The sequence below is a fragment of the Lacinutrix cladophorae genome (assembly GCF_053604645.1).
Map to the genome: position 1 here is coordinate 1 of NZ_JBSHNR010000087.1, position 57,671 is coordinate 57,671.

Consider the following 57,671-nt stretch of genomic DNA (forward strand, 5'->3'; position numbering starts at 1 on the left):
GTGTAGGTAAATGTTCCGTCGTTATTATCAACGATAGTAGTTAGTGCTTCTAAGTTTGCAACAATAGCTGCAAAGTTTAGGTTGGTAATAACACCATCTTCATCGGTATAGTCGATACTTGCTTCATCTGCATTAAGTGCAATAGTTGTTATAGTTTCAGCACTATTTGTATTTATAGTTGTAGTAGTACCATCTTCAGATGTGTAAGTAAAAGTGCCATCAGTATTATCTAAAAGTGTTGTTACGGTTTCTAAAGCTGAAACATCTATAGTTATAGGAGATCCATTTCCACTATCAAAAGTAAATGTTCCATCACCATTATCTATAAGAGCAGATTTAATAATAGTTGTGACAGTGCCTGTTTCGTTTGTATAACTAAAAGTACCATCATTATTATCTATTAAAGTCGTAACCGTTTCATTTGCCATGACATCAACACATAAACTAGACCATGCATTGCTGTTAAATTGAAACAAACAATCCTCATCCGTATTATAGATAATAGCTCCATTAAGAGGAGTTAAAGCATTCATTTCAGAATTTGATATCCTGGTAACTACTAAAACCTTTTCCGAGCTTTCTAATTCTAAAATAGAAGAACCATCTATTGTACTAGGGTTATTTCCAATTTTTACCTGAGAAAATAAACTTGAAGAAATTAGGAATACAAATACTATTAGGGCGTTTTTCATTTTTTTACTTTTAAATCGAGATACAAAAGTATTTGATAGGCACTTGTTTACAGTGTTTTACATATTGCAATAAGTGTTTATCGATGAAACGTTCAAAAAAACAGTTGAAATGCTTAATATTTTTAAAGAAAAAGCTTTGATTTATAATAATAATAATTATTTTTGCCATCCGAATGCGAGAGTAGCTCAGTTGGTAGAGCGTCAGCCTTCCAAGCTGAATGTCGCCAGTTCGAACCTGGTCTCTCGCTCAAAAGCCTTATCTTAATAGATGAGGCTTTTTTTATTTTAACTTACTAAGTTCTGTAAGTACCTTTACCTCATAAGGAGTTTGGTTGTGCTCAAAAATTCTTGCTTGGAGCTTCCCTTTAAGTGTTATAGTGCTATTATGAACTATTAACCAACTTCCTTCTCTTAAACCAATAACTGGTTGAGAATTATATGCATGAAATTCTTTAATTCTAGTTTGGCGTGTTTCTCCTTTATGTGTAGAATTTGGGTCTGGATCTAAGTAATGCGGATTTATATTAAAAGGTACCAAGCCTAAAGTTTTAAAACTTGGAGGTTTTACTATAGGCATATCGTTGGTAGTATGCATCGTTAGACCACAAATATTACTTCCTGCACTTGTTCCTAAGTATGGTTTTCCGTTTTCTACTTCTTCTTTAATTACTGTAAGTAGTTTGTTTTTGTATAGTTGATTAACTAAAACAAATGTATTTCCACCACCAACAAAAATTGCTTCTGCTTTTTTAATAGCTTCCGTAGGGTTTTTAAATGTATGAATACCAGTAACCTGTTTGTTTATTTTTAAGAAAGCTATCTTTGTTTTTTTTGTGTAGTCTTCATGCGAAATTCCACCAGGTCTTGCATAAGGAATAAATAAGATAGTAGATGCGTTTTTAAAAAAAAGGGACAATTCAGGTAATAGATATTCTAAATAATCGCTTCCATGTATGGTAGAAGTACTAGCTATAATTATGTTTTTCATATTTGTTTTCTGTAAAAAGGATAACAGGTTAATTAAACTTTAGTAAAAATAAAGAATTGTTTTTAACAAAAGTTTATATAGTCTTTTCATTTTCTTTAAGATTTGAAATACGTTCTTTAAGCTATTAAAAACTAACAACTTGAAAACTACATATTTTTTATCGCTAATGATAAGTTTAATTTGTGTCCAAATATCTTGGTCACAAAACATTGAAATTCAGGGTAAAATAGTTTCGGAAGCTTCTGATATAGAAAATATTACCATTTATAATAGTAACTCTAAAAAAGGGACAATTACAAACATAAACGGAGCATTTACTATAGAAGTGAAAATAAAGGATGTCTTAGAAATTTCTGCGCTTACATTAAAAAAAGTAACCGTAATTATTAACGAAGAAATAATTAAAAGTAGAGCTCTTACCATATTAGTAAATGAAGAAGTAAATACTTTAGATGAAGTTGTAATACTTACACATGATTTAACTGGCGAATTATTGGTAGATGTGGATAATGCAGAATATTTTAAACCAATTCCTATAGATGTCGGAACTATGGATAATTTGGAATTTGATGATATTAGAATGGATAAAGTAGATAATGTTATAATTAAAAAGGGAGAACTTTATAATGGCTTTAATCCTGTAGAAATGTTGAAACTATTTGGAGTTAAGTTTAAAAAGAAAAAGAAACTTAATTATCTGGAGCTTAAAGAAAGAGATGAAGAAACAAAACAAGTTTTGGATTTATCCGATATATATTCTCCAGGATTTATTCTTGAAAACTTTTATATACCTATAAGTGAAACCGAAGCTTTTTATGCTTTTGTTGAAGCAAGTCCATTAGATCATACATTGCTTAAAAAAGAGAATGAAGTAGTATTGTTAGAGTTTTTGCTTAAACAAAGTAAATTGTTTTTAAAAAGTAAAAATGGACAACATTAAGTTTATAATTACATTAATGGTTTGCTCGGTTTGTTTTCAAATGTCATGGTCGCAAACTATAGATTTACAAGGCAAGGTTACAAGTGTCGATGACATAGAAAATATACATATCATAAATAAAACCTCTCGTAAATTTACTATTACTAACAAAAAAGGAGAGTTTGTAATTCCTGCAAAACTAAACGATACTTTAATTGTTTCTTCAATTCAAAATAAATTAGAAACCATTCTTATAACTATGGATCATGTTTTGTCTAAAAAAATAGCAATATCCTTAGAGGAACATATCAATGAATTAGATGAAGTGATAGTAGGTAAATACCTGTCAGGAGATTTATTAAAGGATATGGCTTCCGTTGAAGGTAAACCAATAACTTCCTTAAGTCTTGGTATACCTAGTTATCAAGGGCCTTTAAAAACCCAAAATGAAAGAATACTATATGATGCAGATCATGGTGTTATGTATACTGGACTTTCTCTTAATGTTAATAAACTACTTAACACCATTTCTGGTAGAACAAAAAAGTTAAAAACCATAGTGAAGTTAGAAAAAAAGGAAGTGCTTATGTACAAAGTAAAAACTACTTTCTCTAAGGATTTATTTGAAGAAAACCCATTGCCACAAGATAAGGTTATGGATTATTTTTATTTTGTTAGTGATGCTCAAAATTTTACCGAGTTTTGCAATACCAAAAGCGATTTAGAAATATTAGTTTTTTTAAAAGAAAAATTAAAGAAATATAAAACAATAATGCATATTAAAGAATAAATAGTTGCTTTGGAATGCTTTTTGAAACCAAACTCACGAAAATATAATTACTTTTACATTTAATAAAAAAGTTCTGTTTTTAAGGAAAATATATATGAAGAATCTAAAAATCGCATTACTCCTTATTGTTATACCAATGCTAGCATTTTCAGCAATACATAAATACTATGTTAGTGTTACAAAAATTGAATACGTAAAAGAAAAAGAAGCAATACAAATAATATCTAGAGTTTTTATTGACGATTTTGAAAGGCTACTTCGCGAACGTTATGATGAAAATATTACACTAGATGTAGAAGACGAATTATCTACAATAAATATGTATATCGAAAGATATCTAAATGAAAAAATTCAGATACATATCAATCAGAAGCCTACAGCTTTTAATTTTTTAGGAAAAGAATACGAAGATGAAATTTTAATTTTTTATCTAGAAATCGAAGGTATTAAAGAGATACAAAGTTTTCAAATTACCAATACCGTATTGATGGATTTGTTTGAGGAACAAGAAAATATCATTCGCACCAATATTAATGGTAAAAATAAAAGTATTCTATTAAGAAACGGAAATGCTAAAGGGGTGTTAAACTTTAATTAAAAAAAGGTTAATATTTTTAAAATTTCAGTAATTTGGTCATGATTTTCTAACAAAATTTTATCCAATGAATAAATTAAAGTACGTATTCCTTTCCGCTTTATTCCTTTCGGTTGGTGCATTCGCCCAAGATGAAGAAGCAACAGAAAGAGAGCAAGGTCACACAAACAATAACAAATTTAAGCAACTCTACGATGAGTTCTCTACACCAAATATGTATAGAACCGCGTCTGGAGCTCCTGGATCTGCGTATTACCAGCAGCAGGCAGATTACAAAATGGATCTAGTATTAGACGATGTTAATGCTAAATTATCGGGTTATGAAACCATAACATACACCAACAATTCTCCAGACGTATTAAAATATCTTTGGGTACAGTTAGATCAAAACATGAGAGCTAAAGACTCTAAAACTCCTTTAATTAGTGATGATGCTTCACAACCAGCAGAAACACTAGGTGGTTTTGCAAATAAATATTTAACAGATCCTTTTGATGGTGGTTTTAATATTCAAGAAGTAAAAGATGCAAATGGTCGTGCTTTACAACACATGATTAATCGCACCATGATGCGTGTAGAATTACCAACACCATTAGCAACAGGGCAAAAATTTTCCTTCTCTATAAAATGGTGGTATAATATTAATGACCACGTAAATGGAAGAGGAAGATCTGGATACGAATATTTTCCAGACAGCGATAATAGAAACTATGTAATTGCACAATTTTACCCAAGAATGGCAGTATATAGCGATGTCGAAGGATGGCAAAATTCACAATTTTGGGGAAGAGACGAATTTGCACTTCCTTTCGGGAACTTTGAAGTAAATATTACCGTTCCTGCAGATCATATTCTAGATGGTACAGGAAAGTTAACCAATAGAAAAGAAGTTTTTTCTAAAGAAATGATGAAACGTTATGAGCAAGCAAAAAAGTCTTACGACGAGCCTGTTTTAATTGTAACTCAAGCGGAAGCAGAAGCTGCCGAAAAAATAAAATCTACCAAAACAAAAACATGGAAACTATACGCAGAAAACGTGCGTGACTTTGGTTTTGCAACTTCAAGAAAGTACATTTGGGATATGATGGCTGTTAAAATTGGGAACAAAGATGTAATGGCTGTTTCTCTATATCCAAAAGAAGGAAACCCACTTTGGGAAGATTGGTCTACTAAAGCAGTTGCAAGTACCTTAAAGTCGTATTCTCGTATGACTTTCGATTATCCGTACCATAAAGCAATATCTGTTCATGCTAAACAACAAGGTATGGAATACCCTATGATTTGCTGGAACTATGGTCGCCCAGATGCAGAAGGAAACTATAGCGATAGAACAAAATTTGGTATGATGTCTGTAATTATTCATGAAGTTGGTCATAACTTCTTTCCAATGATTGTAAATAGTGATGAAAGACAATGGACATGGATGGACGAAGGTTTAAATACTTTCGTACAATACGTAGCAGAACAAGATTTTGGTAAATGGTATCCAGCAGCACTTTCAGAAGGGCAAACAGCATACCCTTCACGTCGTGGTCCAGCCGCTAAAATTGTAAACTATATGGGAGGAGATCAAGATTTTATTGCTCCAATCATGACTAAAGGATTAAATACATATCAATTTGGTAATAATGCTTATGGTAAGCCAGGAACCGCTCTTAATATTCTAAGAGAAACAGTAATGGGGCCAGAATTATTTGATTACGCATTTAGAGAATATTCAAGACGTTGGATGTTTAAACACCCAACACCAGAAGATTTCTTTAGAACTATGGAAGATGCATCAGCATTCGATTTAGATTGGTACTGGAGAGGATGGTTCTACACAACAGATTACGTAGATATAGGAGTTAAAGATGTGAAAAAATACTACGTATCTAACGAACCAAATGCCGAAATTAAGAAAATCGCAGAGCAAAGAGGAATGAAGTTAAGTGATTTACCTCCTTTAGTATTCTTTGTAGAAGAAGGAAGTGAAGATTTTAATGAAAACTTAAAAGGAAAATCTGCTCTAGAAAATTCTCCAACGTTAAATGAGTATGTAATGGATAATTTTACTCCTGCAGAAAGAGCAAATATTAAAGAACCAAAATTCTTTTATAAAGTAACCTTCGAAAAACCAGGAGGATTGGTAATGCCTATAATTGCAGAGTATACATATGCCGATGGTACTACAAAAACAATTACATATCCAGCGCAAATTTGGAGATTAAATGATAAAGAAGTTAGCAAAGCTATCGCTTCAGAAAAAGAAATTGTATCTATAAAAGTAGATCCAAATTTAGAAACTGCAGATGTAGATACTTCTAATAATGCTTGGCCAAAAGAAATTAGTCAAAGTAAATTCGACAAATTTAAAAACAAGGTAAAAAACTAGTTTTAAAATATTTTTAAAAAAGCCGACTTTTAACAGTCGGCTTTTTTTATTTCTAATAAACAACTCACTATATTTGTACTGTGATACTAAAAACAACATCTTTATTTATAAGTAGCCCAGAAATAGTACTAATTCTATTTGTGGTGATTATGGTATTTGGAGCAGACAAAATACCAGAAATAGCTCGTGGCTTAGGTAAAGGTATGCGTACTCTTAAAGATGCAACTAACGACATTAAGCACGAAATAACAAAAAGTGCAGAAAGTCATGGTATAGATTCCAGTATCACTAAAGATGTAGACGAAGAACTAAAAAAAGTAAAAGACGAACTAGAAGATTTTACAGGTTCTGTTAAAAGAAAAATGTAAATACTTTATTAGGGCGTTACCACAAGGGTCGCGTTATCCATTATATCTTTTTTTGCCATATATGGCAGCAAAAAAAGGATGTCATTTCTACCGCTAACGCAATACAATTATAACCACAAAAATTTTACTACAATAGAGCTGCAATGTTAATTCAGTATTAATAAAGTGTTTTGTTTGTTAATTTGTTATTTTTAGCGATACTTTTTTAAGAAAAATTTATATATTTAGGTGCTAACCATAAAATATATAAAAATGAAAAAACCATTACTTAAGCTATCCATCCTATTGGTAGCTTTTACTTTTTTTAATGCTTGTCAAAACGAAGATTATCTTAAAGAACAACAAGAAAATACAGTTGTAGAGGAACAACAGGAACTCTTAACAGTTTCAGAAATAAACGCTCTAATAGACGAAAGTTTAACAGCAACAGGTACTTTCGATTGGAAAGACGTAGATGCGCATACACTCTGGAGTGCAGTAGTTAGAGGAAATAATGTTTTAACCATTGGCTACGGACAAGAAGGGGAAAGTTTTGCAGAGATAAAAACAGATCGTTTAAAATCTACTTTAGCTAATATAATTCAAATTGTAGAAGCTAACGAAGGATATTCTAAAAGCAAAGAAACTCTTGTCGAACATGATATTATTAATGTAATCGATGTAAAGGTAGAAAATTTGGAAACCATAAAGGATTTACTAGCAAGTGAAGGAGTTCGATATTTAGAACCAAATGGATATAACCAATACGAAACCATAAATACTTCACGTTCCAGTTCTGGGTGCGATAAAGATGGAGCTTCAATTAATGCGGCACATTATTCTACAATAAGCCCTAATAATGCACAAGTTTCTTGGCACTTCGATCAACATAATATTCAACAAGCATGGAATTACAGTACAGGATCTGGAATTACCATTGGTTTGATTGATACTGGTGTTTCCGCTTCACAACCACTATTAAATTCCTCTGGTATTAACGATGGGTATTCTAACGGGCGTTTTGTACAAAAATATGGTACGTTTATAGACTCTAATTGGTGGTGGTCAAGTAATTATGATGGGCCACATGATAAATGTGGACACGGTACTGCAATGGCTTCTACCATGGCAGCACCTCGTAATGATAACGGAATGCCAGTTGGTGTAGCTTACAATGCAAATTTAGTCGCTTACAGAGCTACAGAAGATGTATTGTTAAACGATTATCATGAACGTAAAGGTGTATCTGCCGCACTAACACAACTAGGAAATAGAAATGATGTGAAAATAATATCTATGTCTATTGGTTATTTGTGGTCAATAGGTAATATTAAAGATGCAGTTAAATATGCAAATAGTAAAGGAAAATTAATTTTTGCAGCTGGAGGTACATCTACTAGTTTTACAAATGGATATGGTGTTATTTTTCCAGCTACTATGAGTGAAACTGTTGCCGTAACTGGTGTAGATGACGGTCCAAATTATGACAGATGTGAAGTTTGTCATAGTGGTAGTAAAATTGATTTTACTATTATCATGGAAGGTAATAATAATACAAGTAAAGCTCCTCCAGTTTTAGGGTTTTACAATGGAGATAGACGTTACACTGGTGGATCATCTGTTGCAACAGCAACTACAGCAGGTATAGCAGCTTTGGTTTGGGCAAAACACCCAACATGGTCTAAAACACAAGTGTTAAACAAGTTAAAACAATCTGCAGAGTTTTATCCTAATAAGAACAGTAGTTTCGGGTATGGCAATATAGATGCTTTGCAAGCAGTACAATAAATTTAACTATTTTAAATTATAAAAAAGTCCTCTTGTTTTAGAGGACTTTTTTTATGTTATCTATTAGTCATGGATCTCAATAATGCTGTTTAAATTACTAAAATTGAACGATTTATGTCGTGTAAAATTTTGTCATTAACTGCATTTTATTGTATTTGAAGATCCAAACCACCAAAAAATTGCCGAGAGTGTTTTGCAGTAATTTTATTGTGTTTGTATGTCGTTTAATAAATTGCTTTAGTTTTATACAGTTCTATTGCTTGTAAAAATTTTATTCCTCCAGATTCTGTTTGGTCATATATAAAACCGTTTAGTTCTGGATGATTTTTATCAATCCAAGTTAAAAGGCGGTTTTTATTCCTTCCCCAAGTTGCTTCGTTAAAATTTACATATTCTGTTTCTACACGAATTATTTTAGTGTTGTTTATTTCAATAATTTCATTTGTAATAAATGGTTCTTCATGAAGAAAAGAGATTCTTTTATCCATCTTTGAAATCTTTGCTTTTACAAGACCGTTTTTTTGCTCAATTGCAAGTATTTTATAACTAGGTTCAAAAACAGAATCCCATTTTAAAAACTCTATATAATCGCTTTTTGAATATGCTTTTTTATGTTCCCCTTCAATGGTGGTTAAACTATCTGGAAACCAATTAGATATATTAGAGTAGTGTGAATCATCAAGCACTTTAAAATATTGTTTTGCAATTTCAATATTGTCAATTTGCTTTTTCGAGTTTTTACAGGATACAAATCCGATTATTAAAAACAATAATAGTATTATAGTTTTGTTCATGGATTCTTAATGGTTTTTATTTTTTATTCCTGGTTTTAAAATGATTTAATTTCAATATTATCGTTTTCTACTAATGGTTAATCCATCGCGAATAGGTAGTAATACCGTTTCAATTCTCTCGTCATTTTTTAAAAGCGTATTAAATTCTAAAACTGCTTTAGTAGAAATGTCTTTGTCATTTAAAGGTTCAATAACCTTTCCATGCCAAAGCACATTATCAGAAAGTATAATGCCGCCAGGATTTAGCTTGTTAATAATTAAATGAAAGTAATTAACGTAGTTAGGCTTGTCTGCATCAATAAAAACCAAGTCGTAGGTTTTGTTTAAGGTAGGAAGAATATCGATAGCACTTCCTAAATGTTGATGTATTTGTTTTCCGTAACCAGATTTATTAAAATATTTACGCTGAAAATCTTCTAACTCTTCATTAATATCAATAGTGTCAATTTCACCTTCTTGATGTAACCCTTCGGCTAAACAAAGTGTTGCATAACCAGTAAAAGTCCCAAGTTCTAAAATAGATTTTGGCCTAATTAACTTAGAAATCATACTTAGTACACGACCTTGGTAAGGGCCAGAAAGCATAATAGGTTGTAGTATTTTTTGATAGGTTTCTCTAGTAAGTTGTTGCAATAATTTAGGCTCATCTTGGCTATGTGCCACAACGTAGTCATCTAGTTTTTCAGGTAAAAAGTACATTAGTTTTTCTGGTCGAGCGCAGTCGAGACCTTTTTTATAATAATAAATCTCTCGACTGCGCTCGAGGAGACCTTGTTGTTATCCTAATATTCGTTTTATTAGCTTGTCTTTAGCAGTTTGGTCATTTCCACATAACCATTGGATTACGTTGTCTTCCCAAATAGCATCACGCTCTGTTTCTGTAATAATCTTTCTGTCTATAGCTAAGTCTAAAATTTTTCCAGGATAAGAGCTTTGCTTTTCACTTTCCATTTCCCCTAGTGGGTAAGGATCATCTAGCCCCATTAAAACCTGTTTAGAACCTTGGTTCTTTAATAATAAATCCAAACCACCAGTGTCATGAACTAAAGTGTCGAAAAAGATATTTTTATGTCCAACCGCTTTTCTTGGATGACTTTTACCTTCAAATAAGTCGGGTCTACCATCAAAACCTTGAATTCGTCTACCTAAGTTTATTTGTGCTAATTGTCCACCATGCGCAAAACAAGTTCGCATATTAGGATACTTGTCTTGGTAGCCATTCAAGGTTAAAAAGTGGTAAGCATCAGCACACTGTGCAAGCATCCAAATTAAATGAAAGCGCCAAGAAGTGTTTTCTAATTTTATAAATTTTTCACCATCATAAGGATGAATTTCTACAGCTAAATTATATTTATTAGCCAACTCAAAAATAGGCTCGTTTTCTTCGTCAAAAATGCAACGCCATGTGCCAATAGTGTCCATGTAATGCGTTGGTAAACAGAGTAATTGTAATCCTAGTTCTTCTACACAACGTTCAATTTCCCAGCAAGCACCACGAACAAATCCGGGATGTACGACAAAGCCACATGTAAATTTACTAGGGTTTTCGCGTTGTACTTTGGCATTAAAATCGTTTTGAAATTTTAAGGCTTGCTTCATTTCTTCTACTCGCAAACCATTACCGTACAATTGCGATAAGTTTAAAACTACGGCATGATCAATTTTAAAACGTTCCATCCAAGCAAGTTTCTCATCTAAAAAGAAACTGGAGTCTGTAATAGGTCTGTTCCAATCTTTTTGAAGCATGAATTTTCGATCTTTATCTACCCAAAAAATTTCTTTGTCTTGCATAAACTGAGGGATTTCTTCAGGGTATGGAAGTAAATGGGAGTGACCGTTAATTCTAAGTTTACGTTTCATAATTAGGTCCTGAGAGGTCAGGAATCTTTAAAAGGTTGGTTTTTATTTGTCTAATTTTACTTTTGCTGGCGGTTGCATGATTTCCCCACAATTAGGGCAAGTGCGTTTATTTGTATCTCCATAATATTTATCAAATATTTTTGGCATATCTGTTTCAATATTTTTCACGGTAAAATCCTCTTCGTATAATTTGGTAGTACAGTTTTCGCAAAACCAAAGTAAGGCATCTTGTACACCTTTATCTCTTGGGTATTCAATTACTAAACCAACCGTATTTGCACCACGTTGTGGCGAATGCGGGACTTTTGGAGGTAGTAAAAATATTTCACCTTCTTTAATATGTATATCTTTAGGTGTGCCTTTATCGATAACTTTTAAAATAATATCGCCTTCAATTTGATGAAAAAACTCCGGAGTTTCATTATAGTGATAATCCTTTCTGTTATTTGGTCCACCAACAACCATTACGATAAAATCGCCATCTTTCCACACCACTTTATTACCAACAGGTGGTTTTAAAAGGTGTCTGTTTTCTTCAATCCAAGCTTTAAAATTTATAGGTGGAAATAATTTACTCATGGTTTTTTGTTTTGGGCGTTACTTTTGCGCATAGCTGCCAGGTTTTTAAAACCTTGCAGGATCACAAAAGTCAGGCTTTACGGCAGTCGCTCTCTGCGAGGAGCTTCAACAATGCCTCAATCCTTAACGCAGATTCATCAATGCAATAAAATTAGCAATAAAAAATGAAATAAAGAATTATAAAGACTTCGTTCTTCCTCCATCTACAGGAAGGTTAATTCCGTTAATATAACTAGCGCATTCACTAGCTAAAAAAGTAATTGCAGCTGCTAATTCTTCTGGTTTTGCAAAACGTTTTGCAGGTACGGCACTTTTCATAGCATTAGCAGATTCTTCTTCCGTGTTTCCTGTTTTAACCGATTTGTTTTTAATAATCTCTGCCAATCGATCGGTTCCTGTAGCTCCAGGTAATACGTTATTTACTGTAATACCAAATTGACCAAGCTCGTTAGCTAAGGTTTTACTCCAATTAGCAACCGCACCACGAATAGTGTTGCTAACACCTAAACCATCAAGAGGTTGTTTAACTGAAGTGGAAATTACATTTATAATTCTTCCAAACCCTTCACTTTTCATAAACGGAACAACTGCTTGCGCTAATACATGGTTACATTTTAAATGCTGTGTAAATGCACTTTCAAATTCTTCAATTTCAGCAGAAAAAACAGGTCCTCCTTTTGGACCTCCAGTATTATTTACTAATACGTGAAAACCATGATTTTGATTTATGTAGACTCCTACTTTTTCTTTTAATTCCTTCGGGTTCGAAAAATCGGCAACAATATAATCGTGATTTCTATGCTGTGGTAATTGGGCTAATGTTGCTTTTAACTTGTCTTCATTTCTAGCAATAAGCGTTACTTGCACACCTTCTTCTGCTAAAGCAATTGCTGTAGCTTTTCCTATTCCTGCTGTGCTTCCGCAAACTAATGCGTATTTGTTGTTAAGTTGTAAATTCATATTTATCATTCCTGTGAATGCAGGAATCTTTTTAAAGTTAATCTTGTTTCAATTTATAAGATTCCCACTTTTATGGGAATTAGTATTTTATACAAACATTCTTTGCTTCCGTAAAAAAACGTAAAGCTTCAAATCCGCCTTCGCGTCCAACTCCAGAGGCTTTCATACCTCCAAAGGGTGTGCGTAAATCGCGTAACATCCAAGTGTTTATCCATACTATTCCAGTTTGTAATTGGTTACTCATTCGCATGGTTCGTTTTAAATTATTGGTCCATAAAGTAGCAGACAAACCATACTTTACTTTATTTGCCATTTGAAGGACTTCATCTTCTGTAAGAAAAGGCATAATAGTAACTACAGGTCCAAATATTTCTTCCTGATTCACTCTGCATTCATCTGTTGGTACTTCTATGATTGTTGGTTCTAAATAGTAACCGTTTTCAAAATCTTTAATGGTTACTTCATTTCCGCCACAAAGAATTGTTCCGTTTTCGGTTTTTGCTATTTCAATGAATTCTTTTACTTTTTTTAAATGAGATTTAGAGACCAATGCACCAATATTTGTGGATGCTTCCGCGGGATGACCAACTTTTAAAGCTTTAATTCTTTCGACAAAGTCGACTTTAAATTTCTCATAAATAGAAGCTTCTACAAAAATACGACTTCCACATAAACAAATTTGCCCTTGATTAGCAAAGGATGAACGAACTGTAGTGTCTAGCATATCTTCATAATCGCAATCTGCAAAAATAATATTGGGGTTTTTTCCGCCTAATTCTAACGATAGTTTTTTAAACATTGGTGCAGCCACTTTTGCTATATGTGCACCTGTTGCTGTTCCACCTGTAAAGCTAATGGCTTTTATATCTTCATGTTCAATTATTGCTTGTCCTGTGGTTGTACCTAAGCCATGAACAATATTTAAAACACCTTTTGGTAGTCCAGCTTCATTACAAATTTCACCTAATAAATAGGCCGTCATTGGTGTTACTTCACTTGGTTTGGCAACCACGCAGTTTCCTGCGGCAATTGCTGGAGCTATTTTCCATGTAAAAAGATAGAGGGGAAGATTCCAAGGAGAAATACAACCAACCACACCAATTGGTTGACGTAATGTATAGTTTACAGCTTGTAGACCTACGCTTTCGTGGCTTTCACTAGCAAATTGGGTTATCGCATTGCCAAAAAAACGAAAATTACTTGCTGCTCTTGGTATATCGACTGCTTTTGCTAGACTTATTGGTTTTCCATTGTCTTTGCTTTCTGCTGCTGCAAAACGATCTAAATTGGCTTCTAGTAGTTCCGAAATTTTAATTAATATTCTACTGCGCTCTTCTATACTTATTTGTGACCAGCTAGGAAAAGCAGATTTTGCAGCGATATAAGCGTTTTCTACATCTTCATTGGATGAGTTAGGTATTTGACCATAAACCTCTCCATTAGATGGGTTATAATTATCTAGCCAGTTATCTTGAATTGGATTGTGGAAATTTCCGTTTATGTAGTTTTTAATGGTCATTGTTTTTTAAGGATTTAAAAATTCTAATACACCGTTATTAATTAATTAGCTCTATTTCTTTTTCCATTGTATCTATAGCGCTTCCCCCAATAAAAACTTTGAAATTACCCGGCTCTGTGATAAATTCTCCATGATTATTATAAAACCCTAATAATTCTTTATTTAAAAGAAAATGTACTGTTTTTGTTTCTCCTTTTTTAATTTCAATTAATTCAAAACCTTTTAATTCTTTTACTGGTCTTGTAATGCTTCCAACTAAATCTCTTATGTATAGTTGAACAACTTCTTTTCCATCGTATTCCCCAGTATTTGTTATTTCTACAGATATTTTTATGGTGTCATTCATTTTAAATGTAGTGCCATTTATCTTGAAGTTACTATATTTAAAATTGGTATAACTTAATCCATATCCAAAAGGAAATAATGGGGTGTTTTTAGAATCACTATAATGTGACCAAAAGACATTCCCTTCTCCATTTAAGGGTCTGCCAGTGTTTTTGTAATTGTAATAAATAGGAACTTGACCAACATTTCGTGGAAAACTCATCGTTAGTTTTCCGCTAGGGTTATAATCTCCATACAATACCTGCGCTATTGCATTTCCAGATTGTGACCCTAATTGCCATGCTTCTACAATAGAAGGGATGTTTTTTGCAGCCCATTCTATAGCTAAAGGTCTTCCGTTATTTAGTACCAAAACAATGTTTTTATTTACTTTAAAAACTTCTTCTAATAAATCTTGTTGTAATCCAGGTAAGCCCAATTCTGTTCGACTTCTTCCTTCACCACTTTGAAAACCATGTTCCCCTAAAACCATTATAACAACATCCGATTTTTTAGCTAGGTTTAAAGCACTTGGGAATTCTGATTTATCTGAATAATTAATTGTTACTTCGTTAACAAAGTTTGTTTCTCCTATGCTTACATCTACTCCTTTTTGGTAAGTAAGTGAGTTTCCTGTGTATTTTTGTAGACCTTCTAAAACAGATACCGCAGTATGGTCATCTGAAGAAGTACGCCAACTTCCTAACGGGCTATTTTTATCGGAAGCTAAGGCTCCAATAAGTGCAATTTTTTGTCCTTCTTTTTTTAGAGGAAGTAGCTTGTTTTCATTTTTTAAAAGAACAATTGATTTTTTTGCAATATCTAAAACAGCTTCTTGATGTTTTGGATGATACAATGTGTTTTTTTCATTTTTAATGTCGCAATATCTGTATGGGTCGTCAAATAGTCCAAGTTCAAATTTCACTCTTAAAATACGTTTAACAGCTTGGTTTACTATAGTCTCTTTAACCTCTCCGTTTTTTACTAGTTTTGCTAGTTCATTGACATAAACATATCCCTCCATATCCATATCAGAGCCCGCATTTGCAGCTATTTTAGCAGCTTGTTTGTCGTCTTTAGCGTGTCCCCAATTAATAAGTTCTTTAATAGAAGCCCAATCGGAAACTACAAATCCTTGAAAATCCCATTTGTTTTTTAAAACATCTCTTTGTAAATAAGAGTTGGCAGTTACAGGAACGCCATTAAGTTCATTAAATCCATTCATAAATGTTTTTACGTCGGCATCTACGGCAGCTTTAAAAGGAGGTAAAATGATGTTGTGTAGTGTTGATGTACCAATATCTACTGTGTTATATTCTTTACCAGCTTCAATAAATCCATAGGCTGCAAAATGTTTAGCACAAGCAGCAATAGTGTTTGGTGCTTTTAAATCCTCACCTTGAAAGCCTTTAACTCTTGCAGTTGCAATTTTACTAGCTAAAAAAGGGTCTTCTCCAGCGCCTTCCATAACTCGTCCCCATCTGGAGTCTCTTGTTATATCTACCATTGGAGCAAAAGTCCAGTTTATACCAGCAGAGGAAGCTTCTGTTGCAGCGACTCTTGCGGCTTTTTGAATAGCTACTAAATCCCAACTGGATGCTTCTGCAAGTGGAATTGGACTGAGTGTTTTGTAACCATGAATTACATCAAAACCAAATAACAAAGGGATTCCTAAACGAGTATCTTCTACAGCTATTTTTTGAAGGGCTTTAATTTGCTCGGCACCTTTTACATTCAGCATTGCTCCAATTAATCCTTGTTTTAAATGGTCGTATTTGTTTTCTGGAGTTCCATTTTTTGGTGCAGGACCAGTAGCATCCCAAAACCCATTATATTGATTCATTTGACCTACTTTTTCTTCAATAGTCATAATGTTTAATAATGAATCTATTTTATTTTCAATTGTCAATTTATTAGCTGTTAATGTGGTTGTTGAAATTTTATTATGTGAAGTAACTTTCTTTTTACAACTCCCTATAACAGTTAGAAGTAAAGTCAAAATAAAAATATTTTTAAATGAAAGTTTCATGTATAGTTATTTTAAAATCTATTTCGTTTTATAAGCCATAACTTTAATTTCTACTACCAAATCTGGATGGGGTAATTGGTGTACAGCAACTGTAGTTCTTGTTGGTCCTGTTTCTTTGTTAAAAAACTCTGCGTAGGCTTTGTTGTAATCTGCAAAGTCATTCATGTTTACTAAAAACGAAGTGACATCTACTACGTCTTTTAAACATGCTCCAACTTTTTTTAAGTTAGTATCTATGTTTTTTAAAACTTCTTGTGTTTGTGAATAGGCATTTAATTTTTTTGTTCCCATCTCGTCTATAATGTCAACCCCAGCAATACTATTGTCTGCTCTACGAGAACTGGTTCCGGAAACGAAAATGAAATCGCCTACTTGTTTTACATGAGGATACGCTCCTCTTGGTGTTACCTTTGTTCCTACGGAAGCAGGAATCTCATTTTTTTTATTACTCATTTTTTCTTTTTTTACTTATGTTCATTTTGCCTTGATACAAAACGAACCAAAAAATCACGATCAAGCCAAGGAATTTTCAGTTTTGCAAACAGAAACCGATTTGAAAACTCTGCGTCGTCCAGCCTAAAAAGTCTGCACTCCTGTTTTGGAGCTTTTCTTCATCTATTCTTAGTCTTGGTGTTTCAATTCTTACGAATTGATTTGGGGCTTTCACTTTTAATATAATCTTGTTTGTTCCAAGTTGTTTTCATTTTTGCTCACTGCTCACTGCTCACTGCTCACTGCTCACTGCTCACTGCTCACTGCTCACTATTTTAATCCAGCAATTTTATCGTCTTCCAAAATAGCTTCTGTTTCTTCTTGTACTTTTTTAAAGATACTATTTAAATCTTCGTTTGTTTTGATTTTTTTATCTGCTATTAGATTTAATATTGCTTTGTCTTGTGCTCTTCCTTTGGTCATTGCTTCATGATATGGAATGTCTTCGTTAAAAGTCACCATAGAATATTTTGAAAAATAATTGTTAGGAAACTCCTTTTCTAAAGCCATTTCAATAGCGCGTTTTTCTTTGAATATTGGATTTGCAACGTGATCTCGCATTTCGTAATAATTATCGATAGCTAAATCTGCAATGGCATCCGTATCTGCTTTTCTAGTTTTTTCGTAGACTTTAAAAATGGTTTCCCAATCTCCTTCATGTTTGTCTATAATAGCATCAAATACGGTTATATCTTCAAAAGATGCATTCATTCCTTGTCCGTAAAAAGGTACAATAGCATGTGCGGCATCTCCAAGAATTACATTCTTGTTTTTGTAATGCCAAGGGGAACATTTTACGGTTCCTAAGGCTCCTGTTGGATTGTTAAAAAACTCATCTGCAATATTTGGTATTAATGCTAAAGCATCAGGAAATTGTGTTGCAAAGAATTCTTTTATTGCTTTTTCAGTAGTTAGATTGTTGAAGTTGAATTTACCTTCTTCATAACTTAAAAAGAGGGTTACTGTAAAGCTACCGTCTAAATTTGGAAGCGCAATTAGCATGTAGTCTCCTCTTGGCCAAATGTGTAAATAATCTTTACTAATAAGATGCTTTCCTTCCGCGGAAGCGGGAATTTCTAACTCTTTATAACCATGTGTTAAATAGTTTTGTGAATAGCTGAAAAGAAATTTACGCTCTAAATAATAACTTTTTCTAAGTGAGGAACCGGCTCCATCTGTGCCAAAAACGACATCTCCTTTAGCGGTGAATTCTTCTTTAGTTTGGTAATCGTAAAAAGTAGCAGTATTATTTTCAATGTCTACTCCAGTACATTTTTTATTGAAATGTATGGTTAGGTTATCGTATAAATCGGCTTCGGTTAAAAGCAAACCGTTTAAATCTCCTCTAGAAATAGAGTTGATATATTCGTTATCTCTTCCAGAATAATTAGATGGAAAGGTGTTTCCTTCAGTATCATGAACCAATCTTCCATACATTGGAATGCAAAGCGGTTTTACTTTGTCTTCCACTCCAGCAAGACGCATGGCTTTTATACCTCTATCGGATAATGCTAAATTTATAGAACGACCAGCAGAAATATCTGTGGTGCGTAAATCTGGTCTGCTTTCGTAAACGTTTACAGTGTAACCGCGTTGTGCCAAACGTAAGGCTAGAAGTGAGCCACAAAGTCCTGCTCCTATGATTAGTATGTTGTCTTTTTTACTCATTTAAAATATCTTTTAACTTTTCCACCATTCTATACACATCTTTAAAGGTATTATATAATGGTACTGGAGCACAACGTATAACATCTGGTTCTCTCCAATCTGTAATAATGTGTGCTTCGGTTAATTTTTTATGTAAGCTTTTATCTGCTTTTTTTACTTGAATAGATAATTGACAACCACGTTCTTTAGGGTTCGATGGTGTGATTATTTTTATTTTGTCGTTTTTTAATTCGTTAATTAAAAACTCGAAATACCCTGTTAGTTTTTCCGATTTTTCTCGAAGCGCATCCATACCAACTTCATTAAACATATCTAAAGAAGCTTTAATGGCAGCCATAGATAATATTGGTGGGTTACTAAGTTGCCAACCTTCTGCTCCAGGAATTACATCTAGTGGTTGACGCATATTAAATCGAGTGGATTTATTGTGGCTCCACCAACCTGCAAAACGTTTTAAATCTTTATTGTGTGCATGCTTTTCGTGTACAAAAAGGCCGCCTAAACTTCCTGGTCCAGCATTTAAATATTTGTAAGTACACCAAGCAGCAAAGTCTACTCCAGAATTATGCAAATCTGGTTTAATGTTTCCTACACCATGCGCTAAATCGATACCAACCATGCAGTTTTTCGCATGGCCTAAATCGGCTATTTTTTTTAAATCTAAATATTGCCCTGTGTAATAATTTACACCTCCAATGAGTAATAATGCAATTTCGTTTCCATGTTCTTCAAGAATGGTTTCAAGATCTTCAATGTTTAGAAGCTCTTCACCATCTCTTGGTTTCCATTCTATTACACCTTCTTTCGCATCAAAACCATGAAACTCTAATTGTGTTTGCACGGCATACCTGTCACTAGGAAAGGCATCACTTTCGATTACAATCTTGTACTTGGTTTTTGTTGGTTGATAAAAGCTCACCATTAACAAGTGTAAGTTGGTTGTTAAGGTGTTCATTATAACAACTTCAATTGGTTTTGCACCAACAATTTTTGCCATAGATTCGGTTAAAAACTCATGATATGGCATCCAGGGATTTTTGGCTTCAAAATGTCCTTCTACTCCAAAATTCGCCCAATCTTTTAACTCTTGATTAATATAGTCTTTTGTGGCTTTTGGTTGCAATCCTAGAGAGTTTCCTGTAAAGTATAACCAATCGTTTCCATCTTTGTCTTTTGGAATATGAAATTGCTCTCTGTATTTCGAAATTGTATCGTTTTGGTCTTGTTGTCTTGCGTAATCTAGACCTTGTTTGTAGTTGGACAATGTGAGTAGTTTTTCGGTTTCCAACAAAAATAAGAATTATTAATTTAGAAAAGAAGTTAGAAATAAAGAACAAAAAAAACGCCTTGCACAATTTGTTACAAGGCGTTTTTCAATTTATATAGACGCAATAAATATTGCGGAGGGTATATTATATACGTGCGAAAAGTTTGTTTTAGATGTTTTAGGTTAAAATTAATTTCATTCTATTTCAATATTAGTGAAATTAAGATTCCATTTGCCTTCTTTTTTTAAATGCTCTGTAGCTATTTTTAAGCCGTTAAAATCTTTAGTATTTTGAAAAGAAGTAATTAGAGAAGGAGCTTTACTGTTTCCTTTTCTGAAAATCCATTCTTGAATAATAAAAGCATCATCATAAAATATATCGTAAGCATCTCCAGGTGTATAGCCACCTTCGTTAGAATATGTAAGTGTAATTTTATTTAAAAGTGTTTCGCTAATTGGTGCTTTTTCTTTTGTAGCTTCTGAAAAAGTTGTACCGCTATCCCAAACTAATTGAAAAGGAATAAGTAGCCAAAATTTATCATTAATAAAACTTTGGTCTGCTTTAAGTGATATGCTATCTAGCGTTTTTCTGTTGTAATTAATTGTATCTTGATTACTAATTAAAGTAATAGCATTGGTTTTAGGTTTCCAAGTCCAAGATCTTTCAAAGTGGGAACTATCTTTATCTACATTAAAAGTGAAAGCTATTTTTGAAACTTTATTCCAATTTTCAAATCCGTGTGCATTAGCAATTTTTTCAGCTATAGAGAATTCTTTTTCTATAGTTTTTTTTTCTTCCTTGTTACATGAAGTGAAGATGGTTAGTGTTAATAACCATAGAATTGTGTTTTTCATATTTTCTAATTTTGATCAAAGATATATAAGATTTATATAGAAGTTATATATTAGACTATTCAAAAAATAGAATTATGGATACGAATCAGGATTATTTTACAGCAAATAAGGCGACATGGAATGATAAGGTGCAAGTACATGCGAAAAGTGATATGTATGCTTTAGAGGCTTTTAAAAACGGAAAAAACTCATTAATGCCTTATGAGTTAGAAGCGCTTGGTGATGTTTCTGGTAAGTCACTTTTACATTTACAATGTCATTTTGGGCAAGATACTTTAAGTTGGAGTAGGTTAGGAGCAAAATGTGTTGGTGTAGATTTAAGTGATGCAGGAATTGCTTTGGCACAAAGTTTAAATGCGGAGTTAAAGTTAGATGCTGCATTTGTTTGTTGTAATGTTTTAGAGACTTCAGCACACGTAAAAGAAACTTTTGATATTGTTTTTACAAGTTATGGCGTGATTGGTTGGTTACCAGATTTAAAGCCTTGGGGGAAAATGATTGCCGAAAAATTAAAACCAGGAGGAACTTTTTTTATGGCAGAATTTCATCCAATTGTTTGGATGTTTGATTACTTAGAAGAGCAACCTATTATGAAGTATGGGTATATGCAAGACGAAGTAATTTATGAAGAATATGAAGGTACTTATGCTGATCAAGATTCTAAAATGATTACTAAAGAGTATGGTTGGAATCACGGTTTAAGTGAAGTAATAAATGCTTTAACCGAAGCTGGATTGCATATTGAATACTTAAAAGAATACGATGAAGCGCCTTATAATGTGTTGCCAAATTTAGAAGTAACAAAATCTGGCATGTTTGTTACAAAAGATAAATTATACCCATTGATATTTACCTTAAAAGCGACAAAAAAAATAAAAGACCTGTCTTCTTTTTAATTTTAACAGGTCTCCTATAATTAATGTTTTTCTTTTAATACTTCTGGCATTTTTGCTTGAAACTTTCTCAATCTTGGTATAGAAACATTTTGTATATAACCATGATCTGGGTGTAATCTCTCAAAATTTTGATGATAATCTTCAGCAATCCAAAATTTTTGAAAGGGATAAACTTCTGCAGCAATAAGCTTTCCTAATTTTTTTGCTAGAGCTTCTTTTTTATTTAATATAACTTGTTTTTGAGCTTCGTTTTGATAAAAAATAATAGAGCGATATTGTGAGCCTTTATCTGGTCCTTGACCATTTATTTGTGTAGGATTTTGTGAAGCAAAATATACATCTACTAGCGTGTCAAAACTAACAGTTTCTGGATTGTAAATAATTTCTACTGCTTCGGCATGTCCTGTCCTGCCAGTGTTACTCGCTTCGTAGGTTGGGTTTTTAGTATGTCCGCCAGCATAACCTGATATGGATTCTTTAACACCCTTCACGCTTTCATAAACTGCTTCAACACACCAAAAGCAACCACTTGCAAAGTATGCTTTTGCGTTTCCGTTTTGCAAAGCAACTTCAATCGGTTCTGCGTTTATTATGGCTTGCTGTTGTTCTTTAACTTGCGCTATGTTTTTGCAACTAAATAAAGTAATTAGTATGAAGGATAATAAAAAATGTTTGTATAATTTCATAAAGCGTAAATTTTACTATTAAGTCGTAAGCAAGTTCTATTCCTTAAAAAAAAGAATAAAAAAAGCCTTTACAAAAGTAAAGGCTTTAAAATATAATTTGAAAATGGATTATAGTTTTGCAAACATTTTTTCCATTTTTTCTTTTTGTTCTTCTGCTAAAGCAGCATCGACTAAGATACGACCAGAGTGTTCATCGGTAATAATTTTTTTGCGACTAGCAATTTCTACTTGTACTTGAGGTGGAATGGTAAAGTAAGAACCTCCAGCAGCACCTCTTTCAATTGGTACAACAGCCAAACCGTTTTTAACATTTACTCTAATTCTAGAGTACGCAGCAACTAAACGATCTTCAATAGATTCTTTATAGTCATCCGATTTTTTAATAAGTGCTTTTTCTTCTTTTTCTGTTTCCGCTAAAATGGCATTTAATTCACCTTGTTTGTGTTTTAAATGTGTTTGACGAGCTTTTAAACGGTCTTTCGTTTCAGAAATAACAACTTTCTTTTGATCAATTTGTGCTTTAAACTCTTTAATGTGTTTATCAGCTAATTGTATCTCTAATTCTTGAAATTCAACTTCTTTTGTTAAGGAGTTAAATTCTCTGTTATTTCTAACATTTTTTTGTTGCTCAGCATATTTTTTAATTAAAGATTTTGCTTCTTCAATTAAATTCTTTTTAGAGCCAATGTCATTATTGATAGATTCTAAGCTTAATTCAAGCTTTTCTAACCTTGTCTTTAAACCAGTAACCTCATCTTCTAAATCGCGAACTTCTAACGGAAGTTCTCCACGTACATTTCTAATTTCGTCAATACGAGAATCTATAAGTTGTAAATCATACAACGCTCTTAAACGATCTTCTACAGTTACTTCTTTCTTTTTTGCCATACTTTAAAAATATTGAACAGGATTGGTGTTTGTCTTTGATAAAACGACTGCAAAATTAGTAATTTTTTTTGTAAGATGTGCTACTAAACCGTTTTTTGTGTACTGTTCGCTTTCATAATGTCCAATATCGGCTAAAACAATACGGTTTTCGGCAGCAAAAAAGTCATGATATTTTAAATCGGAAGTCACTAAAACATCTGCACCTGAGTCTTTTGCGGCTGAAATGGCGAAACTTCCAGAGCCACCTAAAACAGCTACTTTTTTTATGGGTTTATCAATTAAATTAGAATGTCTAATACAGGAAGCTTGCATTTTTGTTTTTAAATACTTTAAAAAATCGGCTTCAGACATCGCATTTTCTAGTTCGCCAAGCATTCCCATTCCAATATGTTGGTTATTATTTTCAAGTATTACAATTTCATAAGCTACTTCTTCATATGGATGTGTTTTAAAAAGAGCATTTAAAACTTGTGCTTGTATGTGTTTTGCAAAAGTTACAGAAATTTGAATTTCTGCTTCTTGATGTATTTCTCCTTTTTTGCCAATTGTAGGGTTTGCATCTTCATTCCCTTTGTAAGTGCCAATACCTTCTGTGTTAAAGCTGCAATTACTGTAGTTGCCAATATTTCCTGCACCAGCTTTAAATAAAGCTTGACGCACATTTTCGGCTTGTTCTTTAGGCACAAAGGTGGTTAGTTTGTTTATGGTTTTTTTTTGCGGGATTAAAACACTTCTGTTGTTTAGTTGCAATTGATTGCAAATCATGTCATTAACGCCTTTCCGGGCATTGTCTAAGGCTGTATGCATAGAGAAAATAGCGATGTCATTTTTTATTGCTTTAATAACTACACGTTCTACATAGGATTTGCCTGTAATTTTTTTTAGACCTTTAAAAATTATTGGATGAAAGCTTACTATTAAATTACAGTTGTTTTGTATTGCCTCGTCTACAACTTCCTCTAAAGTATCTAGTGTTACTAAAATTCCGGTTAGTTTTTCGTTTTTGTTGCCAACGAGTAGACCTACATTATCAAAATCTTCAGCGTAAGCTAAAGGAGAAAACTCTTCTAAATGATGTATAACATCCTGTATAGTCATAAAAATAATCTTTAAGTTCAAATATAAATAATTACTTTCATGTGGTAGATTATATTTTTTGTTAATTGTAACAAGTAACCACAATAAAAAAAAACCTTACTTTGTATTTTAATACTAAATATATTGCGGTTTTGCTATAATGAAGTTTTTACGATACATTTTATTTCCTATTATGCCAATCTACTATCTAGTAACTTGGTTGCGTAACACGTTTTATGATATTGGTGTTTTTAAATCGAAATCGTATAATTTCCCTGTATTAGCTGTTGGGAATTTAACTGTTGGTGGTACAGGAAAAACGCCAATGATAGAGTATTTAATAGCTTTACTTAAAGATGAGAAACGGGTTGCTACATTGAGTAGAGGTTATAAACGTAGTAGTGAAGGTTTTTATTTGGCTGATGAAAAAGCAAATGCAAAAAATCTAGGTGATGAGCCATTTCAGTTTTACCGAAAATTTAATAATGCTATTCAAGTAGCAGTAGATGCAGATAGGCAAAATGGAATTGCAAATTTAATACAACAGCAAATTGCTCCAGAGGTTATTTTATTGGATGATGCATTTCAGCATAGAAAAGTAAAAGCTGGATTTTATATTTTATTAACTACGTATTATAATTTATATACTAATGATTGGGTTTTACCTACAGGAGATTTGCGAGAGCCTAGAGCAGGAGCTAAGCGAGCAAACTGTATTGTAGTTACTAAATGTCCTGATAATTTAAGTGCAATTGAGAAAGAAAATATAATAAGCCAGATACAACCACAAGTAAATCAAAGTGTTTTTTTTAGTACTATTAACTATGCAGACGAAGTTTTATCTGAAGAAAAGAAAATACCTTTAAATGAGTTAAAAGATTTCACTCTGGTAACAGGAATAGCAAATGCAGCGCCTTTAGTACATTATTTGAAAACGGAAGGTCTACATTTTGAGCATTTAGATTATAAAGATCATCATGATTTTACGAAGCAGGATATGGAATTGTTTAAAAGTAAGTCTCTTATTGTTACTACGGAAAAAGATTATATGCGATTATTACAATTTGATGCGTTAAAAGAGAATGTGTTTTATTTGCCTATTGAAGTACAAATAGATAAGCATGAGGAATTTGATGCTAGAGTTTTAGATTTTATTACTATTTAAGTATTGCAATATCGTCTTGAATTAAAGCTTGGTATAGTTTCTTTTCGAAGTCTTCTTGTTTAAAAGGTTTAGAAATAATATCATCAAAACCAGCTTCTTCAAACTCATGCATTTTATCTTCTAGAGTTACTGCGGTTAGAGCGAAAATAGTAAGGTCTTTTTTAAACCCTCTAATTATTTTAGTCGCTTCTAGTCCGCTAATTCCTGGCATATGTATATCCATTAGAACCACATCATACTTTGTTTTTCTAACTTGCTCTACAGCGTCTTCACCATTATCAACAATATCACAATTAAGATTCATTTTATTAAGAATCTTTTTGGTAATCATTTGGTTGATTTTATTGTCTTCTACTACTAATATTTTTATTGTACTCAATTCTATTTCGCTTATGTTTTTAAAATAATTCTTTTGAGATTCTTCTTCTTCTATCACTTGGTCAGTGTGTTTTAATGGAATTTCAAAAATAAAGTTAGACCCTTTTCCTAATTCACTTTTTAGGTAAATTTTTCCTTTTAAAATATCTATTAGCCCTTTTACAATAGATAGTCCTAAACCGGTACCTCCATATTTTCTATTGATTTGTATGGATCCTTGTGAAAAGCTTTCAAACATATGTTCTTGCTTTTCTTTACTAATACCTATTCCGTTATCTTCTATTTCAAATCTTAAAGAATAAATTTCACCTGTTTTATTCAATTTGTATACTCTAACCCAAATATCTCCATCTTTTGTGAATTTAATAGAATTACCAATAAGGTTAATTAATATTTGAGATATTTTAAGTTGATCTGCATTATAATTTTCTGGTAAGTCTTTGTCGTATTCAAAATGTATTTTAATATTATTGTCTACGGCCGAATTGTTTAGTGCAGCAATAACATTTGCTACTTTCTTTTTTAGATTAAAGATTTCAGGTTCTACTTCTACTTTATTTGCTTCTATTTTATTTATTTGAAGAATATCGTTAATAAAAGTAAGAAGGTAATCTCCAGAAAATTTTAAAGATTTTAAATGCTGTACTTGTTCTGGTTTTGGGTTTTCGTCTAAAAGCATATTGCTTAAACCTGTAACGGCATATAAAGGTGTTCTTAATTCATGTGTTACAGTAGATAAAAAGTTGGCTTTTGTTTTAGATGCTAATTCTGCTTTTTCTTTAGCTAGAATAAGTTCGCCATTCTTTTTATGCAACATGTTGTTTGTTTTTAACCTTATTCTATTGTTTTTGTATAAGGATAAAGTTAATAAGGATAAAATAGTAATTAATGCTACACTTAAGATTGCTGTTAATTTACTGAGGTTTTTAGAGTCTTGTAGTTCTTCAAGATCTGCAGCTTGTTTTTTTTGATATTCGGTCTGGTTTTTTAATAAAAGTTCGAATCGTTTTTCTGGAGATAAGTTTTGTCTTTTAATATTTAAAAGCGAATCGGATAATTTAATATGCTTTTTTAAGTACGCATTAGCAAGTTTGAAGTTTTTATTTTCTTGATTCAAGTCACTTAAAACTAAATAGCCTTCGCTTAAAACAGTATCAAAATTATTGTTGATTGCCTCGGTTACACCAGTATTGGTGATTTCTATAGCTTCATTAATCTTATTCAGATTTGCATATACAATGCCTAGGTTTATTTGAGCGCTACTATGTATTTTTTTTAAATCATATCTATTGGCTAATGCAATCGCATTTTCAAATAGTAATTTAGCTTTTTGGTAATCTTTTAAGGCTAAGTAAGTTTGTCCTTTATTGAGGTCTACTTCGGCAACAAAATCATTTAAGCCTTCTTGTTCAAAAAGGTTTTTAGAAGATTTGTAATAGTCTAAAGCTGTGTTAAACTCCTTTTTTGCATAGTATACATTACCGAATATTTTATAAGATTCTGCTTGATTAATTTTGTCATTCGAGATGCGTTGTGTAGCAACAGCTTTTGTTAAATGCTTAATTGCTTCATCTGGTTCTTCAAAAATATATTCAATTTTTCCTAGTTTAGAGTGTATTAACCCAATGCTTTTTTGGTCTTTAATAGTTTTGGCAGAAAGAAGAGCGTTTTCAAGCGTTTTTTGCGCTTCAAAATAATTAGAGTTTTCCAGGTTTCTTTGCGCTAACCTTATTAGATTGTTTACATTTTGTTGTATAGTATCTCTCTCTTGAGTAGTGATTTCTTGTGAAAATACACTGCAACTCAACACCATGATAATAGCACATATATAGTAGTTGATTCGGAACATTTTTATAAATATGATAATAGCAAATATAAATATTTATTCGATAAAAGTCATCTTTTTATCGATAAATCGCTAATTAAGTCAATTAATCTACTAGAATAACCGGTTTCATTATCATACCAACCAATGATTTTTACCATGTTTCCAATGGTTGATGTCATTTGTGCATCAAAAATACAAGAATGAGTGTTGCCTACTATATCTATGGATACAATTGGGTCTTCTGTGTATTCTAAAATGCCTTTGTATGCTTCTAGAGAGGCTTTTTTAAATGCAGCATTAATTTGTTCGATAGTTACATTTTTTTCCACATTAAAAGTAATATCAGTTAATGAGCCATTAGCTACAGGAACTCTTATGCCACATCCACCAATTACATTCGCTAAATTAGGGAAAATCTTTGTAAGCGCTTTTGCGGCTCCTGTAGTTGTTGGTACAATAGATTGACCAGCAGCTCTTGCTCGACGTAAATCTCGATGTGGTTGGTCGTGTAAACTTTGATCTGTAGTATACGAATGAACAGTGGTAATATATGCCTGTTTAATGCCGCAAAGGTCTTGCATAACAGCAATCATTGGAGCAGCATTGTTTGTGGTGCAAGATGCATTTGAAATTATTTTTTCACTTCCATCCAGTGCATTATCATTAACACCTAAAACGACTGTTTTAATATTGTCTTCTAAAGGTGGAACACTTAAAATTACACGTTTTGCTCCATTTTTAATATGAATGTTAAGCGATTCTTTAGTTTTATATTTTCCAGTAGCTTCAATAACAAAATCTATATTAAAAGGGTGCCAATTAATATCTTCCAGTTTTTGTTTGTTTAGTAAAGGGATGTTTTTGTTGTTAACTATAATGTGTTCATCATTATAAGAAATTGTTTCTGGAAAAATACCATGGATACTATCATACTTTAGTAAGTGGCTAAGTGTTTTTGCATTTGCTAAATCATTTATGGCAACCACTTGAATGTTAGGATTGTTTTGAAGTAATCTAAAAACACGTCTTCCAATTCTTCCAAATCCATTTATTGCAACTAGAACCATTAGTTAATGTGTTTTTGAGCTTTGTAAGAAGATCGCACTAAGGCGCTACTTTCTACATGTCGAAAACCTAGACTTAAGCCAATTTCTTTATATTCTGCAAATTGATCTGGCGTGATAAACATTTTAACTGGTAAGTGTTTTTTGCTTGGTTGTAAATATTGGCCAATGGTAACTACATCTACGTCGTTAGCTCTTAAGTCGTGTAAAGTTTCTATTACTTCCTCTCTAGTTTCCCCTAGACCAAGCATGATACCCGATTTTGTACGTCTTTGTCCTTGTTGTTTTAGGTATTTTAAAACTCCTAAACTTCTGTCGTACTTTGCTTGAATACGTACTTCTCGTGTTAAACGTCTAACTGTTTCTATATTGTGCGAAACCACTTCTGGAGCTACATCAATAATTCTGTCTATGTGTTGTTCTAAGCCTTGAAAGTCTGGAATAAGTGTTTCTAGAGTCGTTTCTGGGTTCATTCTACGAACAGCTTTTACGGTTTCGCTCCACATGATACTTCCCATATCTTTTAAATCGTCACGATCTACACTGGTTAAAACGGCGTGTTTAATGTTCATTATTTTAATAGAACGTGCTACTTTTTCAGGTTCATCCCAATCTACGGTTTCTGGTCTTCCTGTTTTTACACCACAAAATCCACAAGAACGTGTACAAACATTACCTAGAATCATGAAGGTAGCAGTACCTTCTCCCCAACATTCTCCCATATTTGGACAACTACCCGAAGCACAAATGGTATTTAGTTTGTATTTATCTACTAAACCACGAAGTTCTGTGTATTTTTTACCTGTAGGTAATTTAACACGAAGCCATTTAGGTTTTGCTACTCTTTCTGGTATTATATTTGAAGCGGTATCTGTATTCATTTAGTTTACAATTTCTAGTACAAAGATACAAAGTATTCTATTAAACTATCTGGCTTAAAAATACTTTTATAGAATGGTGAGATACCAAATACTAAAGCTCACTAAAAACAAAATTCCAAATACGCTTAATACGTGTAGAGCTTTTGAAGGGTGCCATTCTTTAGGGGTGTGCTTCCCGCTAATAAGCATGTAATTTATTATAGCGTAAAAAGGAGCTGTTAGAAAAGATAATATGGTAGCTATTTTTATGAGTAAAGCCATTTCTGAAGCAAAATAAAAAAAGATTAAAATACTCCCGCTTACTAATAAAATAATCCAAAATAAATAGCCTTTTTTGAAGCTTCTATTTGTGAGAAGCTCTGTTGTTTTATGCATTGCTCTTGGTGATGCATCTAAAGTGGTTAAAGAAGTGCTAAACATTGTGGTGAAAGCTGCAATGCTAATTAAAACATAAGACCAACTACCCAGGTTTTGTGTGTACATTTTAATTAGTTGGTTAGAGAAAACTGCAGCAGAAACACTAAATGTTTCGCCACTATTGTGCATTACTAAATAACCTAGTAATAGAAAACTGATGCCTAAAAATATAGTGACAATATATCCAATATTGAAATCTAACAAAGCAGATTTTGGTACATAACCTTTTTCGTCTTTTCTTTTTTCAATAGTCCATAAAGATTGCCAAACAGAAATATCTAAAGGAGCAGGCATCCAACCCATAAAAGCAATAAGAAAAGCTATCTCTATACTGTTTTTTGGAAGTATTTGTGTAAAGGATAAGCTGCTTTCTTGTTTCGAAAAAGCAAAAACAACAGCAATAAGTGTACTAATAGTAAGTGTAATAATAATGATTTTCATTAATCTATCTAGAAGCTTATATCTGCCAAGAAATAAAATGATTAAACAAAAGCATAAAATGATAACGGTCCATGTTTTTATGTTTATAAAGTCGCCAAAAAGTGTAGATGCCAAACCAGCAGTAACAATAGTAACTGCAGTTTGAATAGTAAACATTGTTGTAAACGTAAGGACGAAATATGTTATTAATACACCTTTGCCAAGTTTTTTGTAACCTTCTAAAAGGCTTTCTCCTGTTGCTGCAGCGTATCGAGGTCCAAATTGAAAAAATGGATATTTAAATAGATTAACTACCAATAAAGCCCAAAGTAAACCCAATCCAAAATTTGCTCCTGCTCTTGTAGATTGTACTAAATGTGAAACACCAATTGCAGCTCCAGCAAATAATAATCCAGGACCAAATTTTTTTAATATTTGTATCATTACTTTTTTTGAATAATCTCTGCTAATAACTTTTTAGCTCTTAATAGTTTCACCTTAACATTATTTATAGGTTCGTCTAATTGGGTAGATATTTCTTTGTAGCTTAATTCTTGAAAGTAGCGAAAATTAATAACCTCTTGATAATGTGGTTTGAGTTTTTTTATATCCCGAAGCAGTTTTGCTAAATTTTGTTCTGTAATAAGTTTGTCTTCTATAGAAGGAGTTTCGTCTAAAATTTGAAGTAGAGAATTTTCATCATCTGTAGATATTTGTGTTGAAATGGAGCGTTTTTCTTTTCGTAAAAGATCTATATGAATGTTTTTAGAAATGGTAATTAGCCACGTTTTAAATTTATAGTCAGTATTGTATGTTTCTATTTTGTCAAAAGCTCTAGAAAAGGTTTGAATGGTAACATCCTCGGCATCGTTTTCATTTTGAATTCGTTTTAATTGAAATCCATATACATCATCCCAAAAGGTATTTAGTAAAAAATTAAATGCTTTTTGCTCGTTTTTTTTTGCTTGTTGGATTGCTTCTTCTATTTCCAATATTTAGGTTTTGCTATAAGGTTGATTATAAATATAACTAATTGCATGCCAATTAAAAAAATCTCTAGAAAAGGAAGAAAAATAATAAGGTCTTTTTCTTCTAATTTTTTCGAAGTTTTACCAAATACGATATAAAAAACAATTAATCTTAATATAAATATAGGTAAAACAATTTGCCATGCGTAGGTTGTAATAAAAAGCGTAATTGCTAAAGTATAAAATAGAAATTGAGAGATGTAAAAAAGGGCAAGTAGTATTTTGTGTCCAGCCTTGTAATAATTTGCTGTAGAAACGTGCCTTCTTTTTTGTAAAATCCAATCTTTAAAAGTTGTTTTAGGGTTAGAGATAGTAAAACTCTCTTTTGTAAAACAAATACTAGTATTTTTAGTGTTGGCAACTTGGTTTATAAATAAATCATCGTCTCCAGATCGAATTTGCATGTGGTTTATAAAACCATTTGCATTAAAAAAAACTTCTTTTTTGTAGGCTAAATTTCTACCAACTCCCATAAACGGTATTCCAGATTTAGCATAAGAAAAATATTGTAAAGCAGTTAAAAGTGTTTCAAACCGAATTAATTTATTTAAAAAAGAATTTTTAATTTTTGCATAGGCGCCATAACCTAAAACAATACTTTTTGTATTGCTAAAATTTGTGCTTATTTCTTTTAGCCAATGATTAGAATTAGGTTTGCAATCTGCATCTGTAAATACTAGATATTCATTTTTTGCAGCTTTAATACCAAGTGTTAGTGCGTATTTTTTGTTTCCGTAAAAAGTTTCGGTAGGTATTACATTAACAATTTTAATATTACGATGCTTTGCAGCGAAGTCTTCCATGATATCTAATGTTTTATCATGGGAATTGTCGTTAATTAAAATAATTTCAAAATCAGGATATTCCTGATTTAATATGTGTGGAAGATAATTTTTTAAATTTTTGGCTTCATTTTTAGCACAAATAAGAATAGAAAGCGCTATGTTTTTTTGTGTTTTATGTTTCGGATTTAAAAAAGCAAATTTTGAAAATAAGAAAAGATAATATATAAGTTGAATACTTACTACAATTATAAATGTGTAGTAGGCAATATTCAGTAATACCATGAACTATTAAGAGTGTTGAGGTTCGCTACAATCTTTGTATTGTTCTGGTGTTTTTCCGCAAAAGCCGCAAGATTCTCCTTCTTGGTTTAACATAGGGTTTTGGCTGGCACAAGTGCCTGCAAATTTACCGTCTTTTTTTGCCCAAATTTTTATTGCTATTCCAGCTATTGCTAAACCTAAAAGTACTAATGTTATTGCTAGTAGTTTCATGTGTGTATTCGTCTTAAATTATTTTACAAAGATACTATTTTTTAGGAAATTGGTATACTAAAAAAGCCTCGCTTTTTAAAACGAGGCTTTTGGTTTTTATATTGAAAGTTGATTTACTTTTTTAAGCTGATTTCTGCAACAGATTTTTCAACTGAAGCATTTTCGTTACCTCCTTTGGGTTCTATTGTAATACTTAATCCTAAGGCGTTTTCTGTATATGGCAACGGTATAAGTTGACTTTCAGATTCGTTTAAAATGCCAAGACTTACCATTTTATCTTGTACTTCTGCCCAAATTTGATAGCATTGTTCTTCTGGTAATTGCGGTAAAGAAACTACATCGATCATCGATGTTTTTTCAACAGGATTTATGTATGCAACCGTTTTTAAGTTTTTTGCTCTTTCGTTTCCCTTAATAATATATTTTTGTGTTTCGGGATTGTTAAGCTGTTTAAATTGCTGCATAATGTCGCTTAACATTTTATTATTTTGGTCTATATCGCTACGTAGATCAAAAATTTCTTCTGCAATAATTTCATTTTCGCGTAAAAGATCTTGATTGTTTAAGTAAAACATAAAGGTAGAACCTGCAAAAATTAAAGCAGTAATACTAGCAGCTATTCCAAACATGTACCAAGTTTTTTGTTTCGGAGCAGTTTGTAGTGCAATAACTGGTTTTTCGTCAATTGCAGAAAGTATATCGTTTAAAATATGTTCTGGTGCTTCAATGGCGTTACTTTTAGCTACAATCTCAAGATTTTGCTGTAAAGTATTATACGCATTCTTAACTTCAGGATATTTAGATATGTAGGTTTCTACCAATACAGTTTCTTCTGCATTGGTTATGCCTACTAGATATTTATCTAATAGATCTGAATTTAAAAATGTATTTATTTTATCATTCATGACTTTTTAATTCTGGATCGTAAATCTTTTTTAATTCACGCAATCCTATTTTTAATCTCGATTTAATGGTGCCAAGTGGTATGTTCAATTCGTCACTCGCTTCTTGTTGTGTCATACCTTCAAAAAAGAGCGCATTTATTACTGTTTGATATTTTACATCTATGGTTTTTAGATGGGTTTTAATATCAATCACATCTTGATTCAAACTATTACTTGTTAGTTTATATACGTTAGAACTTTCCATTTGGACTTCTTTACTCTGTTTATTTGATACAGATCGTATTTTGTCTATCGCTGTATTATAGGCAATTCTGTAAAGCCAAGTAAAAAGTTTAGCCTTCTTAGCATCGTAAGTTTGTGCTTTTTTCCAGACTTTAATAAATGTTTCTTGCAATGCGTCCTGTGCTAGGTCGGAATCTGTAATAACTTTTGATATTACACCAAGTAGTGTGTCGGAATAGTTTTGATACAACAATGTAATAGCTTTTTTGTCGCCTTGTTTTAGTAAACTAACTATTTGTTGTTCAATTGGTGTGCTCAAAAGATATTTTGTTTAGTGTTTTGCTAAGTTATAGAATATCAAAGTTATAGATTTATTTTAAATTTAAATAATATTTACTTCAGCTTCTATAGATATATTAAATATACGCATTATAGTTTCTTGAATTACTTGAGATAAATTTAAAATTTCTGACCCATTTGCATTATTATAATTTACAAGTACTAAAGCTTGTTTTTTATGCACACCATAATCCCCAAATCGTTTTCCTTTAAAACCTGCTTTTTCTATAAGCCAACCTGCTGGTATTTTTACAGATGTATTCGAAATTGGATAGCTTGGGATTTCAGGGAAATTTTGTTTTAAGTTTTCGAAATCTGTTATAGAAATAATTGGATTTTTAAAAAAACTTCCGCTATTTCCAATTTCTTTAGGGTTTGGAAGTTTGCTTTCACGAATTGCTATAACTGCTTTGGAAATATCTTGAATGGTAGGTTTTTCTATATGCATTATCTCTAGTTGCGAAGTAATTGCTCCATAGTTTTTGTGAAGGATATGGTTTTTTTTTGTGAGTTTAAAAATAACACTAGTAATAATATACTTGCCTTTTAAATGTTGTTTAAAAACAGAGTTTCTATAGTCGAAATTGCAATCTGAATTAGTGAAAGTCTTTGTTTTTTGATTTGCTATCTCAATAGCATCACAAGAAACAAATGTGTCTTTTAATTCTATGCCATAAGCACCAATATTTTGAATAGGAGCAGTACCAACATTACCTGGGATTAAGGATAAGTTTTCTAATCCACCAAAATCATTTTGTAAACACCAAAGTACAAAATCATGCCAATTCTCTCCTGCTTCAGCTTTTACAAAAACAAAAGAGTCGTCTTGCGAAACAATTGTAATTCCTTTTAAGTTTATATGCACTACTAATGCTTCCACATCTTTAGTAAGTAGCATGTTGCTTCCTCCGCCAAGAATTAATCTTTCAGGATATTCTGGTAGTCGAAGCACATCTAATAATTTTTGTTTCGAATTTATGGATACAAAATGTTTAGCTTTTGCATCAATACCAAAAGTATTGTGCTTTTTTAAAGATATGTTGTGTTGTATTTGCACTAGTCTTTATATACTTTAAGAGCTTCTTTAAGAATGTTTACTGCTTTAATAAGGCTCTCCTTTTTTAATACATATGCAATACGTATTTGATTTAAACCAACTCCAGGAGTAGAGTAAAAACCTCCAGCTGGAGCTACCATAACTGTTTCGCCATCTACATCAAAATCTTCTAAAAGCCATTGTGCAAAAGCGTCGCTGTTTTTTACTGGCAATTGTGCAATACAGTAAAATGCACCTTTTGGATTTGCTACTTGTACACCTTCTATTTTTTGTAGTTCGGTTATTAAGATGTTTCGTCTTTCCACATATTCTTCAATAACATCATCAAAATAACTTTGTGGAGTTTCTAAAGCTGCTTCGCTAGCAATCTGTGCGAATGTAGGTGGACTTAGTCTTGCTTGAGCAAATTTTAAAACTGTTTGTACTACTTCTTTGTTTTTTGAAACTAAACAGCCAATTCTGGCACCACACATGCTGTATCTTTTAGATACAGAATCAATCATTATCGCATTTTGCTCTAAACCTTCTTCTTGCATGATGGAGTAATGTGTGTTGCCATCATATGCAAATTCTCTATATACTTCGTCAGCAATTAAAAACAAATCATGTTTTTTTACTATTGCTGCAAGTTTTTTTATTTCTTCTTTAGAGTATAAGTAACCTGTAGGATTTCCTGGGTTACAAATAAGAATTGCTTTGGTTTTTGGAGTAATAAGTTTTTCAAACTCTTCTATAGGAGGTAAGGCAAAATTATTTTCAATTTTAGAAATAACTGGAACTACTTTTACTCCTGAAGCAGTAGAAAATCCATTGTAGTTTGCATAAAACGGTTCTGGAATAATAATTTCGTCATCTGTATCCATAATACTACCAAAAGCAAAGAGTAAAGCTTCGCTTCCTCCAGTGGTAACAATTATATCATCATGGTTTACATGTATGTCTTGTTTAAAATAGTAGCTGGCTATTTTTGTTCTGTAAGTTTCAGAACCTTCTGATCTAGAATATGCTAAAACTTCAAGGTCGTTATTTTTTACAGCGTCTAAAGCTATTTTAGGAGTCTTTATATCTGGCTGTCCAATGTTTAAATAATATATGGATTTTCCATTTTTTGCTGCTTTTTCAGCAAATGGAACCAATTTTCTAATAGGCGATTGTGGCATTAATTGCCCTTTTTTTGAAATTACTGGCATTTTATATGTGTTTGAGATACAAAGTTGCGAAAATTATATTAAAGTTTTTTTAAAAAGTAACACTAAATAAAGATTTAAGAAGAAAGATTTGTAAATTGATAGAGAAGTGTTTTTTGGGCTTATGAAAAATATAGTTTTTTCTTTTTTATTACTATTCAGTTTTTCCTTTTTTGGATTCTCTCAAGGCACTTTCGTAATTCAAAATAAAAGAAAAAGTGATAAAATACAGTTTAAATTAATTAATAATCTAATTATAATTCCAGTAAAAATTAACGGTGTTGAACTTTCTTTCATTTTAGATACAGGAGTAAGTAAGCCAATTTTGTTTAATATTTTTAATATCAATGAAACTTTAAAAATTAATAACGCCGAAAAAATTGTAATAAGAGGATTAGGAGAAGGGGAGGCAGTAGAAGCATTACGATCTAGAAATAATGCGATAGAAATTGGCGAAGCTTTAAACATTAACCAAGATTTGTTTGTGGTTTATAATTCGAAACTAAATTTTGCTCCAAGATTAGGGGTTCCTATTCATGGTATTATAGGTTATGATTTTTTTAAAGATTTAGTTGTAGAAATAAATTATTCTTCAAAAATTATTAAAATTCATGAAAATGAAACTTATGCTTATAAAAAGTGTAAGAATTGTGAGACTTTACCTTTGTATTTTTATAATAAAAAGCCCTATATAAATGCCCATGTTACAATAGATAAAGAAGAAATTCCAGTTAAATTATTAATAGATTCTGGTGGAAGTGATTCTATTTGGTTATTTGAAGATATCTCTTTAGGGATACATGCAAATGATAAATATTTTGAAGATTTTTTAGGGCATGGTTTAAGTGGAAGTGTTTATGGAAAGCGTTCTAAAGTAGATGCGTTTAGTATTAATGGTTTTACCTTAAAAAATCCAAATGTTGCTTTTCCAGATGCTACTTCCATATCGTTTGCTAAAAATCATAAAGATAGAAATGGAAGTCTAGCTGGTGATATCTTAAAAAGATTTCGGGTTGTTTTTAATTATAAAAAATCTTTGATACAACTTAAAAAAAGTAAATATTTTAAGGATCCTTTTAGTTATAATAAAAGTGGAATTGAACTGGAACAAAACGGAATTAGGTTAGTGAGAGAGAAAGAAAATAAGATTAGAAGTGCTGGCATAGTAGAAGCTAGTAGTAAAGATAATGGCGGTGCAAAAAGAATTGTTTTTGATGCCAATTACAAGCTTTCTGTAAAACCTGCTTTTACTATAATTGAATTACGGAAAGATTCTCCTGCTGAAAAAGCAGGGTTGCAATTTGGAGATATAATATTAAAAATAAATGGAAAAGAAACTTACGATCTCTCTTTACAGCAAATAACTCAATTTTTTTATGAAAAAAACGGTAAAAATATTAGGTTAAAAATTGATCGATCAGGACAAGTTTTGGATTTTCAGTTCGTGTTAGAAAGTTTATTCTAACAAAAAAAGGATTGTTTACAAATAAGTAAACAATCCTTTCAATTTATAATTATAAAATGGAAATTAGTTTTCCATTACACTTTTTTCTCTTTTTTCAAGAACACTTGTTTTACTAGGATCAATAACTTCTCCTTTAATTTTTAGTGCTACCGTTGGTGTTTCAGCATTAGAAAGAACAGTTATTGTTTTTCTAATAGGCATCACACGTTTTGTATCATACTTTACTTGTATTTCTCCAGTTGCTCCAGGCATAATTGGTCCATCCGGTTTTTTTGGTACAGTACAACCACAACTAGAAGATACTTTCGATATTATAAGCGGAGCATCTCCAGTATTAGTAAACTCGAAAGTTCTAACACCATCTGCACCTTTTTCTATAGTACCATAATCTACTGTAGTTTCTTTAAAATCAATTTTTGCCATTTTTTCTTGAGCAGTCATTGAAAAACTAAATATTCCGATAAATAAAATTGTTAGTAATTGTTTCATCATTTTTTAATTTAAATTATTTTTTATTCTTAAAACACATTATGTTGTATTTCAGTCGTTTGTGTTATTTGTGTTTTTAATTCTATTGTAAATTTACTTACTTTTCATTCATTCTACAAAAATAATGGATGTATAACATAAATCTTAACATAAACTTTATGCTTAAAGGTACATTAAACAGCATTAATATTTTTCAAAATGTAAATTATAAGTACTTTTGCATGATATTATTCAAAAACTATTCCAAAGTATGAACATTCCATCAAAATATGATGCAAATAGTGTAGAAAGTAAGTGGTACAGCTACTGGACAGAACATAATTATTTTCATTCTAAACCAGACGAAAGAGAAGCTTATACCATTGTAATCCCTCCGCCAAATGTAACAGGAGTCTTACATATGGGGCACATGCTTAATAACACGATACAAGATGTTTTAATACGTAGAGCACGTTTATTAGGTAAAAATGCTTGCTGGGTTCCTGGAACAGATCACGCATCTATTGCTACAGAAGCTAAAGTTGTTGCAAAATTAAAAGAACAAGGAATTGACAAAAACGACCTGACACGTGATGAGTTTTTGGCACACGCTTGGGAGTGGACAGAAGAATATGGAGGAGTTATTTTAGAGCAACTTAAAAAATTAGGATGTTCTTGTGATTGGGATAGAACGAAATTTACAATGGATGACGATATGTCTGAAGCTGTAATTAAAGTATTTGTTGATTTGCATGAAAAAGGATTGATATATAGAGGTTATCGAATGGTAAACTGGGATCCGGAAGCGAAAACGACGTTGTCTGATGAAGAAGTAATACACGAAGAACGCCAAGGAAACTTATACTATATCAATTATAAAATAGAAGGAAGCGACGATACTTTAACAATTGCTACCACACGTCCCGAAACTATCTTTGGAGATACCGCAATTTGTATCAATCCAGAAGATGAACGTTTTGCACACTTACGTGGAAAAAAAGCCATTGTGCCAATTTGTAATCGCGTAATACCTATTATTGAAGACGACTATGTAGATGTAGAATTCGGTACTGGTTGTTTAAAAGTAACTCCAGCACATGATGAAAATGATAAGAACCTTGGCGATAAACATAAATTAGAAGTTATAGATATCTTTCATGAAGATGCGACTTTAAATAGCTTTGGATTGCAGTTTGAAGGGCAAGATCGTTTTGTAGCAAGAAAAAATGTAGCAAAAGAATTAGAAACAATAGGTGTTTTAATAAAAACCGAAACACATTTAAATAAAGTTGGAACGTCAGAACGTACCAAAGCTGTTATCGAACCAAGATTAAGTGACCAATGGTTCTTGAAGATGGAAGAGTTGGTTAAACCAGCTATTGAAGCTGTTTTAGGTGAAGATGCAGAAATTAAACTATTTCCAAAGAAATTCGAAAATACATATCGTCATTGGATGGAGAATATTCGCGATTGGAATATTTCTCGCCAGTTACTTTGGGGGCAACAAATTCCTGCTTATTTCTATGGAGAAGGAAAAGAAGATTTTGTAGTTGCCGAAACTATTGAATTGGCAGTAGAAAAAGCACAAAAAGTAACAGGTAAACCAGATTTAAAAGCAGAAGATTTAAAACAAGATACAGATGCTTTAGATACTTGGTTTAGTTCTTGGTTATGGCCAATGAGTGTTTTTGACGGTATTCGTAATCCAGAAAACGAAGAGATAAAATACTACTATCCAACAAACGATTTAGTTACTGGACCAGATATCTTATTCTTTTGGGTAGCACGAATGATTATTGCTGGATATGAGTATAAAGATGAAAAACCTTTTCAAAATGTATATTTAACCGGTCTTGTTCGTGATAAACAACGTCGTAAAATGAGTAAATCTTTAGGGAATTCACCAGACGCTTTAAAACTAATTGAGGAATATAGTGCAGATGGTGTGCGTGTTGGTTTGCTTTTAAGTAGTGCGGCAGGAAATGATTTAATGTTTGATGAAGCACTTTGTCAACAAGGAAAAGGTTTTGGAAATAAAATTTGGAATGCCTTTAATCTTACCAATATTTGGGAAGTTAACGATACGATTGCGCAACCAAACTCTAGTAAAATAGCATTAGATTGGTACGAAGCAAAGTTTCAAACGGCTTTAGTTGAAATTGAAGATCACTTTAGTAAATACAGATTAAGTGATGCTTTAATGGCTATTTATAAGTTGATTTATGACGATTTTTGTGGATGGTTATTAGAAATAGTAAAACCAGCATACCAACAGCCAATTGATGCAAAAACATACAACAAAGTGATGTCTATTTTTGAAGATAATTTAAAAATATTACATCCTTTTATGCCGTTTTTAACCGAAGATATCTGGCAGTATATTACAGAACGTACTCCAGAACAAGCATTAATAATAGCAAAATGGCCAGAAGCAAAACCAATTAATAAGGAGCTTATATCTCAGTTTGAATTTGCATCAGAAGTGATTTCGGGAATACGAACAATTAGAAAAGAAAAGAATATTGCATTTAAAGACGCAATAGGTTTTTCAGTGATTAATAATGAAAATTCGAATACTACATTCGATGAAGTTATTGCAAAATTAGGAAATCTGGAAGCTATAGAATATGTTTTAGAGCCAGTTGATGGTGCTTTAACCTTTAGAGTAAAATCTAACGAGTATTTTATTCCAATGGATGGTGCGATAGATGTAGAGGCTGAAATTAAAAAGCTAACCGAAGAATTAAACTACACCGAAGGTTTTCTTAAGTCTGTGCAGAAAAAACTATCAAACGAACGTTTTGTTGCAGGAGCACCAGAACAAGTAGTTGCTGCCGAAAAGAAAAAAGAGGCAGATGCTTTGGCTAAGATTGAGACTTTGAAGAGTAGCTTGGCTTCGTTGAAGTAAAATAGTTTAGATAATAAATTGAAAAAGCCTTTCCAACTGGAAAGGCTTTTTCAATAATTTCATAATTGATTATTACTATTTAAATATGTCTTTTATTTGGTAGAAGAAACGCTCTACTAAACGTAAATCTTCTGTAATAATTTCTGCACTACCACTCATTTCCTGTTTAAACTCTATTTGTTTTTTGTAAGATGTTATTAACTCTTTTGGTAATTCAGCTAATATTAAATAATTACCATCGTTATCTTGTACTAATGAGATGTGATTTACTTTGGCTTGTAAAGTTCCAAACTCAGCTTCTGGATAATTTTCTAGTTTAATATTTGCTTTTTGTCCTACTTTTAATTTTCCAGAATTGGTTGCAGGTGTTTTAAGCTTAGCAATAAATGAGGTGCTTTCTGTTGGAATTATTGTAAAAATCAAATCGCCTTGATTAACTGTTTGATTCGTCTTCCAATAATTGGAGAAAGCTATTTTTCCATCAATATTAGATTTTAATACATATTGTGTTTCCCAATCTTTTATAGCATTTTTAAGTTGATTAAAAGATTGAATCACACTTTTTAAAAGCATCATTTCTTCTTTGGTTTTATTTATTTCTGTGCCTTTTGAAGATTTGTTAGCATTGCTAATAGATTCTCTTATTTGCGAGATAGAAGATTCAAAGCTTTTATAATTTCGTTCTGCTTGATTGTATTCTATTTGCTCTTGTTCCAATTTTAATTTAGATATAACACCTTTTTTAAATAAACTTTCAGAACGTTGTAAATTGTTTTTTTTAAGTGATAATTCATTTTGGTTAAGAGCTAATTGTTCTTTACTGTTTCTTAAACGTCTGTGTAATTCTGATATAGAATTTTTATTAGCTAATGCTTCGTTAGAAAAAGGTTGTAAGCTTTTATTTAAAGTATATTGAATGTAGTTGTTTTCAAATAGTGCAAATGGTGCATCAATATCTCCTAAAAATAAAACTGGTAAATCATCTATAGGAAAACTAAAAGATTTATTAGTAACTTTTATAGTGTCTATTATAGATTTCAGTTTATAGATATCTTTATAGTTTGCTGTGTTTTCAATAATTGCTAGAGGACTATCTTTAGTAATTAAACTATTATCTTCTAAAAATATAGTTTCTAATTTACCTGTTGTTTTTGCAAATAGTTTTTCTGGTGGTATTTGTGTTGTTAATAATGCTTCTGTACTAATTACATCTGGATATTTAATTAACCAACTTAATGTGAAAAATAAAAGAATGATACATAAAAATAATACGTTTCCATAACGTATCATCCAATGTGGAACATAGGACAATATATCTTGCACTTGTTCGCTACGGAGTTGTATTTGATTATTATTCTGAGGCATTTAATTAGAAGTTAAATAATAAAGATATATCAGGCTAAAATTAAAAAGGCATAGAGAAAAAAGCCTCTCTATGCCTTTATAATTACGCTGTAGTTCCTGTACAAGCTGGATATGCTGGGTTTGGTCCCCAACCATAAAATGGCATACCATTCCAATAATGTGTTATAGTAAGAATATTGGCTGTGCAAGATCCAGATTCTACTGGTGCAAGCTGTCCTCCATTAATAGTTTTTTGTTCTGCTTTTGTTAAAGCTGTTCCTAAGTTTTTTAAATTTTTCATAATTGATAATTTTATAAATTAAATATTCTGTGATTATTTAATGACTTTCACAGTTTAAGTCAGGTAATAATTAAAAGCATATTAACTTCCAAGAAGTATATCAACACATTTTCCACTAAAAGATGAACAATATTGTCCTGCATCGCAATCACTACTTTTCTTGCATTTTTTTGCTTGGAATTGCCCTCCTTTAATCATTTTTTGTTCCACTTTACTTAAAGCAGTTCCTAAGTTTTTTAAATTTTTCATAATAAAAATATTTGTAAATTAAATTAGCCTTGATCATTTAAAGACACTCAAGGTTTGCGTCTATTCCTCGCGAGAGAATATTATTATATTGTTTATTAGGTTTCGACTGCGCTCAACCTGACATTAGTTACCGAGTTCTAATTGGTTTTTAACCAGATTATAATAATTTCCTTTTTTAGCTACTAATGCTGCATGGTTTCCTATTTCAACAATTTTTCCGTTATCTAATACTACTATTTGGTGTGCGTTTTTAACGGTACTTAATCTATGCGCAATTACAACAACAGTTTTGTCTTCAAAAAAAGTATCTAAATTTTCCATAATTACTTTTTCGTTATTAGCATCTAAAGCGCTTGTTGCTTCATCAAAAAATAAATAATCTGGGTTTTTATAAACTGCTCTTGCTATAAATAAGCGTTGTTTTTGCCCAGTACTTAGTCCAGAGCCTTCTGCACCAATTTTAGTGTTGTAGGATAATGGTAATGATTCTACAAAGTCTTTGATATTTGCAACTTTAACAGCGTGTGCTAATCTTTTTTTATCTACAGTATCTTCTCCTATTGCTATGTTATTTGCTATAGTATCATTAAAAATGTAACCTTCTTGCATAACAACACCATAATGGTCTCGCCATGATTTTTGAGAGATCTTTTGTAGAGAAAATTGATTTAATAATATGTCGCCTTCGTTTGGTGTGTAGTAACCTAATAATAGCTTCATTAATGTGGTTTTTCCACTTCCACTAGTACCAACTATTGCTGTAGTTTTGTTTGCTGGAATATGTAGATTTAAATCTTTTAATACTTCTATGTCTGATCCTGTATAAGAAAATGTGACATCTTTTATAGCAATTTCGCCACTTTTTGGAATGTCTTTAATTTTTTGTTGTGGATCAATTTCTTCATTATCCATATTATGGATTTCACTTAAACGATCTAATGAGATTTTAGCATCTTGTAATTCTCTTACAAAATTAATGAGCTGTTGTACTGGACTGTTTAATTGCCCAACGATATAAGAAATTGCCAACATCATCCCTAAAGTTATATCTCCATCTATGACTAGTTTTGCAGACAAAATAGTGATAAAAATATTTTTTAATTCGTTGATAAAAGAAGAACCAACACTTTGGGTTTGCTCTAATGCTAAACTTTTTATCGATACTTTAAATAGTCTTGCTTGTGTGTGTTCCCATGCCCAGCGTTTTTGTTTTTCGGCATTATGCAGTTTAATATCTTGCATGCCGTTTATAAGCTCGATAACCGTACTTTGTTCCTGACTCATTGCCGAGAAGCTTTTGTAATCTAGAGTTGCACGTTTTTTTAGGAATATTTTAATCCATAGAAAATACAGAAAACTTCCGATAACGAAAATGGTAAATATTTGCAAACTATAATAGCACAGTACAAAACTGAACACTATAAAGTTTACCATAGAAAAAAGTACATTTAACGATGAGGTAGTTAGTATTTGTTCAATACGCTTATGGTCGTTAATACGTTGTAATAAATCCCCTGTCATTTTTACATCGAAATAGGAGATAGGAAGTAGCATTAATTTGATAAAGAAATCGGAGATTAAGGAGATGTTTATTCTGGTGCTTACATGTAATAAAATCCAACTTCTAACAATCTCTATTCCGGTTCTACCAATAAACAAAGCAACTTGAGCAAATAGAATAAGGTAGATAAAGTTGAGGTCTCTGTTTTCTATACCAACATCTACTATGCTTTGCGTTAAAAACGGTGCCACTAATTGTAATAAACTTGCAGCTAATAAACCGATACATAGCTGAATAATAAAACTTTTGTACTTGTATAGGTATTTGGATAGGTAGGTGAAATTGAATTTTTGTTCTTCGTCTTCTTCAAAATCACTTGTATAAAATTTTGGCGTAGGGTCTAATAGTAAAGCAATACCTTCTTGTGTCGTTTCTGTAGCATTGTTGCCAATCCAAAATTTTAAAAATTCTTCTTTTGTGTAGGTTATTAATCCATGTGCAGGGTCGGAAATATAATAGGTGTCTTTTTTTATTTTATAAAGCACCACATAATGATCCTTGTTCCAATGTAGAATACAAGGTAGTGGTGCTTTTTGTAATTCCTCTAAAGTTAACTTCACTCCCAAACTTCTAAAACCAACCGTTTCGGCAGCATCACTTAAATTAAGTAAACTGCTACCTTCTCTGGTAGTTTCGCTAATATTTCTAAGCTGATTTACAGATAGTGTTTTACCATAATGCTTCGCTATGATTTTTAAGCATGTTGGTCCACAGTCTTTCGATTCTGCTTGTTTGTATGTTGGGAATTTTTTCAATTATTAATTTTCGCTTTTATATTTTAAAATTTTAATAAATTATATTTGTTATGAACATTAAATACATTTAATATTTGTGTCTATTCTTCGCGAGAGAATATTGTTCAAAAAGCAAACCACTTTTAATTAAGGGGTTTGCTATTTTATATTGTTTCTTGTAATTGTGATGTATTTGCGTTTAAATAACAATCATCGTTTAATTCTTCAATAAAAAATGCTAAATCACTTCTGTTATAAGCTTGCGGAAATGATTTTCCGTTTACTAATATTTCTGGAGTAAAATTGATGCTGTTTGCAATACACCATTCATTTTCATTTTTTAAAGTAGTTATGTATGCTTCGCTATTTGTACAAGTTTTCCATTTTGCAAACCAATGTTTTGTATTATTGTTATTATAAATGTCATGCATAGCTTGAAGGCAATTTATTTCGCCTTCTACTTGATAAATCTCTAAAAGCCTTGTTGTTATTTTTACTATTTCGTCATTTGGATTGTTTGTATTTACATTAAAACGTACTGTAATAGAAATCTCTTCATGATGTGTTTTAAGGATGTCTTCTATTAATGTATGTACAGATTTGCAATGACCACAAAACGGATTGGTTATTACTGTTATATTTAAAGCTGCGTTTTTGTTTCCAAAAACAATTTCTGAAGTATCAGGAATAGATGTGTTAATGGTTTCAGATTTTTCTAGTAAAGTATTAAACAACACAAAGTTTCGTTTAAATTTTGTAGACTCTATTTTTAAAGTAATTAATTCTTGTTCTTTCTTCATTTTAGAACTATTGAATAGCCAAATAGTAACTACTGAAACAAATACTAATGCGATTAGTAAGGCATTGTAAAACGGAAAAGTGAAATTTGTTGGTGTAGTAAAAACCACTATTACTGCTTGCGCAAAAAGCACAGAAGCAATACCTAAACAAAGTGTACACCACGTTTTTGTAATTACTATTTGGTAATATAAAGAATAGAGTATCGCTGGAATTGCCAAAATACTTATACTAAATATAAAACTGCTTGTTGCAAACGATAAACTATTTGCTAACCAAAGCAAATTTATTGAAGCAAAATAAATTAGGCTTATATCTCCAAGTTTTAAAAAGCTAAATAATGTTGCTCCTTTAGAGTTTAAAACAGCATCACAATTTGTCGCGCTATTATCTTGAGAACAAATACTATCTATAAGTTTCGATTTTATACCTAAATCATGTTGAACTATTAATGCACTGATACCAAAACCTACTAATGAAAGTACAAAGTGTATAGATGCTATTATATTTGGTTTAGAAATGAAAAATAAAAAAGCAAATAGTATTAATGCAACTCCTGCTAAGAACTTAATTGGTGCATTTTTGTTTTTAGAAATTACTTGTATGTTTTCATCTTTTTCTACAGCAACAATAACTCCTGTAAATTGCTTTAAAAATTCTTTTTGAGTAAGTGTTTCTTTCTTTATACTATCAAAAATAAGTTTGTATTGTAAGGCGTTTTTTATAATTAAAGCAAAATGTTCTCCTTCATTGTTTTTAATTTGTGCTATAAAACTGTTTGGTAATTGCGTTAAAGTTTCTTCATTAACAGGAATTTGTATTGCTCCGTTTTCAATATTAAAATGATTTAAGACTCCAGTTATAGCATGTAAACTTGGATACGAAGGATGACTTTGTATTTGGAAATCTAATTCGTTTCCATCAATTTTAATTTTGTTTTTTTGAAGAAGTGCTTGTGCTAAAAAGGATAAAGTGTCTTTCAAGATAATTAAGAATTTGTTGTTTTCTTAATTGTTCCAGAATTCTAAGATTTGTTACCCACGATTTTTAATTTTTTAAAAATAAAAAATAAAATCATTATAAGAATTGCACATAAAAACGTGAAATACAGTGAGTTATTGTTTAATTTTATTGCGTCATCATCACCAATTAAAATTAAGGAAGACCAATAATAAGGAGAAGATTCACTTAAAGTATACGTATTTAAGTAATCTAATTTTGCCTGCCTTAAAGCTTGACTTTTTGCACTTCCTTTTTTTAGGTATTTGTAAAATGAAGTTGTAATTTCTTGTGTAGATTTATCATTAACATTCCATAATGAGGAAATTACACTGTTTGCTCCAGAGTGAAAGAAACCTCTTGCTAGACTAAAAACACCTTCACCAGGATTAATCTTTCCTAAAGAGCTATTACAGGCACTTAAAAAAACTAAATCTGCTTGATTTTTTGATGTGTTAAGTTCGTTTAAGTAGAGCTTTTCATTTTTAAAGGCAATCCAAGGTGAAATAGAGTCGTTAGCATTTGCATGTGTTGCTAAATGTAATATTTTATAATCATTTATTTTTTTAAAGAAATTTTCTTTGCTTGCGTTTTCATCTGTAAAATTATCTCCACTTAATATGTTTTTAATTTTTTTAATTTCCGCTTTACTTCCAGGTAACTCTTCTAGTTTTTCATAGTTAAAACTATTAGGAGCAAAGCCTAAAAATTCATTCTCAGGCTGTCTATTAATTTTTTTGTTTTCTTCTAAAAAAGACATGGAATATGCATAGCTTACTTCATGATCTTTTAATAAATAATTGCCAGAATTGTTTTTTAAAGTTTCAAAAGGAAGATTTTGAAGCGTATAATCTGGAATAATAATAAATTTATTTATCCCATTTATGAGTTTTTCTTCCTGAAAAGGAAATAGCAGATTGTATAAATTATTTGAAATAGAATTAAAATTATTTAATTCTATTTGCGTTCTTAACGGTTTCGATATTAATGACAAATAATTATCAAGCTTAATAAGCGTGTTATTTATAGAATCTAATTTAAATATTCTAGATTCACTTTTTGTTACTGCAAGTAAAAAACCTTCCTTATTATTAATTATATATTCTAGAATAATAGATTGTGAATCAAGTTTGTTTTTTACATGTTTTAAGCTAATAATAGATGTGGTTTTTTTATAGTCATAGTATTTTGGATATTTCTTTTTTAATGATTCTATAAACCTTTGATATTCTATTTTTACTGAATAATAATCTTTTTCTAACGAGTTTTTTTTGGAGTTTATAGTAGTTAATTTGTTTTCAAGCTTGTTAATTTTTTTCTTTAATTGAAGCTCTTGTTCTAAAATATTCTCTGGAAGATTAACATGATTTTTTATTTCATTTTCATTAATATTTTCTAATAAAAGAAGTGCTTTGTTTTTTTCTATGAAATAAAAAGCTCTTTCTGTGTCGTTGAGTATGTTAGAGGTTTTTACACCTAGCATATATAATTCTGAAGCTTCTTTTTGCCAAAATAGTTTAGATTTTGTTTCAATGCTATTTGACTTTAATTCGTTAAAAATTATATCTGCTAATATTAAATTTTTTAATGCTAATGAAGCGTTATTAATTTTGTTGTTTTGTTTATAAATGTTTAAAAAGCTTAAAGCTTTTTCTTTAAGTAGAATAATTGTTAAAAACTTGTCTGTAGATTTTAGAGCTTCTTCAAAACTAGGAATTGTTATATACGAGTTATCATTTGGTGAAAGCCTTAAGTTTATTTGTAATGCTTTTTGAATAGTTCTAGAAGCTTTTTCATATTCATTATTACTCGTGTAATAAGCTGCTAAATTGGCATATAATTTTGGTGTTACACTTTCGTCTAAATTATACGAAAGCCCTTTTTGTAAAAAATAATATGCACTATCATTTTTTACTGTGTTGTAGACTTTACCTAGATTATTATATATAGCAACAATAACAGAAGTATCTTTATTCTTTATACTTTCATTTAAACAATAAAAATAATATTTTTTACTCTCATTAAAATTAAATGTTAGTTCATTACTATAATGATTAGCAAAACTATTATCTAAAGAGTAAAGATGTTTGCCTTTAAAGGGATGTATCTGGTACAATGAATCACTTTTTCTTAATAAGTCTAAATTGCTTTTTAAACTTTCTATTGTTTCAATATTGTAATAAACATGAGAGAAATTAATATAATTTTTAATAAGACTCTTCATGCTCAATGAGTCTGGTACTGCTAATCCTTTTTTGTAATAATTAATAGCTTGAAAGTAATCACCTAACTTGTTATAAGTTCTACCAATTTCATTGAAACTATAATATGTTCTTTTTGTAACTGGAAAACTATCTATTACAATCTTGTGGGTATTAATAGACTTGTAGTATTCTTCATTTTTGTAATAAAATAAAGCTAAATTGTAAATAGCTTTTTTATATTTCTTTTCATCAAGAACATTTTCACCTACTTCTATTTCTTTAAGTGCATAGTAAATTGCTTTTTTATAATCTCTTTTATTATAGCTTTTAACAGATAGTTTATGAGCAAAATCTGCCAAACTATCTAGTTTGTTGCTTTGTAAATAGTAAGCAAAAAGACTATCTGTTTCTTGTTCTTTTTTGTCTAAATTTATTTGTGCATAAAAAGATAATTTAAACAAGAAACAGATAATTAAAAAAAAAATTTTTTTTTCAAGCATTTACTATATAGGACAATTACTTGTTTGAATTACTCTGTTAACCTCAGGTTCTTCCTCAATTTGAGCTGTTAAAGGATCTGCGCAAAATTGGCAATTAGGATCATTAGCTGTCCACCAAATTTCTACGTTTTGATTATTAGGGCATGATTCAATAAATTGAGTATCTAGATCACCTGCATAACTATTAATAATAACTTGTTTCTCTGCTTGTGTAGTACCTGGTTTATATTCTACTCTTATGGTATAAAGAGTATTTGCTTTATTTCGATTACTAGCTCCAAAATCATCATTCTCTAAATTTAATGATTTATTAGCATTTGTTTTTACTTCTTCAGAGTTGCTGTTTTCATCTACAGAACAGCCAATAAAGATTAATATTGTTAGCATGAAAGCTAATTTTAAAAATTTTGTCATCATAATATATAAGTTTTTATTACCAGTTCTTAAATATATATATTTGTTACCCAAAGTTTAAATTTTATTTTAGTTTTTAGATTGAATGAGTGTTAATTCGTTTAATTAAAGCGAAATGATTTTTGCTGCTTTTACAAAAACGAACTAATATAATTAATGAAAGACTCTAACTACTTTATTAAAGGTATAAAGGAAAAAAAGAAGAAAGTAATACTAGAAATATACCAAAATGTTTTCCCTAATGTAAAACGTTTTGTATTGCAAAATAGAGGACAACAAACAGATGCAGAAGATGTTTTTCAAAAAGCATTGCTGCAAATTATTACTCGAGTAGAAGTGAAATCTTTTGAAATTAAATCCTCTTTTGAAGCTTATTTATTCGTAGCATGCAAGAATTTATGGCGTCGCGAATTAAATAAAAACAAAAGAATGGTAACAAATGGAGAGGTAAAGGAACTAGGGAGTAACGAGCGTGATTTAGCAAGTGGTATTTTAGAACAAGAACGTTGGGAGTTTTTTCAAGAAAAATTAGAAGAGATTTCAGAAAATTGTAAACAAATTTTAAAACGGTTTTTTAATGAAATACCTTATGAAAGTATTGCCAAAGAGTTGGGTTACAATGATGAAAACGTTGTAAGACAGCGAGTTTTTAAGTGCAAAAGCAAATTGGCAGAAATAATTAAAACAGATGTTCGTTTTAAACAACTAAAAGAATTATGAGTCTATCTGAAAACCTACTAAAACAAGCAGAAAATTATCTAGAGAATACAATGTCTTTAGATGAAAAAAAAGCATTTGAATTACATGTCTCTAATAATCAAGAGCTTGCGGATTATGTTGCTGTAAATAAAGAAATGCGTGTGCAGTTTAATGAAAATACTTGGTCTTTTGTTGATGAAGATTCTGAAGTTGTAGCGCTTGAAAATTACTTAAAAAGTGATGAGGCTAATGAGGTAAAAGAAACCTTAAAAAAGGTGAATGATGATTTTGTAAAAGAAAAGCATTCTAATAAAAAAAGCTATTTTTCATATTTTGCTATAGCAGCTTCAGTATTGATTTTAGTAGGTTTTTTTATGTTTAACAATACACCAACTAATCAAGAAATATATGCAGAGTATAATGATTGGAGTAATCTTCCTTCATTAACCTCTCGAGGAGATTCGGATAATGCATTATTAGTTGATGGAGAGAAAGCATTCTTAAATAAAGATTACACTGAAGCAGTAAATTATTTTAACACGTTTTTAGAAACTTCAAAATATAACGCAAATGCATTATTATATTTTGGTGTTTCTAATATGGAAATAGGTAGTCATGATAAAGCTCTTGATGCTTTTAATCAATTAATTACTAGTAAAAGTTTAGATAGATCTAAAGGATATTGGTACAAAGCACTAACCTATTTAAAAATGAATAATAAAGAAGCAGCTGTTAAAACATTGAGCATCTTAGTTAAAGATACTTCTAACTATAATTATGCAGAAGCTCTAGAGCTTTTAAATAAGTTGAAAGACTAAATGAATAAAAAAATATACTCTATAATCGCGATTGTTATTCTTGTATTAATTTATGGTTATGATGCCTATTTTGATAAACAAGTTGAAGTAGGAATAATAGACCAAGGTGCAACTGTAAAAACAAGTACCAACGAATATTTTTTACCAACAAGTACTACAGGACAAATTGTACATCATGAAGGGTATAGTTTAAGTTATAGCGAAACGCATGAGCAAGCAGAATGGGTTGCTTACGAGTTAAAGAAATCGCATTTAAGTACTGCTAATTTTAAACGTCCTTATTTTGAAATAGACAAAGCCGTGAAAACCAAAGCAGCACATTGGCGTAATTATAAAAAATCTGGTTACGATCGCGGGCATCTTTGTCCTGCAGGAGATAGGAAATATAGTAAATCTGCACATGACGAGACCTTTTTAACGAGTAATATTTCTCCACAAGAACATGCTTTTAATGCAGGAATTTGGAATAGATTAGAACAGAAAACACGTTATTGGGCAAGTAAATATGATGGCGTTTTTGTGGTGTCTGGCGGGGTTTTGAAAGGAAACATGAAAACCATAGGTGAAGAAAAAGTTGCTGTGCCAAACCAGTTTTATAAAGTATTAATAGATAATAATTCTGGTAAAACAAAAGTGATAGCTTTTTTAATGCCTCATAAAGATTCAAACGAACCGTTATATAAGTTTGTAACTTCGGTAGATACCATTGAAAGTCTAACAGGTATCGATTTTTTTAGCGAATTGGAAGATGCTAAAGAAAACAAATTAGAAGCGTCTAGCGATTATAAAGGTTGGAGTTTTTGATACTTCAACCATTATCCAATTAGAAGTTTATTTTAGGCTATTTAACATTCCTTTCCATCGAAGATTTCTAATAAAAGTACCTTGATCTTCTGTAACTAAATATTCTATATTATTCTTTTTTGCTTTAAAATAACCAAACATATAGTCTTTAAGTAGAGCTGTGCTTCGTTTTTTATACGCCATTTTTAATGCAGAAATGAGTGTAATTATAAACCCGTAACGCATTTTGTACATTGCTTCACCTTGCATGTATTTTGATGCTTTATTGTAGCTTATTCCAGTTGGTTTTAAATGTTTTACGAATAGGGTTTTATCCGTTGCAGTTTTCCAACCATAAAAACTTGCAAGAAGTGTGTCTACGGTATCCCATCCAATAGAATGTTTGAGCCCTTTAATATCCATAAAACATTGTTTTTTATATGCTTTAAATGGCCCTCTTACATGTGTTTTTTTTGCTATATTTTCATAAACCCAAGAATTATTTACTTTTATATATGCTAATCCTCCAGCTATTCCAATTTTTGAATCGCTTAAAAACAGGTTGTTAATTTTTTCTAGATAATTATTTGGTAAGATAATGTCTGCATCAAATTTACAGATTACATCATAATTTTTATCTACAGTTTCATAACCTTTGTAAAAAGCATTTATAACCTTACTTCCTGGTAAATGTTTCTCTGAACTTTTAATGTTTACTAATGAAATCCAATTATAATTTGTTGTATAATGCGAAGCAATTTTTTCTGTATTATCTGTAGAATTATCGTTTACAATTACAACTTGTTTTGGTTTAAGCGTTTGGTTTACCAAAGAGTTTAAAGTTTTTTCAATAAACTTTTCTTCGTTATGTGCAGGAATGATAATGGAGATATTCATAAAAACAAATAACAATATTTAAATGCCAAATTCCAAAACCAATCGATGAAGTTTTTGAGATTTATTTTTAGTTTTTTTACTTTATACACGTTCTGCATAAACGATGTAATATCTTGGAGTGAACCAACGAAAAATGGGTCTGATTCCAATTTTTTTTGTTGGATTAGTCCATTTTTGTCTGTCTATGATTTTCCATCCGGTTTTTTCTAAAAGCCAATCTAATTGCCAATCTTCAAACTCATGGTAATGCCTGTCCCATTTATCTGTTTTACTTCTGTAGGCCGAAGAAAACCACAAACGTAATGGTACGCTAATAACCAATTTATCTGCATGTATGCTTTGTAAAACAGTAAAAGGGGAGAGTAGGTGTTCGAAAATCTCGAAAGCAGTGACTACTGTTGCATTTGATTTTTTTATGGTTGAAGTATCTAAATCTAAATCTTCACCTTTTGTGTTTTCCACAAAAAAATGGCTATCCTTCATTCTTTGGGTAAACGGATTTTCTACACCTAAATCTAAAATAGTTTCAGTTTTAGAGATGTGTTTTTCTAAAAATTGTAAAGTGAGTCTATATCTTTTATGTGGAAATTTACCTTCGTACATTTTAATTTCTGAACCAGTTTTAACAAAAGTAATGACATTTATTTTAGTAAGAGTAGATTATTTTTTTTTATTTCATGTAAATCTTTTAGTCAAGATTTCTCGAAGGGTCTATACCTTTTTATTCCATTTTAATGGAGTTATTAATAATTCTAGTATTAATTACTAATGATGGAAATAATTTTTAAGCTATGTTTTGAGGGAATTGATTTGAAACCTCAAATTTTGCAACTCAATTTGATGGAGTAAGCGATTATTTCAATTCCATAAATATTTCAGAATTTAAACCTAATTTGCCAGTATCATTTTCATTTTGGATTAAATATGAAGGTGAAGATTTGAAAAGTACTTAACTTCTTTTTAGGAATACAAAAATACATTTTATAAAAATTATCAAATGTCTTCTGGTAATTATGCAGTCAAATATGAAGGTGTTTTATATAGATTTGTGCGTCTTGAACAGGAAGATTTTAAGTAAAAAATTTAGCTGTTAATTTTAATGTTTATAAACTATTGCATTAATATTCATCCCTGCGCCAACGCTAGCAAATATGACAAGATCCCCCTTATTAATTTCTTGGTTTTCGAGTTTTTTATTTAAAATTAAATCGTATAAAGTTGGTACTGTTGCTACACTGGAGTTGCCAAGTGTATTGATGCTCATTGGCATGATGCCTTCTGGCATTTCCATATTATGAAGCTTATAAAAACGATTTACAATGGCTTCATCCATTTTTTCATTAGCTTGGTGAATCAATATTTTTTTTACATCATTTATTGTGTATCCGCTTTTTTCTAAACAAGATTTTAATGCTAAAGGAACATTTGTTAAAGCAAATTCATAAATCTTTCTGCCATACATTTTAATATATCTACGTTTACTAGATATTTCTGAATTATTGGTTTCTCCAAAATATATAAAATGAGCTTCGTCTAAAGCGAAAGTTGCAGATTCATGACTTATAATACCTCCTTCTTCCGAAGATTCTTCGACAATAACAGCTCCTGCGCCATCACTATAAATCATAGAATCTCTATCGTGTTTGTCTATAACTCTAGATAGCGTTTCTGTACCGATAACCAAACAGCGTTTTGCTAAACCAGATTTAATAAAAGCATTTGCTTGAATAACGCCTTCAATCCATCCAGGACAACCAAATAACAGATCGTAGCCCACACATCTTGGGTTTTTAATTTGTAATAAGTGTTTTACACGAGATGCAATACTTGGCACAGTATCACTTTGCTCTGAATTGTATTTTACATCTCCATAATTGTGAGCAACAATAATATAGTCTATTGTTTCTTTATCAATATTTGCGTCATTAATGGCCTTTTCTGCTGCATAAAAAGCAATATCTGAATTTAATAATTCTGGTTTTATATAACGTCTTTCTTGAATTCCTGTAATGGCTTTGAATTTTTTTACAATAACCTCATTGGTACTGTTAATTGAGGAGCCATCAGCATTTAAGAACTCGTGATTATAAAAATCTTCATTCTTTTCAATGCCTTTTGGAATGTAACTTCCAGTTCCAGTTATTTTAATATTCATGTAAATTATATTGCCTTTAGTTAGTTACTTTGCTAATATAAGCAGTAAAAACTAAAGGCAATTTTTATTAAATGATTTTTTACGATGTTCAGTTGTGTTAATATTTACATATATTCTTCAATAGGAGCACATGTACATATTAAATTTCTGTCACCGTAAGCATCATCAACTCGTCTTACACTTGGCCAGAATTTATTGTCATGTACATATTCTAAAGGATATGCAGCTGCTTCTCTTGTGTATGGAAAATGCCAGTCGTTTGCAGTTACCATAGCCAAAGTATGTGGTGCGTTTTTTAGCACATTATTGGCATCTTCTTTATTTGCATTATCAATTTCTTTTCGAATTGATATCATGGCATCACAAAAACGATCTATCTCTTGCTTGCTTTCACTTTCGGTAGGTTCAATCATTAATGTTCCAGCCACAGGAAAGGAAACTGTTGGCGCATGAAAACCATAATCCATTAAACGTTTTGCAATGTCTGTAACTTCAATGCCATTTGCTTTAAATGCACGACAATCTACAATCATTTCGTGTGCTGCACGACCACGTTCCCCAGAATATAAAGTATCAAATTGACCTTCTAATCTCGTTTTAATGTAGTTTGCATTTAATATTGCAATCTTGGTAGATTGTGTTAAGCCTTTTGCGCCTAACATTTTTATGTAACCATAAGAAATTAAACAAGCTAAAGCTGAACCAAAAGGAGCGGAAGAGATAGCAGTAATTGCATCTTTTCCTCCTGTTTTTACTATTGGATTTCCTGGTAAAAAAGGAGCCAATTGTTTTGCAACGCAAATAGGTCCAACACCAGGACCTCCACCACCATGGGGAATTGCAAAGGTTTTATGTAAGTTTAAATGACAAACATCTGCACCAATATTTCCAGGATTAGTTAATCCTACTTGTGCATTCATATTTGCTCCATCCATATATACTTGTCCTCCATTATCATGAATAATTTTGGTGATTTCTTTTATGGAAGCTTCATATACACCATGTGTAGAAGGATAGGTTACCATTAAACAGGATAAATTATCTTTGTGTAAGATTGCTTTTTCGCGTAAGTCTTCTACATCTATATTTCCTTCGTCTGTAGATTTAGTAACAACTACTTTCATTCCTGCCATTACTGCACTTGCAGGATTTGTACCATGTGCAGAACTTGGAATTAAACAAATGTTTCTATGATGATCCTTACGAGATTCATGGTATGCTTTAATAACCATCAAGCCTGCAAATTCACCTTGAGCACCAGAGTTGGGTTGTAAGGAAGTAGCAGCAAAACCAGTGATTTCTGTTAGTTGATCTTCTAACTCTTTTAAAACCTGCGCATATCCTCTAGCTTGTTTTAGTGGCGCAAAAGGGTGAATGTTTCCCCATTTAAACCAGCTTAAAGGTAGCATTTCTGCTGCTGCATTTAATTTCATGGTACAAGAACCAAGTGAAATCATGGAGTGATTTAGCGATAAATCTTTACGTTCTAGTTTTTTAATATAACGCATTAACTCGGTTTCCGAATGGTGCGAATTAAAAACATCTAGTGTTAAAAAATCTGTTGTTCTTTGAAGTTGTTGGTCGATATTATTAGCTTCCGAAAACGAAGAAATAGTAAACGCTTTTTTATCTGCTACTTTAGCAAAAATGGAAAGGATATAATTTATATCTCTAATCGAAGTGGTTTCATTTAAAGCAATAATAACCGTTTCTTCGTCAGGATAGTAGAAGTTTACTTTCTTGTCTTTTGCTATTTTTTTTACTTTTTTAGCTTTGGTTTTAATCTGTAAGGTATCAAAAAAGGAAGTATTGGTTTGAT

Annotated in this window: 51 protein-coding genes, 1 tRNA gene and 1 pseudogene (1 of these 53 running past the window's edge); 14 read left to right on the top strand and 39 right to left on the bottom strand. The window is 31.2% G+C overall.

All coding sequences use genetic code 11. From position 1 onward, the window contains the following. Positions 1–692 (bottom strand): annotated as a pseudogene (locus tag ACVC3Y_RS04680) (hypothetical protein); the annotation flags it as partial. A gap of 175 nt (positions 693–867) precedes the next feature. Here ACVC3Y_RS04680 and ACVC3Y_RS04685 point away from each other — a divergent pair. Further along, positions 868–940, top strand: a tRNA-Gly gene (locus ACVC3Y_RS04685). A 32-nt stretch (positions 941–972) separates the two neighbouring features. On the opposite strand, the gene pepE is transcribed toward ACVC3Y_RS04685, so the two are convergent. Next, positions 973–1,680 (bottom strand): dipeptidase PepE, encoded by a 708-nt coding sequence (gene pepE, locus ACVC3Y_RS04690; protein WP_452226252.1) that lies wholly within the window; start codon positions 1,678–1,680, stop codon positions 973–975. A 139-nt stretch (positions 1,681–1,819) separates the two neighbouring features. Between pepE and ACVC3Y_RS04695 the strand changes: the two genes are divergently transcribed. The 6 genes from ACVC3Y_RS04695 (at position 1,820) to ACVC3Y_RS04720 (ending at position 8,493) form a co-directional block, all read left to right on the top strand. Continuing rightward, positions 1,820–2,620, top strand: a complete 801-nt coding sequence (locus tag ACVC3Y_RS04695; protein WP_452226253.1) for a carboxypeptidase-like regulatory domain-containing protein — start codon at positions 1,820–1,822, stop codon at positions 2,618–2,620. 40 nt (positions 2,621–2,660) lie between these two features. Beyond that, entirely contained in the window at positions 2,661–3,389 is a 729-nt protein-coding gene (locus ACVC3Y_RS04700; RefSeq protein ID WP_452226254.1) for a carboxypeptidase-like regulatory domain-containing protein, read from the top strand. 94 nt (positions 3,390–3,483) lie between these two features. Continuing rightward, positions 3,484–3,987: a DUF6702 family protein gene (locus tag ACVC3Y_RS04705; RefSeq protein ID WP_303425305.1), complete on the top strand. Its 504-nt coding sequence runs from the start codon at positions 3,484–3,486 to the stop codon at positions 3,985–3,987. A 64-nt stretch (positions 3,988–4,051) separates the two neighbouring features. Then, positions 4,052–6,358: a M1 family metallopeptidase gene (locus ACVC3Y_RS04710; protein ID WP_303425306.1), complete on the top strand. Its 2,307-nt coding sequence runs from the start codon at positions 4,052–4,054 to the stop codon at positions 6,356–6,358. A gap of 80 nt (positions 6,359–6,438) precedes the next feature. Next, complete coding sequence (locus tag ACVC3Y_RS04715; RefSeq protein ID WP_303425308.1) at positions 6,439–6,726, top strand: Sec-independent protein translocase subunit TatA/TatB; 288 nt, start codon at positions 6,439–6,441, stop codon at positions 6,724–6,726. A gap of 252 nt (positions 6,727–6,978) precedes the next feature. Beyond that, positions 6,979–8,493 (top strand): S8 family peptidase, encoded by a 1,515-nt coding sequence (locus ACVC3Y_RS04720; RefSeq protein ID WP_452226255.1) that lies wholly within the window; start codon positions 6,979–6,981, stop codon positions 8,491–8,493. 224 nt (positions 8,494–8,717) lie between these two features. On the opposite strand, the gene ACVC3Y_RS04725 is transcribed toward ACVC3Y_RS04720, so the two are convergent. From ACVC3Y_RS04725 to ACVC3Y_RS04775, 11 genes are all read right to left on the bottom strand, one after another. Then, positions 8,718–9,287: a hypothetical protein gene (locus tag ACVC3Y_RS04725; RefSeq protein ID WP_452226256.1), complete on the bottom strand. Its 570-nt coding sequence runs from the start codon at positions 9,285–9,287 to the stop codon at positions 8,718–8,720. A gap of 57 nt (positions 9,288–9,344) precedes the next feature. Next, positions 9,345–9,986, bottom strand: a complete 642-nt coding sequence (locus ACVC3Y_RS04730; protein WP_303425315.1) for an O-methyltransferase — start codon at positions 9,984–9,986, stop codon at positions 9,345–9,347. Between the two features lie 78 nt (positions 9,987–10,064). Then, on the bottom strand, positions 10,065–11,147 hold the full coding sequence (locus ACVC3Y_RS04735; RefSeq protein WP_303425318.1) for an amidohydrolase family protein: 1,083 nt from the start codon (positions 11,145–11,147) through the stop codon (positions 10,065–10,067). A gap of 42 nt (positions 11,148–11,189) precedes the next feature. After that, complete coding sequence (locus tag ACVC3Y_RS04740) at positions 11,190–11,726, bottom strand: 3-hydroxyanthranilate 3,4-dioxygenase (protein WP_303425321.1); 537 nt, start codon at positions 11,724–11,726, stop codon at positions 11,190–11,192. A 177-nt stretch (positions 11,727–11,903) separates the two neighbouring features. Next, a complete protein-coding gene (locus ACVC3Y_RS04745; RefSeq protein ID WP_452226257.1) occupies positions 11,904–12,686 on the bottom strand; it encodes an SDR family oxidoreductase in 783 nt (260 codons plus the stop codon). A 79-nt stretch (positions 12,687–12,765) separates the two neighbouring features. Beyond that, positions 12,766–14,205 carry an aldehyde dehydrogenase gene (locus ACVC3Y_RS04750; protein ID WP_452226258.1) on the bottom strand — a complete coding sequence of 480 codons (1,440 nt, stop codon included), beginning with the start codon at positions 14,203–14,205 and terminating at the stop codon, positions 12,766–12,768. Positions 14,206–14,242: 37 nt separating this feature from the next. After that, positions 14,243–16,558, bottom strand: a complete 2,316-nt coding sequence (bglX, locus tag ACVC3Y_RS04755; RefSeq protein ID WP_452226259.1) for a beta-glucosidase BglX — start codon at positions 16,556–16,558, stop codon at positions 14,243–14,245. Positions 16,559–16,576: 18 nt separating this feature from the next. Beyond that, positions 16,577–17,011, bottom strand: coding sequence for a RidA family protein (locus tag ACVC3Y_RS04760; protein WP_452226260.1), 435 nt, complete (start codon positions 17,009–17,011; stop codon positions 16,577–16,579). 309 nt (positions 17,012–17,320) lie between these two features. Further along, on the bottom strand, positions 17,321–18,718 hold the full coding sequence (locus tag ACVC3Y_RS04765) for an FAD-dependent oxidoreductase (protein ID WP_452226261.1): 1,398 nt from the start codon (positions 18,716–18,718) through the stop codon (positions 17,321–17,323). Beyond that, positions 18,711–19,982, bottom strand: a complete 1,272-nt coding sequence (kynU, locus tag ACVC3Y_RS04770) for a kynureninase (protein WP_452226262.1) — start codon at positions 19,980–19,982, stop codon at positions 18,711–18,713. The genes ACVC3Y_RS04765 and kynU overlap by 8 nt, the downstream gene beginning before the upstream one ends. A 198-nt stretch (positions 19,983–20,180) precedes the next feature. Further along, a complete protein-coding gene (locus ACVC3Y_RS04775) occupies positions 20,181–20,840 on the bottom strand; it encodes a hypothetical protein (RefSeq protein ID WP_303425342.1) in 660 nt (219 codons plus the stop codon). Positions 20,841–20,914: 74 nt separating this feature from the next. Here ACVC3Y_RS04775 and ACVC3Y_RS04780 point away from each other — a divergent pair, with 74 nt between their 5' ends. After that, positions 20,915–21,736, top strand: coding sequence for a class I SAM-dependent methyltransferase (locus tag ACVC3Y_RS04780; RefSeq protein WP_452226263.1), 822 nt, complete (start codon positions 20,915–20,917; stop codon positions 21,734–21,736). A 20-nt stretch (positions 21,737–21,756) separates the two neighbouring features. On the opposite strand, the gene msrA is transcribed toward ACVC3Y_RS04780, so the two are convergent. The 3 genes from msrA to ACVC3Y_RS04795 form a co-directional block, all read right to left on the bottom strand. Beyond that, positions 21,757–22,422, bottom strand: coding sequence for a peptide-methionine (S)-S-oxide reductase MsrA (msrA, locus tag ACVC3Y_RS04785; RefSeq protein WP_452226264.1), 666 nt, complete (start codon positions 22,420–22,422; stop codon positions 21,757–21,759). A gap of 108 nt (positions 22,423–22,530) precedes the next feature. After that, positions 22,531–23,310 carry a zinc ribbon domain-containing protein gene (locus ACVC3Y_RS04790; protein WP_303425349.1) on the bottom strand — a complete coding sequence of 260 codons (780 nt, stop codon included), beginning with the start codon at positions 23,308–23,310 and terminating at the stop codon, positions 22,531–22,533. Positions 23,311–23,313: 3 nt separating this feature from the next. Beyond that, positions 23,314–24,408, bottom strand: a complete 1,095-nt coding sequence (locus tag ACVC3Y_RS04795) for a Nif3-like dinuclear metal center hexameric protein (RefSeq protein ID WP_452226265.1) — start codon at positions 24,406–24,408, stop codon at positions 23,314–23,316. Between the two features lie 139 nt (positions 24,409–24,547). Between ACVC3Y_RS04795 and lpxK the strand changes: the two genes are divergently transcribed. Next, positions 24,548–25,552, top strand: a complete 1,005-nt coding sequence (lpxK, locus tag ACVC3Y_RS04800) for a tetraacyldisaccharide 4'-kinase (protein WP_452226266.1) — start codon at positions 24,548–24,550, stop codon at positions 25,550–25,552. On the opposite strand, the gene ACVC3Y_RS04805 is transcribed toward lpxK, so the two are convergent. The 11 genes from ACVC3Y_RS04805 to ACVC3Y_RS04855 all read right to left on the bottom strand — a co-directional run bounded on the left by ACVC3Y_RS04805 (position 25,545) and on the right by ACVC3Y_RS04855 (position 36,558). Next, the gene (locus ACVC3Y_RS04805) at positions 25,545–27,779 is read right to left on the bottom strand and encodes an ATP-binding protein (RefSeq protein ID WP_303425357.1); all 2,235 of its coding nucleotides are present in this window, start codon (positions 27,777–27,779) and stop codon (positions 25,545–25,547) included. The genes lpxK and ACVC3Y_RS04805 overlap by 8 nt on opposite strands. Before the next feature lie 47 nt (positions 27,780–27,826). Beyond that, entirely contained in the window at positions 27,827–28,825 is a 999-nt protein-coding gene (gene gap / locus ACVC3Y_RS04810; protein WP_452226267.1) for a type I glyceraldehyde-3-phosphate dehydrogenase, read from the bottom strand. Next, complete coding sequence (lipA, locus tag ACVC3Y_RS04815) at positions 28,825–29,703, bottom strand: lipoyl synthase (protein ID WP_303425361.1); 879 nt, start codon at positions 29,701–29,703, stop codon at positions 28,825–28,827. Before lipA ends, gap begins: the two co-directional genes overlap by 1 nt. 66 nt (positions 29,704–29,769) lie before the next feature. Beyond that, a complete protein-coding gene (locus ACVC3Y_RS04820; RefSeq protein WP_303425364.1) occupies positions 29,770–30,984 on the bottom strand; it encodes an Nramp family divalent metal transporter in 1,215 nt (404 codons plus the stop codon). Next, entirely contained in the window at positions 30,984–31,532 is a 549-nt protein-coding gene (locus tag ACVC3Y_RS04825) for an RNA polymerase sigma factor (RefSeq protein ID WP_303425367.1), read from the bottom strand. Before ACVC3Y_RS04825 ends, ACVC3Y_RS04820 begins: the two co-directional genes overlap by 1 nt. Continuing rightward, positions 31,523–32,635 (bottom strand): glycosyltransferase, encoded by a 1,113-nt coding sequence (locus ACVC3Y_RS04830; RefSeq protein WP_452226268.1) that lies wholly within the window; start codon positions 32,633–32,635, stop codon positions 31,523–31,525. Before ACVC3Y_RS04830 ends, ACVC3Y_RS04825 begins: the two co-directional genes overlap by 10 nt. A 6-nt stretch (positions 32,636–32,641) precedes the next feature. Continuing rightward, positions 32,642–32,845 carry a membrane or secreted protein gene (locus ACVC3Y_RS04835; RefSeq protein ID WP_303425371.1) on the bottom strand — a complete coding sequence of 68 codons (204 nt, stop codon included), beginning with the start codon at positions 32,843–32,845 and terminating at the stop codon, positions 32,642–32,644. A 113-nt stretch (positions 32,846–32,958) separates the two neighbouring features. Then, on the bottom strand, positions 32,959–33,750 hold the full coding sequence (locus ACVC3Y_RS04840) for an anti-sigma factor domain-containing protein (protein WP_452226269.1): 792 nt from the start codon (positions 33,748–33,750) through the stop codon (positions 32,959–32,961). After that, positions 33,743–34,291: an RNA polymerase sigma factor gene (locus ACVC3Y_RS04845; protein ID WP_303425376.1), complete on the bottom strand. Its 549-nt coding sequence runs from the start codon at positions 34,289–34,291 to the stop codon at positions 33,743–33,745. Before ACVC3Y_RS04845 ends, ACVC3Y_RS04840 begins: the two co-directional genes overlap by 8 nt. Before the next feature lie 63 nt (positions 34,292–34,354). Next, a complete protein-coding gene (gene murB, locus ACVC3Y_RS04850; RefSeq protein WP_303425378.1) occupies positions 34,355–35,368 on the bottom strand; it encodes a UDP-N-acetylmuramate dehydrogenase in 1,014 nt (337 codons plus the stop codon). Continuing rightward, positions 35,368–36,558, bottom strand: coding sequence for a pyridoxal phosphate-dependent aminotransferase (locus ACVC3Y_RS04855; protein ID WP_452226270.1), 1,191 nt, complete (start codon positions 36,556–36,558; stop codon positions 35,368–35,370). Before ACVC3Y_RS04855 ends, murB begins: the two co-directional genes overlap by 1 nt. Before the next feature lie 121 nt (positions 36,559–36,679). Between ACVC3Y_RS04855 and ACVC3Y_RS04860 the strand changes: the two genes are divergently transcribed. Next, positions 36,680–38,020, top strand: a complete 1,341-nt coding sequence (locus ACVC3Y_RS04860; protein WP_452226271.1) for an aspartyl protease family protein — start codon at positions 36,680–36,682, stop codon at positions 38,018–38,020. Between the two features lie 63 nt (positions 38,021–38,083). Here the strand turns inward: ACVC3Y_RS04860 and ACVC3Y_RS04865 are convergent, their stop codons facing one another. Then, positions 38,084–38,509: a DUF1573 domain-containing protein gene (locus ACVC3Y_RS04865; protein ID WP_303425386.1), complete on the bottom strand. Its 426-nt coding sequence runs from the start codon at positions 38,507–38,509 to the stop codon at positions 38,084–38,086. Positions 38,510–38,759: 250 nt separating this feature from the next. On the opposite strand from ACVC3Y_RS04865, the gene ACVC3Y_RS04870 reads away from it, so the two are divergent. Further along, on the top strand, positions 38,760–41,396 hold the full coding sequence (locus ACVC3Y_RS04870; RefSeq protein WP_452226272.1) for a valine--tRNA ligase: 2,637 nt from the start codon (positions 38,760–38,762) through the stop codon (positions 41,394–41,396). A gap of 75 nt (positions 41,397–41,471) precedes the next feature. Here ACVC3Y_RS04870 and ACVC3Y_RS04875 read toward each other — a convergent pair whose 3' ends face one another. From ACVC3Y_RS04875 to ACVC3Y_RS04905, 7 genes are all read right to left on the bottom strand, one after another. Then, complete coding sequence (locus ACVC3Y_RS04875; RefSeq protein WP_452226273.1) at positions 41,472–42,761, bottom strand: HlyD family secretion protein; 1,290 nt, start codon at positions 42,759–42,761, stop codon at positions 41,472–41,474. Between the two features lie 82 nt (positions 42,762–42,843). Beyond that, complete coding sequence (locus ACVC3Y_RS04880; protein ID WP_452226274.1) at positions 42,844–43,041, bottom strand: hypothetical protein; 198 nt, start codon at positions 43,039–43,041, stop codon at positions 42,844–42,846. Between the two features lie 81 nt (positions 43,042–43,122). Next, positions 43,123–43,290 (bottom strand): hypothetical protein, encoded by a 168-nt coding sequence (locus tag ACVC3Y_RS04885; RefSeq protein ID WP_452226275.1) that lies wholly within the window; start codon positions 43,288–43,290, stop codon positions 43,123–43,125. Between the two features lie 123 nt (positions 43,291–43,413). After that, positions 43,414–45,606, bottom strand: a complete 2,193-nt coding sequence (locus ACVC3Y_RS04890) for a peptidase domain-containing ABC transporter (RefSeq protein WP_452226276.1) — start codon at positions 45,604–45,606, stop codon at positions 43,414–43,416. Between the two features lie 143 nt (positions 45,607–45,749). Next, entirely contained in the window at positions 45,750–47,366 is a 1,617-nt protein-coding gene (locus ACVC3Y_RS04895) for a vitamin K epoxide reductase family protein (protein WP_452226277.1), read from the bottom strand. A gap of 41 nt (positions 47,367–47,407) precedes the next feature. Beyond that, complete coding sequence (locus ACVC3Y_RS04900; RefSeq protein WP_452226278.1) at positions 47,408–50,047, bottom strand: CHAT domain-containing protein; 2,640 nt, start codon at positions 50,045–50,047, stop codon at positions 47,408–47,410. A 42-nt stretch (positions 50,048–50,089) separates the two neighbouring features. Continuing rightward, positions 50,090–50,473 carry a hypothetical protein gene (locus ACVC3Y_RS04905; protein ID WP_452226279.1) on the bottom strand — a complete coding sequence of 128 codons (384 nt, stop codon included), beginning with the start codon at positions 50,471–50,473 and terminating at the stop codon, positions 50,090–50,092. A 183-nt stretch (positions 50,474–50,656) separates the two neighbouring features. Here ACVC3Y_RS04905 and ACVC3Y_RS04910 point away from each other — a divergent pair, with 183 nt between their 5' ends. The 3 genes from ACVC3Y_RS04910 to ACVC3Y_RS04920 are packed head-to-tail and all read left to right on the top strand — an operon-like array spanning position 50,657 to position 52,821. Further along, positions 50,657–51,220: an RNA polymerase sigma factor gene (locus tag ACVC3Y_RS04910; RefSeq protein ID WP_452226280.1), complete on the top strand. Its 564-nt coding sequence runs from the start codon at positions 50,657–50,659 to the stop codon at positions 51,218–51,220. Further along, positions 51,217–52,017, top strand: coding sequence for a tetratricopeptide repeat protein (locus ACVC3Y_RS04915; RefSeq protein ID WP_452226281.1), 801 nt, complete (start codon positions 51,217–51,219; stop codon positions 52,015–52,017). Before ACVC3Y_RS04910 ends, ACVC3Y_RS04915 begins: the two co-directional genes overlap by 4 nt. Continuing rightward, complete coding sequence (locus tag ACVC3Y_RS04920; protein WP_452226282.1) at positions 52,018–52,821, top strand: DNA/RNA non-specific endonuclease; 804 nt, start codon at positions 52,018–52,020, stop codon at positions 52,819–52,821. It abuts the gene before it with no gap. Positions 52,822–52,848: 27 nt separating this feature from the next. Here the strand turns inward: ACVC3Y_RS04920 and ACVC3Y_RS04925 are convergent, their stop codons facing one another. The 4 genes from ACVC3Y_RS04925 to gcvP all read right to left on the bottom strand — a co-directional run. Then, the gene (locus tag ACVC3Y_RS04925) at positions 52,849–53,697 is read right to left on the bottom strand and encodes a glycosyltransferase (RefSeq protein ID WP_452226283.1); all 849 of its coding nucleotides are present in this window, start codon (positions 53,695–53,697) and stop codon (positions 52,849–52,851) included. An 81-nt stretch (positions 53,698–53,778) separates the two neighbouring features. After that, on the bottom strand, positions 53,779–54,300 hold the full coding sequence (locus ACVC3Y_RS04930) for a methyltransferase (RefSeq protein WP_452226284.1): 522 nt from the start codon (positions 54,298–54,300) through the stop codon (positions 53,779–53,781). Positions 54,301–54,793: 493 nt separating this feature from the next. Beyond that, positions 54,794–55,852: a 3-oxoacyl-ACP synthase III family protein gene (locus tag ACVC3Y_RS04935; protein ID WP_452226285.1), complete on the bottom strand. Its 1,059-nt coding sequence runs from the start codon at positions 55,850–55,852 to the stop codon at positions 54,794–54,796. A gap of 104 nt (positions 55,853–55,956) precedes the next feature. Then, on the bottom strand, positions 55,957–57,671 hold the 3' portion of the coding sequence (gene gcvP, locus ACVC3Y_RS04940; RefSeq protein ID WP_303425401.1) for an aminomethyl-transferring glycine dehydrogenase. 1,129 nt of this gene lie beyond the right edge of the window; the window shows 1,715 of its 2,844 coding nt (coding positions 1,130–2,844); the start codon falls outside the window, past its right edge; the stop codon is at positions 55,957–55,959.

Excerpts from the sequence above, each read along its gene's own strand:
- pepE (WP_452226252.1), bottom strand. The coding sequence starts at position 1,680 with ATGAAAAACATAATTATAGCTAGTACTTCTACCATACATGGAAGCGAT.
- ACVC3Y_RS04700 (WP_452226254.1), top strand. The coding sequence starts at position 2,661 with ATGTCATGGTCGCAAACTATAGATTTACAAGGCAAGGTTACAAGTGTC.
- ACVC3Y_RS04705 (WP_303425305.1), top strand. The coding sequence starts at position 3,484 with ATGAAGAATCTAAAAATCGCATTACTCCTTATTGTTATACCAATGCTA.
- ACVC3Y_RS04710 (WP_303425306.1), top strand. The coding sequence starts at position 4,052 with ATGAATAAATTAAAGTACGTATTCCTTTCCGCTTTATTCCTTTCGGTT.
- ACVC3Y_RS04720 (WP_452226255.1), top strand. The coding sequence starts at position 6,979 with ATGAAAAAACCATTACTTAAGCTATCCATCCTATTGGTAGCTTTTACT.
- ACVC3Y_RS04725 (WP_452226256.1), bottom strand. The coding sequence starts at position 9,287 with ATGAACAAAACTATAATACTATTATTGTTTTTAATAATCGGATTTGTA.
- ACVC3Y_RS04730 (WP_303425315.1), bottom strand. The coding sequence starts at position 9,986 with ATGTACTTTTTACCTGAAAAACTAGATGACTACGTTGTGGCACATAGC.
- ACVC3Y_RS04735 (WP_303425318.1), bottom strand. The coding sequence starts at position 11,147 with ATGAAACGTAAACTTAGAATTAACGGTCACTCCCATTTACTTCCATAC.
- ACVC3Y_RS04740 (WP_303425321.1), bottom strand. The coding sequence starts at position 11,726 with ATGAGTAAATTATTTCCACCTATAAATTTTAAAGCTTGGATTGAAGAA.
- ACVC3Y_RS04745 (WP_452226257.1), bottom strand. The coding sequence starts at position 12,686 with ATGAATTTACAACTTAACAACAAATACGCATTAGTTTGCGGAAGCACA.
- ACVC3Y_RS04750 (WP_452226258.1), bottom strand. The coding sequence starts at position 14,205 with ATGACCATTAAAAACTACATAAACGGAAATTTCCACAATCCAATTCAA.
- bglX (WP_452226259.1), bottom strand. The coding sequence starts at position 16,558 with ATGAAACTTTCATTTAAAAATATTTTTATTTTGACTTTACTTCTAACT.
- ACVC3Y_RS04760 (WP_452226260.1), bottom strand. The coding sequence starts at position 17,011 with ATGAGTAATAAAAAAAATGAGATTCCTGCTTCCGTAGGAACAAAGGTA.
- ACVC3Y_RS04765 (WP_452226261.1), bottom strand. The coding sequence starts at position 18,718 with ATGAGTAAAAAAGACAACATACTAATCATAGGAGCAGGACTTTGTGGC.
- ACVC3Y_RS04775 (WP_303425342.1), bottom strand. The coding sequence starts at position 20,840 with ATGAAAAACACAATTCTATGGTTATTAACACTAACCATCTTCACTTCA.
- ACVC3Y_RS04780 (WP_452226263.1), top strand. The coding sequence starts at position 20,915 with ATGGATACGAATCAGGATTATTTTACAGCAAATAAGGCGACATGGAAT.
- msrA (WP_452226264.1), bottom strand. The coding sequence starts at position 22,422 with ATGAAATTATACAAACATTTTTTATTATCCTTCATACTAATTACTTTA.
- ACVC3Y_RS04790 (WP_303425349.1), bottom strand. The coding sequence starts at position 23,310 with ATGGCAAAAAAGAAAGAAGTAACTGTAGAAGATCGTTTAAGAGCGTTG.
- ACVC3Y_RS04795 (WP_452226265.1), bottom strand. The coding sequence starts at position 24,408 with ATGACTATACAGGATGTTATACATCATTTAGAAGAGTTTTCTCCTTTA.
- lpxK (WP_452226266.1), top strand. The coding sequence starts at position 24,548 with ATGAAGTTTTTACGATACATTTTATTTCCTATTATGCCAATCTACTAT.
- ACVC3Y_RS04805 (WP_303425357.1), bottom strand. The coding sequence starts at position 27,779 with ATGTTCCGAATCAACTACTATATATGTGCTATTATCATGGTGTTGAGT.
- gap (WP_452226267.1), bottom strand. The coding sequence starts at position 28,825 with ATGGTTCTAGTTGCAATAAATGGATTTGGAAGAATTGGAAGACGTGTT.
- lipA (WP_303425361.1), bottom strand. The coding sequence starts at position 29,703 with ATGAATACAGATACCGCTTCAAATATAATACCAGAAAGAGTAGCAAAA.
- ACVC3Y_RS04820 (WP_303425364.1), bottom strand. The coding sequence starts at position 30,984 with ATGATACAAATATTAAAAAAATTTGGTCCTGGATTATTATTTGCTGGA.
- ACVC3Y_RS04830 (WP_452226268.1), bottom strand. The coding sequence starts at position 32,635 with ATGGTATTACTGAATATTGCCTACTACACATTTATAATTGTAGTAAGT.
- ACVC3Y_RS04835 (WP_303425371.1), bottom strand. The coding sequence starts at position 32,845 with ATGAAACTACTAGCAATAACATTAGTACTTTTAGGTTTAGCAATAGCT.
- ACVC3Y_RS04840 (WP_452226269.1), bottom strand. The coding sequence starts at position 33,750 with ATGAATGATAAAATAAATACATTTTTAAATTCAGATCTATTAGATAAA.
- ACVC3Y_RS04855 (WP_452226270.1), bottom strand. The coding sequence starts at position 36,558 with ATGCCAGTAATTTCAAAAAAAGGGCAATTAATGCCACAATCGCCTATT.
- ACVC3Y_RS04860 (WP_452226271.1), top strand. The coding sequence starts at position 36,680 with ATGAAAAATATAGTTTTTTCTTTTTTATTACTATTCAGTTTTTCCTTT.
- ACVC3Y_RS04865 (WP_303425386.1), bottom strand. The coding sequence starts at position 38,509 with ATGAAACAATTACTAACAATTTTATTTATCGGAATATTTAGTTTTTCA.
- ACVC3Y_RS04870 (WP_452226272.1), top strand. The coding sequence starts at position 38,760 with ATGAACATTCCATCAAAATATGATGCAAATAGTGTAGAAAGTAAGTGG.
- ACVC3Y_RS04875 (WP_452226273.1), bottom strand. The coding sequence starts at position 42,761 with ATGCCTCAGAATAATAATCAAATACAACTCCGTAGCGAACAAGTGCAA.
- ACVC3Y_RS04880 (WP_452226274.1), bottom strand. The coding sequence starts at position 43,041 with ATGAAAAATTTAAAAAACTTAGGAACAGCTTTAACAAAAGCAGAACAA.
- ACVC3Y_RS04885 (WP_452226275.1), bottom strand. The coding sequence starts at position 43,290 with ATGAAAAATTTAAAAAACTTAGGAACTGCTTTAAGTAAAGTGGAACAA.
- ACVC3Y_RS04905 (WP_452226279.1), bottom strand. The coding sequence starts at position 50,473 with ATGCTAACAATATTAATCTTTATTGGCTGTTCTGTAGATGAAAACAGC.
- ACVC3Y_RS04910 (WP_452226280.1), top strand. The coding sequence starts at position 50,657 with ATGAAAGACTCTAACTACTTTATTAAAGGTATAAAGGAAAAAAAGAAG.
- ACVC3Y_RS04915 (WP_452226281.1), top strand. The coding sequence starts at position 51,217 with ATGAGTCTATCTGAAAACCTACTAAAACAAGCAGAAAATTATCTAGAG.
- ACVC3Y_RS04920 (WP_452226282.1), top strand. The coding sequence starts at position 52,018 with ATGAATAAAAAAATATACTCTATAATCGCGATTGTTATTCTTGTATTA.
- ACVC3Y_RS04925 (WP_452226283.1), bottom strand. The coding sequence starts at position 53,697 with ATGAATATCTCCATTATCATTCCTGCACATAACGAAGAAAAGTTTATT.
- ACVC3Y_RS04930 (WP_452226284.1), bottom strand. The coding sequence starts at position 54,300 with ATGTACGAAGGTAAATTTCCACATAAAAGATATAGACTCACTTTACAA.
- ACVC3Y_RS04935 (WP_452226285.1), bottom strand. The coding sequence starts at position 55,852 with ATGAATATTAAAATAACTGGAACTGGAAGTTACATTCCAAAAGGCATT.